The following is a 56,277-nucleotide window of genomic DNA, read 5'->3' on the forward strand; positions in this document are numbered from 1 at the left end:
ACCCTGGTAGTCCACGCCGTAAACGATGTCAACTAGCCGTTGGAATCCTTGAGATTTTAGTGGCGCAGCTAACGCATTAAGTTGACCGCCTGGGGAGTACGGCCGCAAGGTTAAAACTCAAATGAATTGACGGGGGCCCGCACAAGCGGTGGAGCATGTGGTTTAATTCGAAGCAACGCGAAGAACCTTACCAGGCCTTGACATGCAGAGAACTTTCCAGAGATGGATTGGTGCCTTCGGGAACTCTGACACAGGTGCTGCATGGCTGTCGTCAGCTCGTGTCGTGAGATGTTGGGTTAAGTCCCGTAACGAGCGCAACCCTTGTCCTTAGTTACCAGCACGTTATGGTGGGCACTCTAAGGAGACTGCCGGTGACAAACCGGAGGAAGGTGGGGATGACGTCAAGTCATCATGGCCCTTACGGCCTGGGCTACACACGTGCTACAATGGTCGGTACAGAGGGTTGCCAAGCCGCGAGGTGGAGCTAATCTCACAAAACCGATCGTAGTCCGGATCGCAGTCTGCAACTCGACTGCGTGAAGTCGGAATCGCTAGTAATCGCGAATCAGAATGTCGCGGTGAATACGTTCCCGGGCCTTGTACACACCGCCCGTCACACCATGGGAGTGGGTTGCACCAGAAGTAGCTAGTCTAACCCTCGGGAGGACGGTTACCACGGTGTGATTCATGACTGGGGTGAAGTCGTAACAAGGTAGCCGTAGGGGAACCTGCGGCTGGATCACCTCCTTAATCGACGACATCAGCCTGCTGATGAGCTCCCACACGAATTGCTTGATTCATATGTGAAGACGATCAAGACCCTATATAGGTCTGTAGCTCAGTTGGTTAGAGCGCACCCCTGATAAGGGTGAGGTCGGCAGTTCAAATCTGCCCAGACCTACCAATATGCGGGGCCATAGCTCAGCTGGGAGAGCGCCTGCCTTGCACGCAGGAGGTCAGCGGTTCGATCCCGCTTGGCTCCACCACTCTTGCAGTACCTTGATCAAACTCAGAAATGAGCATTCGCGTCGAATGTTGATTTCTGACTTTTGTCAGATCGTTCTTTAAAAATTCGGATATGTGATAGAAATAGACTGAACACTACTTTCACTGGTAGTGGATCAGGCTAAGGTAAAATTTGTGATGTGCTCTTAATTGAGCAGCATGCGAATTTTCGGCGAATGTCGTCTTCACAGTATAACCAGATTGCTTGGGGTTATATGGTCAAGTGAAGAAGCGCATACGGTGGATGCCTTGGCAGTCAGAGGCGATGAAAGACGTGGTAGCCTGCGATAAGCTTTGGGGAGTCGGCAAACAGACTGTGATCCAGAGATCTCTGAATGGGGGAACCCACTCAGCATAAGCTGAGTATCTTGTACTGAATACATAGGTGCAAGAGGCGAACCAGGGGAACTGAAACATCTAAGTACCCTGAGGAAAAGAAATCAACCGAGATTCCCTTAGTAGTGGCGAGCGAACGGGGACCAGCCCTTAAGTTGGTTTGAGATTAGTGGAACGCTCTGGAAAGTGCGGCCATAGTGGGTGATAGCCCCGTACACGAAAATCTCTTATCAATGAAATCGAGTAGGACGGAGCACGAGAAACTTTGTCTGAATATGGGGGGACCATCCTCCAAGGCTAAATACTACTGACTGACCGATAGTGAACTAGTACCGTGAGGGAAAGGCGAAAAGAACCCCGGAGAGGGGAGTGAAATAGATCCTGAAACCGTATGCGTACAAGCAGTGGGAGCCTACTTGTTAGGTGACTGCGTACCTTTTGTATAATGGGTCAGCGACTTATATTCAGTGGCGAGCTTAACCGAATAGGGGAGGCGTAGCGAAAGCGAGTCTTAATAGGGCGTTTAGTCGCTGGGTATAGACCCGAAACCGGGCGATCTATCCATGGGCAGGTTGAAGGTTAGGTAACACTGACTGGAGGACCGAACCGACTACCGTTGAAAAGTTAGCGGATGACCTGTGGATCGGAGTGAAAGGCTAATCAAGCTCGGAGATAGCTGGTTCTCCTCGAAAGCTATTTAGGTAGCGCCTCATGTATCACTGTAGGGGGTAGAGCACTGTTTCGGCTAGGGGGTCATCCCGACTTACCAAACCGATGCAAACTCCGAATACCTACAAGTGCCGAGCATGGGAGACACACGGCGGGTGCTAACGTCCGTCGTGAAAAGGGAAACAACCCAGACCGTCAGCTAAGGTCCCAAAGTCATGGTTAAGTGGGAAACGATGTGGGAAGGCTTAGACAGCTAGGAGGTTGGCTTAGAAGCAGCCACCCTTTAAAGAAAGCGTAATAGCTCACTAGTCGAGTCGGCCTGCGCGGAAGATGTAACGGGGCTCAAACCATGCACCGAAGCTACGGGTATCATCTTATGATGATGCGGTAGAGGAGCGTTCTGTAAGCCTGTGAAGGTGAGTTGAGAAGCTTGCTGGAGGTATCAGAAGTGCGAATGCTGACATGAGTAACGACAATGGGAGTGAAAAACTCCCACGCCGAAAGACCAAGGTTTCCTGCGCAACGTTAATCGACGCAGGGTTAGTCGGTCCCTAAGGCGAGGCTGAAAAGCGTAGTCGATGGAAAACAGGTTAATATTCCTGTACTTGCAGTTATTGCGATGGAGGGACGGAGAAGGCTAGGCCAGCTTGGCGTTGGTTGTCCAAGTTTAAGGTGGTAGGCTGAAATCTTAGGCAAATCCGGGATTTCAAGGCCGAGAGCTGATGACGAGTTGCCTTTAGGCGACGAAGTGGTTGATGCCATGCTTCCAAGAAAAGCTCCTAAGCTTCAGATAACTGGGAACCGTACCCCAAACCGACACAGGTGGTTAGGTAGAGAATACCAAGGCGCTTGAGAGAACTCGGGTGAAGGAACTAGGCAAAATGGCACCGTAACTTCGGGAGAAGGTGCGCCGGCGAGGGTTAAGGACTTGCTCCGTAAGCCCATGCCGGTCGAAGATACCAGGCCGCTGCGACTGTTTATTAAAAACACAGCACTCTGCAAACACGAAAGTGGACGTATAGGGTGTGACGCCTGCCCGGTGCCGGAAGGTTAATTGATGGGGTTAGCGCAAGCGAAGCTCTTGATCGAAGCCCCGGTAAACGGCGGCCGTAACTATAACGGTCCTAAGGTAGCGAAATTCCTTGTCGGGTAAGTTCCGACCTGCACGAATGGCGTAACGATGGCGGCGCTGTCTCCACCCGAGACTCAGTGAAATTGAAATCGCTGTGAAGATGCAGTGTATCCGCGGCTAGACGGAAAGACCCCGTGAACCTTTACTATAGCTTTGCACTGGACTTTGAATTTGCTTGTGTAGGATAGGTGGGAGGCTTTGAAGTGGGGACGCCAGTTCTCATGGAGCCATCCTTGAAATACCACCCTGGCAACTTTGAGGTTCTAACTCAGGTCCGTTATCCGGATCGAGGACAGTGTATGGTGGGTAGTTTGACTGGGGCGGTCTCCTCCCAAAGAGTAACGGAGGAGTACGAAGGTGCGCTCAGACCGGTCGGAAATCGGTCGTAGAGTATAAAGGCAAAAGCGCGCTTGACTGCGAGACAAACACGTCGAGCAGGTACGAAAGTAGGTCTTAGTGATCCGGTGGTTCTGTATGGAAGGGCCATCGCTCAACGGATAAAAGGTACTCCGGGGATAACAGGCTGATACCGCCCAAGAGTTCATATCGACGGCGGTGTTTGGCACCTCGATGTCGGCTCATCACATCCTGGGGCTGAAGCCGGTCCCAAGGGTATGGCTGTTCGCCATTTAAAGTGGTACGCGAGCTGGGTTTAGAACGTCGTGAGACAGTTCGGTCCCTATCTGCCGTGGACGTTTGAGATTTGAGAGGGGCTGCTCCTAGTACGAGAGGACCGGAGTGGACGAACCTCTGGTGTTCCGGTTGTCACGCCAGTGGCATTGCCGGGTAGCTATGTTCGGAAGAGATAACCGCTGAAAGCATCTAAGCGGGAAACTTGCCTCAAGATGAGATCTCACTGGGATCTAGAATCCCCTAAAGGGCCGTCGAAGACTACGACGTTGATAGGTTGGGTGTGTAAGCGCTGTGAGGCGTTGAGCTAACCAATACTAATTGCCCGTGAGGCTTGACCATATAACACCCAAGCAATTTGCTCATGCAGATTGCGGTGGTGAAGACACACGAACCGAAAGTTCGAATGTACATCACAACATCACATATCCGAATTCGCTAGGCTGTCCATCTGGACATTCTGGCAACAGAATTTCTTGACGACCATAGAGCATTGGAACCACCTGATCCCATCCCGAACTCAGTAGTGAAACGATGCATCGCCGATGGTAGTGTGGGGTCTCCCCATGTGAGAGTAGGTCATCGTCAAGATTCATTTCGCAAAACCCCTATCTGCGCAAGCAGGTAGGGGTTTTGTCTTTGTCTCGCAAAAACACCGGGCTCAAACCGGTCAATAGTCGCCTCCCACATTTCGAGCCAGATCACTAGAATAGAGCCCACGCACCCTTTCAGAAGCTCGATATGCCCAACCCTGTCGAACCCGAAGCACTGGCCCACTTGCCGCTGGACGAACTCGTTGCTTGTCACGAATGCGACCTGTTGCTGCGCAAGCCAGTGCTGCAGCACGATGAAAAAGCCCTGTGCCCGCGCTGCGGCTACGAGCTTTATGCCCACCGGCACAATGTGGTCAACCGCAGCCTGGCCCTGGTGCTGACGGCATTGCTGCTTTTTGTGCCGGCCAATTTTTTGCCGATCATGCAGCTGCACCTGCTTGGCCAGACTTCGGACGATACGGTCTGGAGCGGGGTGGTGGGCCTGTACAATTCACAAATGCGCGGCGTGGCCGTGGTGGTCTTCCTGTGCAGCATGGCCATTCCTTTGGCAAAGCTGCTGTGCCAGTTGGCGGTACTGCTGAGCATTCGGCTGGATGTGGGGCGCAGCTATGGCCTGTTGTTCTACCGCATCTATCACCACTTGCGCGACTGGGGCATGCTCGAGGTCTACTTCATGGGCGTGCTGGTTGCGATCGTCAAACTGGTGGACCTGGCTGAACTGACCGTGGGGTTGGGGCTGTTCTGTTTTATCAGCCTGCTGTTGATTCAGGTATGGCTCGAAGTGGTGATGTCACCGCATCAGATCTGGAGTGCGCTTTCGGGGGAGGATCTCCATGCGGGCGATTGATGCAGGCATCCTGGTCTGCAATGAGTGTCACCAATTGAACAGGCAGGAGGCCGACAGCGCCTCGCAGACGTGCACGCGCTGTGGGGCCATCGTGCATGGCCGTCGACCGAACAGTATCGTGCGTACCTGGGCGTTGCTGATTGCGGCTTCCATTCTGTACATCCCTGCCAATCTGTTGCCGATCATGACCGTCAGCACCCTTGGCCAGGGTAGCCCCGATACCATCATGTCCGGCGTCATTACCCTGCTCAAGCACGGCATGGTGCCCATCGCTGCCGTGGTGTTCATCGCCAGTATTCTGGTACCTACCTTCAAACTGGTGGGTATTGGCTTGCTGCTGTACTCGGTTCAGCGCCGCCAGCCGCTTTCGGCGCGCCAACGGATCCTGATGTATCGCTTTATCGAATTCATTGGGCGCTGGTCCATGCTCGATATCTTCGTCATCGCCATCCTGGTGGCGGTGGTGAATTTCGGGCGAATTGCCAGTGTCGAAGCCAACCTGGGCGCTGTCGCCTTCGCCAGTGTGGTGATTCTGACGATGCTTGCTGCTTTAACTTTCGATCCCCGACTGATTTGGGATAACACGGAGTCGGATGACGACCATGAGTGACCTGCCTACGGCAAAAACCCGCCCAGCTTCGAACTGGTCGGCCATCTGGATCCTGCCGCTGATCGCGTTGATGATCGGGGGCTGGCTGGCATGGCAGGCCTACCGTGATGCGGGCGTGGAAATCGAGGTTCGCTTTACCACAGGTGAAGGGATCGTCGCCAACAAGACCGAAGTCATCTACAAGGGCATGCCGGTCGGCAAGGTGACGGCGTTGGTGCTGGATGCCAAGGGTGCCAACCAGGGTGTGATTGCCACCATTGAAATGAACAAGGCAGCCGAGCCGCACCTGACTACCGGCACGCGCTTCTGGCTGGTCAAGCCAAGCGTCAGCCTGGCGGGTATTTCCGGCCTGGAAACCTTGGTCTCGGGTAACTACATCGCCGTCAGCCCTGGCGAAGGGGAGAAGGCCAAGCGCTTCAAGGCCTTGTCTACGGCGCCGCCCTTGTCTGACAGTGAGCCGGGCTTGCACCTGACACTCAAGGCTGAACGGTTGGGTTCGCTCAATCGCGACAGCCCGGTGTTCTACAAGCAGATCCAGGTCGGCCGGGTGAAGAGTTACCGGCTTTCCGATGACCAGGACACCGTCGAGATCAAAGTGTTCATCCAGCCGGCCTACGCCAGCCTGGTGCGCAAACACACGCGTTTCTGGAACGCCAGCGGTATCAGCATCGATGCCAGCCTGTCGGGCGTGAAGGTGCGCAGCGAGTCGCTGTCGAGCATCGTCGCCGGTGGCATCGCCTTCGCGACGCCGGAATACCGCAAGGACAGCCCGCCAACCGACCCCAGCCTGCCGTTTCGCCTGTATGAAGACTTCGATGCAGCCCAGGCCGGTATCCGCATCAAGGTCAAGCTGAGTGACTACGAAGGCCTGCAGGCGGGTCGCACGCCGGTGATGTACAAGGGCATCCAGGTCGGCTCGCTGAAAGCGCTGAAGATGGAAGACAACCTGGGCAGCGCCATGGCTGAGCTGACCCTCGACCCACTCACCGAGGACTACCTGGTCGAAGGTACGCAGTTCTGGGTGGTCAAGCCGTCCATCTCGCTGGCGGGCATTACCGGCCTGGAGGCCTTGGTAAAAGGTAACTACATTGCCATTCGCCCGGGGGAGAAGGGCGACAAGCCGCTGCGGGAGTTCGAGGCACGGCCCAAGGCGCCGCCGCTTGACCTGAAGGCGCCGGGCCTGCACATGGTGCTGTTCGCCGATACCCTGGGCTCGCTGGAAATCGGTAGCCCGGTGATGTACCGCCAGGTGAAGGTGGGCAGCGTGCAGAGCTACCAGTTTGCGCGCAACAGCAACCGCATCCTGATCGGTGTGCATATAGAGAAGGAGTACGAGAAGCTGGTGAACGGCTCATCGCGCTTCTGGAATGTCAGTGGCATTACCCTGACCGGTGGGCTGTCGGGCATCAAGATCAAAAGCGAATCCCTACAGACGCTCATGGCGGGCGGTATCGCCTTCGACACGCCAAGGCCCGATGTGGTGCTCAAGCGCCATATTCCACGCTTCCGGCTGCATGAGAGCCAGGAGGCGGTTAACCGGGCGGGTACATTGATCACCATTCGTGTGGACCGAGCCGACGGTTTGAAGCCGGGTACGCCGATTCGCTTCCGTGGCCTGGACGTCGGCAGCATCGAAAGTGTCGACCTGACTGCAGACTTGCAGGCCGTGATGTTGCGGGCACGCATTACCGAAGCGGCGGAGCGTATTGCACGCGTCGGTACGCAATTCTGGGTGGTCAAGCCTGCGTTGGGCCTGGTGCGCACCGAAAACCTCGACACCTTGATTGGTGGGCAGTACCTGGAAGTCCAGCCGGCGGCCAAGGACAAGGGCACCCAGCGCGACTTTATTGCCCTGGCCGATGCCCCGCAGGTTGCAGGGCCGGAAGTTGGCCTGCCGTTGACGCTCAGCGCCCCGCGGCGCGGCTCGATCAAGCCGGGTGTGCCGGTTACTTACCGTGAGGTCGCGGTAGGCAAGGTGACAGGCTTCGAGCTGGGCCAGAGTGCCGACCGCGTGCTGATTCATATCCTTATCGAGCCGCGCTATGCCGCCTTGGTGCGCAGTGGCAGCCGCTTCTGGAACAGCAGCGGGTTTGGTTTCGATTGGGGGCTGTTCAAGGGAGCCACGGTGCGTACCGAATCGCTGGAGACGCTCATCGATGGCGGTATTGCCTTTGCCACGCCGGATGGCGAGCAGATGGGCAACCCGGCGCGGCCGCAGCAGACCTTTGCCCTGTTCGACAAGGCAGAGGATCAGTGGCTGCAGTGGGCGCCGAAGATCCCGATCACCAAGTGATTCAACAGGAGGGGCGCCCCGGCAAGGGCGCTCCTGCTAGAAGCGCGCGGGTAAACCGTTAGATCGCAGGCAACAAAAAACCGACCCTAGGGTCGGTTTTTTGACAAGCATGTCGCTTAGGCAGCTGCAGCTTCTTTCAGCGCCTTGATGTGGCCATTCAGACGGCCTTTGTGGCGAGCAGCTTTGTTCTTGTGGATGATACCTTTATCGGCCATACGGTCGATTACTGGTACAGCCAGAACGTAAGCGGCTTGCGCTTTTTCAGCGTCTTTTGCGTCGATGGCTTTAACTACATTCTTGATGTAGGTGCGGACCATGGAACGCAGGCTGGCGTTGTGGCTGCGACGCTTCTCAGCCTGTTTTGCACGTTTCTTGGCGGAAGGTGTGTTGGCCACCGTCGAGCTCCTCGAAAGACTTTAGGTAAATAGCAAACAAAATAGGCCGCGAATCATGCCGATCAGTCGAACGGATGTCAAGGCCACCTGCAAGGTTCCGCCGAGCGGTGCGCCAACAAGAGGGAAAGATTCCTTTCTGCTGCGCGACCTGTAAACTCGGGAATTTTGGCTCCCCTGCGAAGGCGCGGGAGTATCGCACATTCGAACGCTCTCTGCAGCGTCCTCTGTCTCTGACGTGAATCTTTTCGATGAATTTGCTGAAATCTCTGGCCGCGGTCAGCTCGATCACCATGATTTCCAGGGTGTTGGGCTTTGTGCGCGACACCATCCTGGCGCGTGTATTTGGTGCCGGCATCGCCACTGATGCCTTCTTCATCGCCTTCAAATTGCCCAACCTGCTGCGACGGATCTTCGCCGAAGGTGCGTTCTCGCAGGCTTTTGTGCCCATCCTGGCCGAGTACAAGACCCAGCAGGGCGATGAGGCGACCCGTACCTTCATTGCCTATGTCAGCGGTCTGCTGACCCTGGTCCTGGCCCTGGTCACCGTCGTTGGCATCCTTGCCGCGCCTTGGGTGGTGTGGGCGACCGCGCCGGGGTTCGTCAACAGTGCCGAAAAATACGCACTCACCACCGACCTGTTGCGGGTGACGTTTCCTTATATATTGCTGATATCGCTGTCGTCCCTGGCGGGGGCGATCCTCAATACCTGGAACCGCTTCTCGGTCCCGGCGTTCACCCCGACCTTGCTGAACGTGGCGATGATCTTTTTCGCCGTGGTGCTCACGCCGTATTTTGACCCGCCGATCATGGCGTTGGGCTGGGGTGTACTGGCGGGCGGCCTGGCCCAGCTGCTGTATCAACTGCCGGCGCTGAAGAAGATCGGCATGCTCGTGCTGCCCCGCCTGAACCTGCGTGACACGGGTGTATGGCGCGTGCTCAAGCAGATGCTGCCGGCGATTCTCGGGGTCTCGGTCAGCCAGATATCGCTGATCATCAACACCATCTTCGCCTCGTTCCTGGTGGCCGGCTCGGTGTCGTGGATGTACTACGCCGATCGGCTCATGGAACTGCCGTCCGGCGTGCTGGGCGTGGCGTTGGGCACCATCCTGCTGCCTACCCTGGCCAAGACTTACGCTAATAAAGACCGCGAAGAGTACTCACGTATCCTCGACTGGGGCCTGCGCCTGTGCTTTTTGCTGGTGTTGCCCTGCACCCTGGCAATGGCCATCCTCGCCGAGCCGCTGACCGTGGCGCTGTTCCAGTACGGCAAGTTCAGCGCGTTCGATGCGGCCATGACCCAGCGCGCCCTGGTTGCCTATTCTGTGGGCCTGTTGGCGATCATTCTGGTCAAGGTACTGGCACCCGGCTTCTATGCGCAGCAGAATATCCGCACGCCGGTGAAGATCGCGGTGTTCACGCTGGTCTGCACCCAATTGTTGAACCTGGCCCTGGTCGGCCCGCTGGCACATGCCGGGCTGGCCCTGGCGATCAGCCTTGGGGCCTGCCTGAATGCCGGCCTGCTGTTCTGGAAGCTGCGCAGCCAAGGGCTGTTCGAACCGCAACCCGGATGGACCAGGTTCCTGTTCAAACTGGTGTTGGCAGTGACATTGATGTCGGCGGTATTGCTGGCGGGCATGCACTATATGCCGGCCTGGGAGCAGGGTGGCATGCTCGAGCGCTTCGTGCGTCTCGGGGCGTTGATCCTGGCAGGTATCGTCACGTATTTCGGCTGCCTGTACCTGTGCGGCTTCCGGCCTCGGCATTTCGCCCGCAAGGCCCTGCACTGAAGCCAAGCGCACGTCAGGCGTCGGTTTTTCGCATTCCACGCCACCCCCGGGCGCTGCTGCCTGTCACCGGCGCCCGGGTGTGGTTATAATCGGCCACTTTATGAGCAAGAAGCGCGTTATGCAGCTGGTTCGAGGTCTTCACAACCTGCGCCCCGAGCACCGGGGCTGTGTCGCCACCATTGGCAACTTCGACGGGGTTCACCGCGGCCACCAGGCAATCCTGGCGCGTTTGCGCGAGCGTGGCCAAGCACTTGGCCTGCCGACCTGCGTGGTGATCTTCGAGCCACAGCCGCGCGAATACTTTGCCCCCGATACCGCGCCGGCGCGCTTGGCGCGGCTGCGCGACAAAATCGAGCTGCTGGCTGCCGAAGGCATCGACCGGGTGTTGTGCCTGGCGTTCAATCAGCGCCTGAGCAAACTCAGCGCCGATGAATTCGTCAAAGCCATCCTGGTGGACGGCCTGGGCGTGCGTCACCTCGAAGTGGGCGACGACTTCCGCTTCGGCTGCGACCGCGCGGGCGATTTCGCCTTCCTGGTCGAGGCGGGCGACAAGTATGGGTTTACCGTCGAAGCCGCCAACACCGTAATCCAGGACGGCCTGCGGGTCAGCAGCACCGAAGTGCGCAAGGCCCTGGCCGAAGGTAACTTCGAGTTGGCCGAGCACTTGCTGGGCCGCCCGTACCGCATCACTGGCCGGGTCTTGCACGGCCAGAAACTGGCGCGCCAACTCGGCACGCCCACCGCCAACATCCAGCTCAAGCGCCGCCGCGTGCCGCTGTCCGGGGTTTACCTGGCCAGCATCGAAATCGACGGCAAGGCCTGGCCGGGTGTCGGCAATATCGGCGTGCGCCCCACCGTTGCCGGTGATGGGCGCCCGCACCTGGAGATTCATCTTCTGGATTATGCCGGCGACCTGTATGGCCGGCGTCTGACGGTGGAGTTCCACCACAAGCTGCGTGAAGAGCAGCGATTCGCCTCCCTTGAGGCGCTGAAGTCGGCGATCGACGCGGACATCGCCGCCGCACGTGCACATTGGCACGCTCAACCGCTAACGAAGAGCCTGAAATGACCGACTACAAAGCCACGCTAAACCTTCCGGACACCGCCTTCCCGATGAAGGCCGGCCTGCCTCAGCGCGAACCGCAGATTCTGCAGCGCTGGGACAGCATTGGCCTGTACCAGAAGCTGCGCGAAATTGGCAAGGATCGTCCGAAGTTCGTCCTGCACGACGGCCCGCCCTATGCCAACGGCAAGATCCACATCGGTCATGCGCTGAACAAGATCCTCAAGGACATGATCGTCCGTTCCAAGACCCTGGCGGGCTTCGATGCGCCGTACGTGCCGGGCTGGGACTGTCATGGCCTGCCGATCGAACACAAGGTCGAAGTCACCCACGGCAAGCACCTGTCTGCCGACCGCACCCGTGAACTGTGCCGTGAGTACGCCGCCGAGCAGATCGAAGGGCAGAAGACCGAGTTCATCCGCCTGGGTGTGCTGGGCGACTGGGACAACCCCTACAAGACCATGAACTTCGCCAACGAGGCCGGCGAAATCCGTGCCCTGGCCGAGATGGTCAAGCAAGGCTTCGTGTTCAAGGGCCTCAAGCCTGTGAACTGGTGCTTCGATTGCGGTTCGGCACTGGCCGAAGCCGAGGTCGAATACGCCGACAAGAAATCCCAGACCATCGACGTGGCCTTCCCGGCCGCCGATGCCGACAAGCTGGCCGCTGCCTTTGGCCTGGCCTCGCTGGCCAAGCCCGCCGCCATCGTGATCTGGACCACCACCCCGTGGACTATCCCGGCCAACCAGGCGCTGAACATCCACCCGGAGTTCAAGTACGCCCTGGTCGACACCGGCGAGCGCCTGCTGGTACTGGCCGAAGAGCTGGTCGAGGCGTGCCTCAAGCGTTACAACCTGGAAGGCTCGGTCATCGCCACCGCCCAGGGTTCGGCCCTGGAGCTGGTCAACTTCCGCCACCCGTTCTACGACCGCCTGTCGCCGATCTACCTGGCCGACTACGTCGAGCTGGGCGCCGGTACCGGTGTGGTTCACTCCGCGCCAGCCTACGGTGAAGACGACTTCGTCACCTGCAAGCGCTACGGCATGGTCAACGACGACATCCTCACGCCGGTGCAGAGCAATGGCGTGTACGTCGAGTCGCTGGACTTCTTCGGCGGCCAGTTCATCTGGAAGGCCAACCCGGCCATCGTCGAGAAGCTGAGCGAAGTCGGCGCGCTGATGCACACCGAAACCATCAGCCACAGCTACATGCACTGCTGGCGCCACAAGACCCCGCTGATCTACCGCGCCACCGCGCAGTGGTTCGTCGGCATGGACAAGCAGCCAAGCACCGGCGAGCCGCTGCGTGAGCGCGCGCTCAAGGCCATCGAAGAAACCAAGTTCGTCCCGGCCTGGGGCCAGGCGCGCCTGCACTCGATGATCGCCAACCGCCCGGACTGGTGCATCTCGCGTCAGCGCAACTGGGGTGTGCCGATCCCGTTCTTCCTGCACAAGCAGACCGGCGAGCTGCACCCGCGCACCGTCGAGCTGATGGAAGCCGTGGCCAAGCGCGTCGAGCAAGAGGGCATCGAGGCCTGGTTCAAGCTGGACGCCGCCGAACTGCTCGGTGACGAAGCCGGCCAGTACGACAAGATCACCGACACCCTGGACGTGTGGTTCGACTCTGGCACCACCCATTGGCACGTGCTGCGGGGTTCGCACGACATCGGCCACGCCACCGGCCCGGTCGCCGACCTGTACCTGGAAGGTTCCGACCAGCACCGTGGCTGGTTCCACTCCTCGTTGCTGACCGGTTGCGCCATCGACAACCACGCGCCGTACCGCGAGCTGCTGACCCACGGCTTCACCGTGGACGAAAACGGCCGCAAGATGTCCAAGTCGCTGGGCAACACCATCGAGCCGGAGAAGGTCAACAACACCCTGGGTGCCGACATCCTGCGCCTGTGGGTTTCGGCCACCGACTACTCGGGTGAGATGGCGGTTTCCGAGCAGATCCTGCAGCGCAGTGCCGACGCCTACCGGCGTATTCGCAACACCGCGCGCTTCCTGCTTTCCAACCTGTCGGGCTTCGACCCGGCCCGCGACCTGCTGGCCCCCGAGGACATGCTGGCCCTGGACCGTTGGGCAGTGGACCGCACGCTGCTGCTGCAGCGCGAGCTGGAAGAGCACTACAGCGAGTACCGTTTCTGGAACGTCTACTCGAAGATCCACAACTTCTGCGTGCAGGAGCTGGGTGGCTTCTACCTCGACATCATCAAGGACCGCCAGTACACCACCGGCGCCAACAGTGTTGCCCGTCGTTCGTGCCAGTCGGCGCTGTACCACATCAGCGAGGCGCTGGTGCGCTGGATCGCACCGATCCTGGCCTTCACCGCTGACGAAATCTGGCAGTACCTGCCGGGCGAGCGCAACGAGTCGGTGATGCTCAACGGCTGGTACCAGGGCCTGAGCGAGCTGCCGGAAGGCACCGAGCTGGACCGTGCCTACTGGGATCGCGTCATGGCGGTCAAGGCGTCGGTCAACAAGGAGCTGGAAAACCAGCGTACTGCCAAGGTCATCGGCGGCAACCTGCAGGCCGAAGTCACCCTGTACGCCGACGAAGGCCTGAGCGCCGACTTGAGCAAGCTGGGCGACGAGCTGCGCTTCGTGCTGATCACCTCGGCTGCGAGCGTGGTGCCGTTCGTGCAGGCACCGGCTGACGCCGTGGCTACCGAAGTCGAAGGCCTCAAGCTGAAAGTGGTGAAGTCCGGCCATGCCAAGTGCGGCCGTTGCTGGCACTTCCGCGCCGACGTCGGCAGCCACCCGGAGCACCCGGAAATCTGCAGCCGTTGCGTCGATAACCTGACCGGTTCGGGCGAGGTGCGTCACTATGCCTAACCCGGCAGTGGGGCGCTTCGGGCGCCTTGCATGGCTTTGGCTGAGCTTGCTGGTCCTGGTCCTCGACCAGGCCACCAAGCTGTATTTCAACAACGCCTTGAGCATGTACCAGCAGATTGTGGTCATCCCTGACTACTTCAGCTGGACCTTGGCCTACAACACCGGCGCCGCTTTCAGCTTCCTCGCTGATGGCGCTGGCTGGCAGCGCTGGCTGTTCGCCCTGATCGCCGTGGTGGTCAGTGCCGTACTGGTGGTGTGGCTCAAGCGCCTGGGGCGCAACGAAACCTGGCTGGCCGTGGCGCTGGCGCTGGTGCTGGGTGGCGCCATTGGCAACCTGTACGACCGCGTCGTGCTGGGCCATGTGGTCGACTTCATCCTGGTGCACTGGCAAAACCGCCATTACTTCCCGGCCTTCAACGTGGCCGACAGCGCCATCACCGTTGGTGCGGTGATGCTGGCGCTGGATATGTTCAAGAGCAAGAAGTCCGAGGATCCGGTCCATGACTGACACCCGTATCGGCCAGAACACCGAAGTCACCCTGCACTTCGCACTGCACCTGGAAAACGGCGACACCGTCGACAGCACGTTCGACAAGTCGCCTGCCGTGTTCAAGGTAGGTGACGGCAACCTGCTGCCAGGTTTCGAAGCCGCGTTGTTCGGCTTCAAGGCCGGCGACAAGCGCACCGTCACCGTGGCCCCGGAAAACGCCTTCGGCCAGCCGAACCCGCAGAATGTGCAAATCATGCCGCGTTCGCAGTTCACCGACATGGAGTTGTCCGAAGGCCTGCTGGTGATCTTCAACGACGCCGCAAACGCCGAGCTGCCGGGCGTGGTCAAAGCTTTCGATGACGCGCAGGTGACCATCGACTTCAATCACCCACTGGCTGGCAAGACCCTGAGCTTCGAGGTGCAGATCCTCGACGTGAAGGCCTTGTAAGCCTGGAGCCGAGCATGCAAATCAAACTCGCCAACCCTCGCGGTTTTTGCGCGGGGGTCGACCGGGCGATCGAGATCGTCAACCGTGCCCTGGAAGTCTTCGGCCCGCCGATCTACGTGCGCCATGAAGTGGTGCACAACAAGTTCGTGGTCGAAGACCTGCGCAACCGCGGTGCCATCTTCGTCGAAGAGCTGGACCAGGTGCCGGATGACGTCATCGTCATCTTCAGTGCCCATGGTGTTTCCCAGTCCGTGCGCCAGGAAGCCGCTGGGCGTGGCCTGAAGGTGTTCGACGCCACCTGCCCGTTGGTGACCAAGGTGCACATCGAAGTCGCCAAGTACAGCCGCGACGGGCGTGAGTGCATTCTCATCGGCCACGAGGGGCACCCGGAAGTCGAAGGCACCATGGGGCAATACGACGCCAGCAACGGCGGCGCCATCTACCTTGTCGAAGACGAGGACGATGTCGCCAAGCTGCAGGTGCGCGACCCGGACCACCTGGCCTTCGTCACCCAGACCACGCTGTCGATGGATGACACCAGCCGTGTCATCGATGCCCTGCGTGCGCGCTTCCCGAACATCGGTGGGCCGCGCAAGGACGACATCTGCTACGCCACCCAGAACCGCCAGGATGCGGTCAAGCAACTGGCCGGTGAGTGTGATGTGGTGCTGGTGGTCGGTAGCCCGAACAGCTCCAACTCCAACCGCCTGCGTGAACTGGCTGAGCGCATGAGCACCCCGGCCTATCTGATCGACGGTGCCGAGGACCTGCAACGTGCCTGGTTCGATGACGCAGCCCGCATCGGCATCACAGCGGGTGCTTCGGCCCCCGAAGTGCTGGTGCGCGGCGTGATCGAGCAGCTCAGGGCCTGGGGCGCCACCGGCGCAGAAGAGCTGGATGGGCGCGAGGAGAACATCACGTTCTCCATGCCCAAAGAGCTACGGGTTCGCTCGCTGATCTGATCAGGAACCTGCGCACAAGGGCTCAAACAGTTCATCTGTGCGCAGGCTGAGCCTGCCGCTGGTCGCCAGTACCACCCGGTACTGGCTGGCCGCTGCGCCAGCCTGGCAGATATGCAATGTGCCACCTAGCAAGTTGGCGTTGCGCCCCTGCGGCACGCCCAATGCGCTGAACTTCACCTGCTCTGCGGTATTCGCGACAATCCTCAGAGGCCTTACCAGGCGCTGCTCGCGTAGAACCTGCTGATTGTGCGCTAGCATCACGCGCCAGCCCTTGCCCCAATCACTTTCCAACGGCAGCACCAGCACCGCCTGGCCTTGCAGCAACGCGTGGCTGCGCGCGCTGCGCAATGCTTGCACCAGGTCGCGCGCTGCGGCTGCCCTGTGTAAGTCGTCGGAGAGGCCGTTGTAGGCCGGCATCCCCAGTTGTATCAGAACGGCCGCCATGGCCAGCGCCAACATCATTTGTATCAGTGTTGCACCCTGTTGCCGCACCGTGCATTTCTCCCTGGAAGTGCTTCGCTTCAGCTTCAAGGTCGCCGGGCAATTGATCCAGTCGCCCAGTGAGTAATCAGTTGCAGGAAAAGTCGCAGGGGGCGCAGGGATGCGAGCGATGGAAGGGGGCATGACGCTGCTCGAGGTATTACTGGCCATGGTGGTGGTGGCGGTGGGCATGTTTGCCGCTGGCGCCTTGCAGGTGCGCGCACTGCAGGCAACCGACAGTGCGCGGCACGACGCGCAGGCCGCCTTGTTGGCGCACACCCGGCAGGAACGGGCCAGGGCCGCAGGCGAGCCGAAGGCGCAGCCATGAGCCGCACGCAAGGCGGCTTCGGTTTGATCGAGGGGGTGCTGGCGCTCGCCATCGGTTTGCTGCTGCTGGCAGCGGCCAGCCAATTGTTCGTGTCTGCCCATGACACTTGGCGCCTGCAGGGCGCGGCCGCACGCTTGCAGGCTGATGCCCGCCTGGCGTTGCAGCGCATGGCCCAAGACATTCGCATGGCCGGCATGTTCGGCTGCCTGCGCCTGCAGCCCGACGACTTCACCGACCCGCTAGCCCTTCAAGCCTTCGCCCAGCCCCTGCAGGTGGGCGCGAACAGCCTGAGCCTGGTAGTGGCCGAGCTGCCCGGGCACACCGGTGCCCCGGACTGGACGCTGCTGACCAACTGCATCGACGAGGCTCACGTGCACAGCGGGCGAGTTGATGGCAGCCAGCACCCCTTGGCAATCCCCATAAGCCAGTACCTCTATGTGCTGGATGGCACGACCTTGCGGTTCCGGCGGCGAGGGGCTAGCCAGCCGCTGGTCGACCATGTGCGTGAGATGCGTGTGGCGTTTGTCGAGGCGCCGCAAGGTGGGCGGGTGGATGTGCACCTGACGCTGTTCGAGCCCACCCTGGGTATCGAGCAGCAGCATGCCTTGAGCGTGGCGCTGCGCAATCCGCTGGCCGGCCCATGAAGCGCCAGCGCGGTGTGGTGTTGCTGTTGGCACTGGTGCTGAGCTTGCTGCTTGGCTTGCTTGCGGCCTCGGCCCTGCGCGATGCGCTGGTGGAGACCCGCATGGCTGGCTTGTGGCGTGACGGTTTCGAGGCACTCGAGCAAGCCGAGCAGGCATTGCTGGCAGGTGCCGCCCAGCTACAACTGTCACCGCCCCCAGCGTGCCAGCCCTGCCAACCACCACCGCGGCCGCATGACTTGCAGGGCAACTGGCAGGGCACCGCAAGCGGCTTCTTCCAGGTGCAGAACCTTGGCCAAAGTGACCGTGCCGCGCACCTGCCCGAGGGCCAGCAGGCCACCTTGTTCAGGGTGACCGCCGTCAGCCGGAAAGCCCGGTCGCGCCATGTACTGGAAGCGGTTTATGCGCTGTCAGGTGATGAGGTGCGGCGCATCCTTTGGCGGCAGCGATTGAGGGAACCCTGACATGCAGCAAGGCCTGAGCCTTATCGAGTTGTTGATTGTCGTGGCCGTGACCGGCATTCTGGCAGCCATTGCCTACCCCAGTTACAGCGAGCAGCTTCGGCGCGCCGCACGCAGCGAAGTGGTCGGTCTGCTGCAGGATGCCGCCCTACGCCTGGAGCGCCATCGCGTTCGCACCGGCCAATACGCCGAAGGCGACCCGGCACTGCCCAGCGGCAACCGTTACTACAGCCTGCACGCCCAGCGCGACAGCGACACCTTCTTGTTGCTCGCCCGCAGGCTGCCGCATGGGCTGATGGCGCAGGACCGCTGCGGTGACTTTCAGCTCGATCATGCAGGCGTGCACAGCAACCTGGGCAGCCTGGACAGCAGCGAGCAGTGCTGGGGAAGCTGAAGCATGAATGGTGCCCGGTGCATCGCGGTTTTACTTCAGGTGTTTGGATCGACAGATGAGCAAGCAAGTAGTGGTGGTCGGCGGCGGGGTTATCGGCCTGCTGACGGCGTTCAACCTGGCGGCGCACGTCGGGCAGGTGGTGGTGTGTGACCAGGGCGAGGTCGGGCGAGAGTCGTCCTGGGCGGGCGGCGGCATCGTCTCGCCGCTGTACCCTTGGCGCTACAGTCCGGCAGTGACCGCCCTCGCGCATTGGTCGCAGGACTTCTACCCACAGCTGGGCGAGCACCTGTTCGCCAGCACGGGTATTGACCCAGAAGTCCACACCACCGGCTTGTACTGGCTCGATCTGGACGACGAGGCCGAAGCGCTGGCCTGGGCGGCACGCGAGGGGCGGCCACTGAGTGCCGTGGATATCTCGGCGGCCTATGACGCGGTGCCGATACTGGGCCCGGGCTTCAAGCACGCCATCTACATGGCGGGCGTGGCCAACGTGCGTAACCCGCGGCTGGTCAAGTCGCTGAAGGCTGCATTGCTGGCATTGCCCAACGTGACCTTGCGCGAGCACTGCCAGATCACCGGCTTTGTTCAGGACGCTGGGCGTGTGACTGGCGTGCAGACGGCGGACGGTGTGCTGCAGGCCGATGACGTGGTGCTCAGTGCTGGCGCCTGGAGTGGCGACCTGCTGCGCACGCTTGGCCTTGAGCTGCCGGTGGCGCCGGTGAAGGGGCAGATGATTCTGTTCAAGTGCGCCGAGGACTTCTTGCCGAGCATGGTGCTGGCCAAGGGGCGCTATGCGATCCCGCGCCGTGACGGGCATATTCTGGTGGGCAGCACGCTGGAGCATGCCGGCTACGACAAGACCCCGACCGAGGATGCGCTGGCGAGCCTCAAGGCTTCGGCGCTAGAGCTGTTGCCGCAGCTCAAGGATGCCTCGGTGGTCGGGCATTGGGCGGGGCTGCGGCCGGGGTCGCCTGAAGGTATCCCGTATATTGGGCCGGTGCCGGGGCATGACGGGTTGTGGTTGAACTGCGGGCATTACCGTAATGGGTTGGTGCTGGCGCCGGCTTCGTGCCAGTTGTTTACTGACTTGCTGACGGGGGGGGCGCCGATCATTGATCCGGCGCCGTATGCGCCGGCGGGGCGTTTGGGCTGAGATTGCCGGGCCCGCTTGGCGGGCCTTTCGCGACGCAAGGCCGCTCCTACAGGGGCGGGATCATTCAGCTTTCACGCCACTATCGGCGCCTGCAAATGCCGGCTCGGATAGTGCTGCTCATACACCTTGCACACCCGCAGCACCTGCTCATCGGCAAACCGCCCGGCGACCACCTGCAACCCCACTGGCAACCCTTCGCGGGTAAACCCGCACGGCACCGAGGCCGCCGGTTGCTGGGTCAAGTTGAACGGGTAGCTGAACGGCGTCCATTCCATCCACTGCGCCATCCCCGAACCGGGCGGCACGTCATGCCCCGCCTCGAACGCCACCCGTGGCAGCATCGGTGACACCAGCACGTCGTAACGCTGGTGAAAGGCATTCATCCGCGCAATCAGCTCAGCCCGTGCTTCCAGCGCTTGGGTGTACTCGCTCAGGCCAACCCGCGCCCCTTGCTCGGCTATCCCGCGCAGCCCTGGGTCGAGCAGTGCCCGCTGTTCATCGCCAAAGGCACTGGCCAGCCGCGCCGCGCCGGCGAACCACAGGGTATTGAAGGTTTCCAACGGGTCAGCAAAGCCCGGGTCGACTTCCTCCACCTGCGCCCCCAGCCGGGCCAAGCGTTGCACCGCTTGCGCGACCAGTGCCTGAACCTGCGGGTCGACCTGCACGTAGCCGAAGTCGGTGCTGAAGGCGATGCGCAAACCGCTGAGGTCCTGGCCCTCGCCCAGCCATGGTGCCTGCCGGGGTGCCCCGGCCAGCCCGTCGCGGGCATCCGGGCGGGCTACGCAGTCGAGCATCAGCACTGCGTCGTCGACAGTCCGGGTCATTGGCCCGAGGTGCGACAGCACGGTCATGGCGCTGGCCGGCCATTGCGGCACGTAGCCGAAAGTGGGCTTGATGCCGAAGGTGCCGGTAAAGGCACAAGGAATACGGATCGAGCCACCGGCATCACTGCCCTGGTGCAGCACGCCCAGGTTCAGCGCGGCCGCCGCCGCCGCGCCACCGGAGGAGCCACCTGCCGTCAGGCGGGTATCCCAGGGGTTGCGGGTGATGCCGTAAAGCGGGTTGTCGGTTACCCCCTTCCAGCCAAACTCCGGCGTCGTGGTCTTGCCGATCAGCACCGCACCGGCTTCGCGCATGAATGCAGTGAAGGGCGCATCGACGTCCCACGGGCCTGCGCCGCTGGTGGTGCGGGAACCCTTGCGCGTGGGCATGCCACGGGTCAGGGTCAGGTCCTTGATCGACGCGGGCACACCGTCCAGGCGGCCACAAGGTTCGCCGCGTTGCCAGCGTTGTTCGCTGGCGCGGGCGGCGGCGCGGGCGCCTTCACCGTCCACGTGGCAGTAGGCGTTGACCGCTGGGTTGTGCTGGTCGATGCGCGCCAGTACATCGTCGATCACCTCGACCGGCGACAGCTTCCGGCGCTGGTACAGTTCAAGCAGTTCGACGGCGGTGAATTCGCCGATGGCAGTCTTGCTGGTCATCTCAATGCGCTCCCTGATTGGCGGCCTGGAACATGGCGCGCAGCAATACGTCGCAGCCGTCGGCCAGGTCCTGGGGCGCGGCGTTTTCGATTTCGTTGTGGCTGATGCCGCCTTCGCACGGCACGAAAATCATCCCGGCCGGGCCCAACTCGGCCAGGAAGATGGCGTCGTGGCCGGCGCCGCTGACGATGTCCATATGGCTCAGGCCCAGCTCGCGTGCGCCCTGGCGCACGGCATCGACGCACTGCTCGGCGAAGTACAGGGGCGGGAAGTCGGCCGTCGGCGTCAGTTCGAAACGCAGCCCGTGCCGTGCCGAGCTGGCTTCGATCACCTCCCGTACCTCGGCGACCATGGCGGCCAGGTGGGTGGGGTCGAGGTGGCGCAGGTCGAGGGTCATGTGCACCTGGCCCGGGATCACATTGCGCGACCCCGGGTGCAGGGTCAGGCAGCCCACCGTGCCGCAGGCATGCGGCTGATGGGCGTGGGCCACACGGTTGACCGCCGCGACCACTTCAGCGGCGCCAACCAGCGCGTCCTTGCGCAGGTGCATCGGGGTGGGCCCGGCGTGGGCTTCGACGCCCGTCAGCACCAGGTCGAACCATTTCTGCCCCAGGCAGCCCTGGACCACGCCGATGGTGGTGCGCTGGTCTTCCAGCACCGGGCCCTGTTCGATGTGCGCTTCGAAATAGGCGCCCACGGCATGCCCGGTGGGCACGCGCGGGCCGGCATAGCCGATACGGGCCAGCTCGGCACCTACCGACAAGCCCTGGTCATCGACCTTGTCCAAGGTGTCCTGCAGGCCGAACTTACCGGCGAACACCCCCGAGCCCATCATGCACGGCGGGAAGCGCGAACCTTCCTCGTTGGTCCACACCACCACTTCCAGGGGCGCCTCGGTGGTCAGTTGTAGGTCGTTGAGGGTGCGGATCACCTCCAGCCCGGCCATTACCCCGTAGCAACCGTCGAACTTGCCGCCGGTAGGCTGAGTGTCGATATGGCTGCCGGTCATGACCGGCGGCAAGGCCGGGTTTCGCCCTGGGCGGCGGGCAAAGATGTTGCCGATGGCGTCGATGCTGACGGTGCAGCCGGCCTCGGTGCACCAGCGCACGAACAGGTCGCGGGCCTGGCGGTCGAGGTCGGTCAGCGCCAGGCGGCACACGCCACCCTTGGCGGTGGCGCCGAGTTGGGCCAGGTCCATCAATGATTGCCAGAGGCGCTCGCGGCTGACCTGTGCGCCTTGGCCGAGCAGGTGCTGCGAGGGGTCGATGCGGGTATTCATGGGCATTCTCCTTTCAGGCGCTCAGGGCCAGGTAGCGGTTCTTGATGCTTGGGTCGTCGCGGAACTGCGCGGCGCTGCCCTGGTAGGCCACACGGCCTTGTTCGAGTACGTAGTGGCGGTCGGCGAGGGCGTCGCAGACCATCAGGTTCTGCTCCACCAGCAGGATCGACAGGCCTTCACCCTTGATCCGCCGCAGGATCTTCACCAACTCGTCGACAATCACCGGGGCCAGGCCTTCGGTGGGTTCATCGAGAATCAGCAGCTTGGGGCCGTTGAGCAGGGCGCGGGCGATGGCCAGCATCTGCTGCTCACCGCCAGAGAGGGCGAAGCCGCCGTTGCGCCGCCGCTCTTTAAGGCGCGGGAACATGCTGTAGACGTCTTCGAGCTGCCAACGGCTGCCCTTGCGCACGGCGATCTTCAGGTTCTCTTCGACGCTGAGCTGGCGGAAGATGCCGCGATGCTCGGGTACCAGGGCGATGCCCTGGCGGGCAATGTCGAAGATTTCGCGGCCGACCAGTTGCTGGCCGTCGAAACTGATCTGCCCCTGACGAGGGCGCACGATGCCGAGGATGCTGCGCAAGGTGGTGGTCTTGCCGGCGCCGTTACGGCCCAGCAAGGTCACCAGCTCGCCGTCCCCGACCTGTAGCGAAACCCCTTCGAGCACGTGGCTTTTGTCGTAGTACGAATGGATCGATTCGACGTTGAGCATCAGGCGGCCTCTCCAAGGTAGGCGGTGCGCACGCGCTCGTCGTTGCGCACCTGTTCAGGGGTGCCCTCGACCAGGATCTGGCCGTGGCTCATGACGGTAATGCGCTGGCTGATCGACATGACGATGCTCATGTTGTGCTCGATCAGTAGCACGGTATGGTCGCGGCCCAGGTCGCTGATCAGGTCGGTCATCACCGGGATATCGTCGATGCCCATGCCCGAGGTGGGCTCATCGAGCATCAGCAGGGTCGGTTTGGCACAGATCGACATGCCCACTTCCAGTACCCGCTGCTGGCCGTGCGACAGCTCGCCGGCCAGGGTCTCGGCGCGGGCCGTGAGCTTCAGGCGTTCGAGCACCTGGTCGGCGGTGTTCCAGTGGCTGCGCTTGTGCTCCACGCTGCGCCAGAAGTTCAGCGCGCCCAGGCCGTCGCGGCCCTGGGCGGCCAGGCGCAGGTTTTCGCGTACCGACAGGTTCTGGAACAGGCTGGTGAGCTGGAACGAGCGCGCCATGCCCAGTGCCACCCGGCCGTGGGACGGCTTGCGGATGATGTCGCGGTCGTTGAAGAGGATCTTGCCCGCGGTGGCCTGGCGCTCGCCGGTCAAGCAGTGGAACAGGCTGGTCTTGCCGGCGCCGTTGGGGCCGATGACGGTGTGGATGGTGCCGGCGCGGACTTTCAGGTCGACGCCTGCAACCGCCTTGAACGGCCCGTAGGCCAGCTCCAGGTTGCGGGTTTCCAGCAGGTAATCGCTCATCACAAGGTCTCCTTGGTCTTGGCCGGGGCCTTGTCATCGGCCGTACGCGACGCCAGCAAGCGCTTGCCGAGTGCCGCCAGCCCGCCCCACAAACCACCGCGCATGAACACCACCACCAGGATCAGAATCGCCCCCAGCAGCATCAGCCAGCGTGGCCACAGCTCCGACAGCACATCGCCCAGCACCACGATGGCGCCAGCCCCCAGCAGCGAGCCGAACAGCGAGCCGGTGCCGCCGACGATGGTCATGATCAGGATGTTTTCGCTCATCATCAGGTCGATGTTCGACAGCGGTGCGAAGTGCAGCAGCATCGCGTACAGCGCCCCGGCGATGCCGGTGATGGCGCCAGACAGCATGAACACCAGGATCTTGAAGTGGCGCGTGTCGTAGCCGATGGCGGCGGCGCGGGTTTCGTTCTCGCGGATCGCCAGCAGGGTGCTGCCGAACGGCGAACGGATCACCCGCAGGGCACCGGCGAAGATCAGCAGGAACAGCACCGCGACGAACACATAGAAGTGCCGAGGGTCGGCTAGGTCGACCAGCACGTGGCCGGCGATTTCGATGTTGGGCCGCGGCACGTCGAGCAGGCCGTTGTCACCGCCGGTCCAGCCGCTGAGGGTGTAGGCCAGGAAGTAGGCCATCTGGCTGAACGCCAGGGTCAGCATGACGAAGTAGATGCCTGTGCGGCGGATGGCCAGGGCGCCCACCAACAGCGCCAAGAAGGCACCGAACACCGCTGCGCCGAACAAGGCGCCGAGCATGCCCCACTTCAGGTGGATCATCAGCAGCGCCGCACCATAGGCGCCCACGCCGAAGAAGATGCCCTGGCCGAACGACAACAGGCCGGTGTAGCCGAGCAGCAGGTTGCAGGCCAGCGCCGCCAAGGCAAAGATCAGGATCTCGGTGGCCAGGGTGGCTGACGGCAAGATCAGCGGCAACGCCACCAGGCTGGCGAGTACCAGCAACAGCAGGGCAGGCGTGCGGCCAAGGCCCAGGGGCAATGCAGTTTTATTGCTCATCGTCATGCTCTCCCGAACAGGCCATAGGGACGAACCAGGATCACCGCCGCCATGGCGCCGTAGATCATCAGGCTGGCGCCTTGCGGCCAGAGGCTGCTCATCATGCTTTGCACCACCCCCACCAACAGCCCGCCGACCAGCGCACCGCCGAACGAGCCCATGCCGCCGATCACCACCACCACGAAGGCGATGCCGAGGATTTCCGGGCCGACGAAGGGCTGCGCGCCACGCAGCGGTGCAAACAGCACGCCCGCCACGCCGGCCAGGCCCACGCCCAGGGCGAAGGTCAGGGAGAACAGGCGGAAGATATTGGTGCCCAGCAGCGAAACGGTTTCGGTACTTTCGCTACCCGCGCGGACCAGCGCGCCGAAGCGGGTGCGCTCCAGCAGCAGCCACAGGCCCAGGCCGATCAGCGCGGCGAAACCGATGAGGAACAGGCGGTAGTACGGGTAGATGAAATCACCGAGGATCAGCACCCCGCGCAGCTCCGGTGGCACGGCGATGTTCTTGCCCACCGGGCCCCAGATCAGCACCGAGGCCTCCTGGATGATCAGCGCGATGCCCAGGGTGACGAGGATCTGGAAGGTGTGCGGCAAGTGGTAGATGCGTTTGATCAGCAGGCGCTCGACCGCCCAGGCCAGCGCCGCCACCGCCAGTGGGGCAATCAGCAGCGCCAGCCAGAAGTTGCCGGTAATCGCCACGGCGGTGTAGCACAGGTAGGCGCCCAGCAAGAAGAACGCGCCGTGGGCGAAGTTGACGAAGTTGAGCAGGCCGAAAATGATCGTCAGGCCCACGGCGATGAGGAAGTAGATCATCCCCAGGCCCAGGCCATTAAGCAGTTGGAACAGGTACAAATCGAGCATGAGTGTGCCCTCGACAGCGCGTGGTGCGGCTGCCTGTACGAGTGGTTTTGACTAACGCCGCGGCTTCAGGCCAGGGCGCAACCGGTGTGGTCGACTTCGATGAACGAGCGGCCGGCGCTGATGATTTCGGCCAGGTCGTCCTCGTCGCGCATCTGCGCCTGGGGCTTGCCGCGCAACAGGTAGTAGTCCTTGAGCACCTGGTGGTCGCCCGGGCGGATCAGCTCTTCGCCGGTCGGGCCCTGGAAGCGCATGCCCTGCAAGGCGGCACAGACGCTGGCGCCGTCCAGGCTGCCGGCTTTGGTAATGGCATCGAGCATCACCTTGGTGCCGATGTAGTCGGCCGCCAACGGGTAGTTGGGGTTGATGCCGTAGGCCTTGCGGGTGGCGGCGACCAGCTGTTTGTTGAGTGGCGTGTCGACCTGGTGCCAGTACTGCGCGCCCAGGTACACACCTTCGAGCACGTCGCTGCCCAGCTCCTGGAATTGGTCGAGCCCGGCCGACCACACCAGCAGCACCTTCATGCGGTCCTTGATGCCGAAGTTCACCGCCTGGCGCAGCGCGTTGGACGACTGGCTGCCAAAGTTAAGCAGCACCAGCACGTCGGGTTTGGCGGCGATGGCGTTGGTCAGGTAACCGGAAAACTCCTGCTCTTGCAGCGAGTGGTAGCTGTTGCCGATGTGCTCCACGCCCAACTCGGCGAACACCTTGCGGGCGTTTTCCAGCAACGCATCACCGAACACGTATTGCGGGGTGATGGTGTACCAGCGCTTGGCCTGCGGCAGTTGGCGGATCATCGGCACCAGCGTTTCGCGGATGGCGCCATAGGTGGGTACCGACCAGCGGAAGGTCGAGGCGTTGCAGTCCTTGCCGGTGATTTCGTCGGCGCCGACCGGCGTCATGAACACGCCGCCGGCCTTGTGGATTTCCTTCGATACCGCCAACGCCGAGGACGACAGCGTGCAGCCCTGGAAAAAGCGCGCGCCATCCTGGCCAATGGCTTCCTGTACCTTGCGCACCGCCTTGCCGGCGTTGCCTTCGGTATCGATGACTTTGTACTTGAGCGGGCGCCCGAGTAGCTGCGGGTACTCGGCGATGGCCAGGCGCGACCCCATGTCGGCGTACTTGCCGTAACTGGCGAAGGGGCCAGACATGGACTTGAGCCCGTAGAAGGTCAGCGGTTCGTCGGCGAATGCCCGGTGCGCTCCCAACGGGAGGCTACCTAGGGCACCCAGGGCAAGGCCTGCCTTGAGCAGGGTACGTCTTTGCATGAGTAACTCCTTGGTTGTGGTTATTAGGCAGGAGTGGCAATGACAAAGCGGGTGCGGCCGGGCCTGTGCGCAGGCCTCTGTCCAGGCGGATCAGTGGTGGTGGTCGAACTCCAGCAGGAAGTTGCGGGCAACCTCGCCTTCCAGCGCGGTCATGTGGTGCTCGGCGTCGCACATGTGTTCGTGCATCAGCCGGCGTACAGCGGGTTCGTCGCTGGCGCGCAGGGCCAGCAACAGTTGCTTGTGGTAGCCGATGTTGGCCGCAGCAAACTGCTGGCGCTTGGGCAGGTAGGCCTTTTTCAGCACCACCAGGTCGCGCAGCAGGTCGTTGAGGAATACCGCCATGAAGCGCAGCAGCGGGTTGGGGCAGCGATGCGCCAGCAAGGTGTGGAATTCCAGTTCGGCCAGGCGTTGCTCGCGCTGGCCCTCTTCGCTGTCTTCCGGGGTGCTGCAAAAATCGATGTTGGCTTGCAGCGCGGCGTAGTCGGCTTCGCTCAGCTGGCCCATGACCGACACGGCCAGCTCCACCTCGATGACCTTGCGCAACTGGTACACCTGCTCGCCATCCAGGTGCTGGAAGTGCAGGTGGTTGCGCAGGGCGCGGCTGGCCGGCTCGGTGCCGACCTCGTTGAGGTAGGCGCCGCCGCTGGGGCCGGTGCGGGTGCTGACCAGGCCCTCGACTTCCAGGGCCTTGAGCGCTTCGCGGGCGGTGCCTTTGGAACACTCGAAATGCTCCATCAGCTCGCGCTCGGTGGGCAACCGGTCGCCGGGGTGCAGGGCCTCGGTGACGATCGAGCGCTTGACCGATTCGACGATGACGTCGGACAGCTTCTGGCGCTTGCGTTTGGGTTTGAGCATTTCGCTATTTTTCATATTTATACGGATAAATAGGATTTAGCGAATTTTGCCCGGGTGGGTCAATGCTGGCGGAGGGGGAGGGGTCGTAAATGGTGCGAAAGGGTCGGGGAGGGATATGTGGTTAATCGGATTGATCGCATCATCAGTGCCGGCCTCTTCGCGGGGCAAGCCCGCTCCCACAGGCTACGGCTGCGCTGAAGGCATGCATTTAAACTGTGGGAGCGGGCTTGCCCCGCGATGAGGCCGGTACTGAATCAACGCGATTGGCCAGGGCCCTGTTGCAGGTGTGCCTGGCTGCAATACCACTCTTTGCCCTGCTGCAGCGCCCGGTCATTGGGCAGGTGCACGCCGCAATGGGCGCAGCGCACCATCTTCAGCGGGTCGTCGAGCTTGTGCTCCGGTTGCGATTGCTGGCTGATCTTGAACTTGCGCCACAGCCAGAACGCGGCGGCGATCAGGGCGATCCAGAAAAGTAGGCGAACCATGGTGTCCAGCTTGTCGAATGAAGAAGGCCACAGTCTAGGACGCAGCCAATAAAAAAGGGAGGCCTCAGGCCTCCCTTTCTACGTTTCGACACACTCAGTCAAAAAGACCGAAGGTCATGTAGCTGAACCACGAACGGTCCTGTTCGGCTTCTTTCGGGCCTTCCGGCAGGATCACGTCGCCGTTTTCGTCCTTCGGCAGCAGCTCTTGCGGCATCTCGGCGCGAGCGTCCTGGAACTGCTTGACCACGTCCTGGTTGGCGCGGGTTTCGCCCGGCGGCAGCGGGGTGTCGGTCTCGATCAGGCCCAGGGTTGCCTTGGACAACCAGCCACGGCCGTCAGACTCGGTCTGCTTGGGCTGGAACTCACCGTCAGCCAGGCTCGGGTGGTCGGGGTAGTTGAGCTTGAGGGTTTCCAGGCTGGTAGCGGCCAGTTCGTCCAGGTGCATCTTCTGGTAGGCCTCGACCATGATCGCGAGGCCGTCGCCGACCGACGGCGTTTCCTGGAAGTTCTCGACCACGTAGCGGCCACGGTTGGCGGCGGCCACATAAGCCTGGCGGCCCAGGTAGTAGTCGGCCACGTGGATCTCGTACGAAGCCAGCAGGTTGCGCAGGTAGATCATGCGCTGCTTGGCGTCTGGCGCGTAGCGGCTGTTGGGGAAGCGGCTGGTCAGCTGGGCGAACTCGTTGTACGAGTCGCGCGCGGCGCCCGGGTCACGCTTGGTCATGTCCAGCGGCAGGAAACGCGCCAGCAGGCCGCGGTCCTGGTCGAACGAGGTCAGGCCCTTGAGGTAGTAGGCGTAGTCGACGTTCGGGTGCTGCGGGTGCAGGCGGATGAAACGCTCGGCGGCGGACTTGGCGGCCTCCGGCTCGGTGTTCTTGTAGTTGGCGTAGATCAGCTCGAGCTGCGCCTGGTCGGCATAACGGCCGAACGGGTAACGCGACTCCAGGGCCTTGAGCTTGTTCACCGCGCTGGTGTAGCTGGAATTATCCAGGTCAGCCTGGGCCTGCTGGTACAGCTCGGCTTCGCTGAGGTTCTCGTCAATGACTTCCTTGTTAGAGGAACAGGCCGCGGTAAGCCCGAGGATGGCGATCAGCAGCAGGTGTTTCACTTGCATGGCGGCTTGCGTCCCTTTGACGGCCGCTGTCTTGGGCGGTGCCGTCCTGTTATGATGAGCGCCCCGGCCAACCCCGGGACAAAAGAAGCCGTATTTAACCACAAGCTCGCAGCCGAAACCAAAGGCTGTGCGCCCGCCGAATCGAGCATGTCCGAGATCATTCAACTTAGCGCAGAGGTACCGTCCGATCTGGGCGGTCAACGCCTCGACCAGGTCGCCGCCCAATTGTTCGCCGAGTACTCGCGTTCGCGGCTTACTACGTGGATCAAAGAGGGCCGCCTGACGGTCGATGGCGCCGTCGTGCGCCCTCGAGACACCGTCTATGGTGGCTCTGTGCTTGTTCTGGAGGCCGAACAAGAGGCCCAGGGCGAGTGGATCGCAGAAGACATCGAGCTGGATATCGTCTACGAAGACGACCACATCATGGTGATCAACAAGCCTGCCGGGCTGGTTGTGCACCCGGCCGCGGGCCATGCCAGCGGTACCTTGCTCAATGCCTTGCTGCACCACGTGCCAGACATCATCAACGTACCTCGCGCCGGTATCGTGCACCGCCTGGACAAGGACACCACCGGTCTGATGGTGGTGGCCAAGACCCTGCAAGCACAGACCCGCCTGGTCGAGCAGATGCAAAGCCGCAAGGTCAGCCGCATCTATGAGTGCATCGTGATTGGTGTGGTGACCGCCGGCGGCAAGATCGACGCCCCGATCGGTCGCCATGGCGGTATGCGCCAGCGCATGGCGGTAACCGACGGCGGCAAGCCGGCGGTCAGCCACTACCGTGTGCTCAAGCGCTTCCGTTCGCACACCCACGTGCGGGTCAAGCTGGAAACCGGCCGTACCCACCAGATCCGTGTGCACATGGCCCACGTTGGCTTCCCGCTGGTCGGCGACCAGACGTACGGTGGGCGCTTCCGCATTCCGCCGGCTGCCAGCCCAACCATGGTCGAGGCGGTCAAGACCTTCCCGCGCCAGGCGCTGCATGCGCGTTTCCTGGCATTGGCCCACCCGATTACCGGTGAAGTCATGAAGTGGGAATCGCCCTTGCCGGATGACTTCCTCTGGTTGCTGACGCTGCTGAACGAAGACCGCGAGAGCTTTATCGGATGAGTGGTCTGACGCAGGCGCTGCTATTGCCCGACTGGCCGGCCCCGGCTTCGGTTCGCGCTTGTGTCACCACGCGTCAGGGCGGCGTCAGCCTGCCGCCCTTTGACACCTTCAACCTGGGTGATCACGTTGGTGATGACCCAGCCGCCGTCGCCGAAAACCGCCACCGCCTGAGCGATGCGTTCGCCATCCAGCCTGCCTGGCTCAAGCAAGTGCATGGCCTGGCAGTGGCGGATGCCGACCCGGCCGTGGTGGCCGAGGCCGACGCCAGCTGGACTGACCAGCCTGGCATCGCCTGCACCGTGATGACTGCCGATTGCCTGCCTGCGCTGTTCTGCGACCGTGCAGGCACCCGTGTGGCAGCGGCCCATGCCGGCTGGCGCGGGTTGGCGGGCGGAGTGCTGGAAGCGTCCCTCGACCGTTTGGCCGTGCCGGCTGAAGACGTGCTGGTGTGGCTGGGCCCGGCGATTGGCCCGCAGGCGTTCGAAGTGGGCCTGGAAGTACGTGATGCCTTTACCGCGGTGCACCCGGAGGCAGCGGCTGCCTTTGTTGCGGGTGCGCGGCCGGGCAAGCTGATGGCCGACATCTATGCGCTGGCGCGTATTCGCCTGGCGGCGCGCGGGGTGACGTCTGTGTATGGCGGTGGCTTGTGCACGGTCAGCGATCAGCGTTTCTTCTCGTATCGCCGCACCCCGCAAGGTGGGCGGTTTGCCTCACTGGTCTGGTTAGCCCCCCGCTGACTGCTCCGGCCACGCCGCTAATCCATCAGGTTGATCTCCGTCAACCCCGCTACGCTTGAAACTTCCAGAATAAGCCTTATCTATAAGGTCATCTCAGGCAGGTTTCTTCATTAAAGGCGCTGTCCATCGCTCCGACCTGCCCTTACAGGAAGGTATCCCCATGCGAATAGACCGTTTAACCAGCAAGCTTCAATTAGCAATATCCGATGCCCAGTCCCTTGCGGTTGGCATGGACCACCCTGCCATCGAGCCCCTGCACCTGGTGCAGGCGCTGATTGAACAGCAGGGCGGGTCGATCAAGCCGCTGCTGATGCAAGTCGGCTTCGACATCATCAGCCTGCGCCAGGCACTGGTGAAAGAACTCGACCAACTGCCGAAAATCCAGAACCCGACAGGCGACGTGAACATGTCGCAGGACCTGGCGCGCCTGCTCAACCAGGCCGACCGCCTGGCCCAGCAGAAGGGCGACCAGTTCATCTCCAGCGAGCTGGTGCTGCTCGCCGCCATGGACGAGAACAGCAAGCTCGGCAAGCTGCTGCTGAGCCAGGGCGTGACCAAAAAAGCCTTGGAAAACGCTATCAACAACCTGCGTGGCGGCGCGGCAGTCAACGACGCCAACGCCGAAGAGTCGCGCCAGGCCCTGGACAAGTACACCGTCGACCTGACCAAGCGTGCCGAAGAAGGCAAGCTTGACCCGGTGATCGGCCGTGACGACGAAATCCGCCGTACCGTGCAGGTGCTGCAACGCCGTACCAAGAACAACCCGGTGCTGATCGGTGAGCCTGGCGTGGGTAAAACCGCCATCGCCGAAGGCCTGGCCCAGCGCATCATCAATGGTGAAGTGCCCGATGGCCTCAAAGGCAAGCGCCTGCTGGCGCTGGACATGGGGGCGCTGATCGCCGGCGCCAAGTACCGCGGCGAGTTCGAAGAGCGCCTGAAGTCGCTGCTTAACGAGCTGTCCAAGCAGGAAGGCCAGATCATCCTGTTCATCGACGAACTGCACACCATGGTCGGCGCCGGTAAAGGCGAGGGCGCCATGGACGCGGGCAACATGCTCAAGCCGGCCCTGGCCCGTGGCGAGCTGCACTGCGTTGGCGCCACCACGCTCAACGAATACCGCCAGTTCATCGAGAAGGACGCGGCCCTGGAGCGGCGCTTCCAGAAAGTGCTGGTGGAAGAGCCGAGCGAGGAAGACACCATCGCCATCCTGCGTGGCCTGAAAGAACGCTATGAAGTGCACCACAAGGTGGCCATCACCGACGGCGCGATCATTGCTGCGGCCAAGCTCAGCCACCGCTACATCACCGACCGTCAGTTGCCCGACAAGGCCATCGACCTGATCGACGAAGCGGCCAGCCGCATCCGCATGGAGATCGACTCCAAGCCGGAAGTGCTCGACCGCCTGGACCGTCGCCTGATTCAGCTGAAGGTCGAGTCCCAGGCGCTGAAGAAGGAAGAAGACGAAGCCGCGAAGAAGCGCTTGGAAAAGCTCCACGAGGAAATCGAGCGGCTGGAGCGTGAATATTCCGACCTGGAAGAGATCTGGGCATCCGAGAAAGCCGAAGTGCAAGGCTCGGCGCAGATCCAGCAGAAGATCGAGCAGGCTCGCCAAGAGCTCGAAGCCGCCCGTCGTAAAGGCGACCTGAGCCGCATGGCCGAGCTGCAGTACGGGGTGATCCCGGACCTGGAGCGCAGCCTGCAGATGGTCGACCAGCACGGCAAGTCGGAAAACCAGCTGCTGCGCAACAAGGTTACCGAGGAAGAGATTGCCGAAGTGGTGTCCAAGTGGACCGGCATCCCGGTTGCCAAGATGCTCGAAGGCGAGCGCGAGAAACTGTTGAAGATGGAAGACCTGCTGCACCAGCGCGTGATCGGCCAGCACGAAGCCGTGACTGCCGTGGCCAACGCCGTGCGCCGTTCCCGCGCCGGGTTGTCCGACCCGAACCGGCCCAGTGGTTCGTTCCTGTTCCTCGGCCCGACCGGTGTGGGCAAGACCGAGCTGTGCAAGGCGCTCGCCGAGTTCCTGTTCGACACCGAAGAGGCCATGGTGCGCATCGATATGTCCGAGTTCATGGAGAAGCACTCCGTGGCTCGCCTGATCGGTGCACCACCCGGCTATGTAGGGTACGAAGAGGGCGGTTACCTGACCGAAGCGGTACGGCGCAAGCCCTACTCGGTGGTACTGCTGGACGAGGTGGAGAAGGCGCACCCGGACGTGTTCAACGTGTTGCTGCAGGTGCTTGAAGATGGCCGCTTGACCGACAGCCACGGCCGTACGGTGGACTTCCGCAACACCGTGATCGTGATGACCTCCAACCTGGGCTCGGCGCAGATCCAGGAGCTGGTGGGTGATCGCGAAGCACAGCGTGCGGCGGTGATGGATGCGGTGGGTGCGCACTTCCGTCCGGAGTTCATCAACCGGATCGACGAAGTGGTCGTGTTCGAGCCCCTGGGCCGCGAGCAGATCGCCGGCATCACCGAGATCCAGTTGGGCCGCCTGCGTAGCCGCCTGCTGGAGCGTGAGCTGTCGCTCAGCCTGAGCCCTGAGGCGTTGGACAAGCTAATCGCAGTCGGTTACGACCCGGTGTATGGCGCACGGCCACTGAAGCGTGCGATCCAGCGCTGGATCGAAAACCCACTGGCGCAGTTGATCCTTTCTGGCAAATTCTTGCCAGGTACAGCGATTACTGCGCGGGTGGAAGGCGAAGAAATCGTGTTTGCCTGATCCCGCTGGCGAAAAAAATAGCCCCGCACATGCGGGGCTTTTTTATGGCTAAGGGTTTTTTACAGCCTGCCGCAGCCCCTGTGGGGGCGGGTTTGACCGTGTAAAGGCCGGCCTGGACCCCGTAAAACCGGGGCCTTCCAACTTTTTTTGATAACTTGCTGAAAATTTTGAAAAATTTGCTTGCATCAAAAATCGAGTGCACCTAATATACGCCCCGCTGTCAGGCACTAAGCGAATCACCAGCAACATCGGTGTTAGCAAAACAACTTACAAATCAGTAAGTTGAATGAAAAAAAGGGGTTGACAAGCAAAACGAAGAATGTAGAATAGCCGGCCTCAGCAGCGACAACGCGAAAGCGGATAGCCAAAGAGATCGAAGCTAACACAGACTTCGAAGCAGTAAAGATGTACCGAAGTTCAGTTCCGCGATAGCTCAGTCGGTAGAGCAAATGACTGTTAATCATTGGGTCCCTGGTTCGAGTCCAGGTCGCGGAGCCAATCTCGGGGTGTAGCGCAGTCCGGTAGCGCGCCTGCTTTGGGAGCAGGATGTCAGGAGTTCGAATCCCCTCACCCCGACCATTTTCAGGGTCGTTAGCTCAGTTGGTAGAGCAGTTGGCTTTTAACCAATTGGTCGTAGGTTCGAATCCTACACGACCCACCATGTAAAGAGGGCATCTCGACAGAGATGCCCTTTTTCTTTTGCCTCGAATTCTACAAGGGCCGCTCCGGCATCTGTTGTAGGAGCGGCCTTGCCGGGGCGCCGGACCGGTCGGAAAGGGGCGCAAAGCGCCCCCAGCATTCTGTCAGTGCAACTTCAACCGCGGCTCAGTACCGCGCCCAATCTTGCTACCCAGCATCATCATCGCCGTGCGGAAGAACCCGTACAGCGCCATCTGGTGCATGCGGTACAACGACACATAAAACATCCGCGCCAGCCAGCCTTCCAGCTTCACGCTGCCCATCAAGTTGCCCATCAGGTTACCCACCGCCGAGAAGCGCGACAGCGATACCAGCGACCCGTAGTCCTTGTACGCATACGTCGGCAGCGCCTTGTTCTCCAGCCGCGCCTTCAGGCTTTGCGCCAACATCGAAGCCTGCTGGTGTGCAGCCTGTGCCCGTGGCGGCACGTTGCGGTCGGTACCCGGTTGCGGGCACGCGGCGCAGTCACCAAAGGCGAAGATGTTGTCGTCACGGGTGGTCTGCAGGGTAGGGCGCACCACCAGCTGATTGATGCGGTTGGTTTCCAGGCCATCGATGTCCTTGAGGAAGCCCGGTGCACGAATGCCGGCCGCCCACACCTTGAGGCTGGCCTGGATCACTTCGCCGTCCTTGGTTTTCAGCCCATCCTCGGTCACTTCGCTGACCGCCGCATTGGTCATCACCTTCACCCCGAGTTTTTCCAGGGTCTTGTGCACCGGCACGCTGATGCGCTCAGGCAGCGCAGGCAATACCCGGGGGCCAGCCTCGATCAGGGTGATGTGCATGTCCTTGGGCTGGATGCGATCCAGGCCATAAGCGGCCAGTTCGTGGGCGGCGTGGTGCAGCTCGGCGGCCAGCTCCACACCGGTAGCACCGGCGCCGACGATGGCCACGCTGATCTGTTCGCTGGCCACGTCACCGGCGTGGGCGCGCAGGTAGTGGTTGAGCAGTTGCTGGTGGAAGCGCTCGGCCTGCTTGCGGGTATCCAGGAACAGGCAATGCTGCGCCGCGCCCAGGGTGCCGAAGTCGTTGGTGTTGCTGCCCACGGCAATGACCAGGGTGTCGTAGCTCAGCGTGCGCGCAGGCACCAGCTCGCGGCCCTCTTCGTCGAGGGTGGCGGCCAGCTGGATCTGCTTGCCTTCACGGTCCAGGCCGCTCATGCGCCCCAGCTGGAAGTTGAAGTGGTTCCACTTGGCCTGGGCCACGTAGTTCAGTTCATCTTCCGAGGAGTTCAGCGAGCCGGCCGCCACTTCGTGCAGCAGTGGCTTCCAGATGTGCGTCAGGTTGGCGTCGACCAGGGTGATGTCGGCTTGCTTGCGCTTGCCCAGGCTTTTACCCAGGCGGGTCGCCAGTTCCAGGCCGCCGGCGCCGCCGCCGACAATCACGATGCGATGAGTCATGGGGATATCTCATAAGGTTTACGGAATTCTTGGCCCTGGGGGCCGGCCGCAAACTGCATGAGGAGAGGGCGAGCGCAAGGCAGCTCATAGCACCAGTCCACTCAACAGGCGGCTAATGAGGCCCAGACCAATGGTCACGGCCACCACCAGCACCAGGAGCAGCCATGGCCGGAAGGGCCTGCGCTCGACTTGGTGCTGGGGGGCTCGTAGATACTCATCGACACGACGCTGATCTTCCGGGTTCAGTCGGCTGGTCATGGTGGGCCTCGTCAGATAGACGTATGTGACTGCACAAACGCTACAGCGTTCGTGCAAGCGCTTGGAACAAATGATAATGCGTTCTATCGCTGGCGCCGAGTGTACGCCATCGCAAAGAGTCGCTGCACTGGATCAAAGACTGATGCCCACATCGAAGACGATGCTGCGCCCCAGGTTGCCGCGTAAAAAGTCAGGCGCGTCGGGGTGGGCGAACAACACCCGGGCGAAAGTCGGCCCGACCAGCGACAACGAGCGCCAACCTTGGCGAAGGTATTCGGTAGGGGGCGGGAAGTGGGTGTTGAGGTCGAGCACTTCGCGCTTGAGGCTGGCGAAGGCGATGATGTCCAGCTCGTTCAGCTCCAGCCCGCGTTCGCGGTAGTTGTGCGCTTTTTTGCGCAAGGTCGGCGCCAGGCGCCCGAGCAGCTCCGTGGCGCTGATCCGCCGCGGGCGTGCTTCGCGGCGCACCAGTTGCGCCAGGGAAAACGCACTGCGCCGGCGCTGCAGCTCTTCGCGCCACTCATCGTTCAGGCGGCGGCCCTCGTCCAGCACGAAGAACACCTCGAATGCCGCATCGCGGAACAGCACATCCGGCGGCTCCTGGCCGGCCGGAGTGAAGTCTTCGCTGCGGTAGGGGATGTTCAACCCTTGCAGCAGGCGTTGGCATACCCAACGCTCACGCTCCCATTTGCGTGCATTGGACAGAAACGCATTGGCTTGTTCGGCCTGGATGGTAAGCAGGCGCAGGTAGTCTGAGTCATCCATGCAGACAAGCTTAGACGCTAATCGATGACGGTAAGATGCTGTTTGTGCGTAGAAATCAGCTCAACACCGGCCATTGCTGAACAACCCCCAGCAGGTGCACCAGGCCAAACCCCAGGCAGACCAGCGGGCCGACCACGATAATGGCCAGGTGCAACAGGCCGATCACAGCGTTGAGCAGCGCTGCCAGCAGCAGTGTGAGGTTGGTTCCTTCCGGCATTTTGAATGCGTCCTGCATCGCGGGGAGGCGCCAGCCTACCGCAGCCGGATGAAACGGAGAATAGGTGTAGACTCACTTTTATCCACAAGGCTGAAAGGGGTATTTACCAGGTGATCAGTGCACAGGTGTTGTCAGGCACCAGCCTCACGCTGGGCTGGCTGGGTTACGTGCCGCTGTTGCTCTGGGCGGCCAGCCGCGCCCGCTGGGTAGAGCTGTTCACCGACCGGCGCCGCCAGCACCTGCTGTTTGGTACGGTGTTCTGCCTGTTTGCCCTGTGGTTGGTCAGGCGCGATTTTGATACGGGCGTGTCGTATCACTTCATCGGCATGACGGCCGTCACCTTGTTGCTGGACTGGCCGCTGGCGGTGCTGGGCGGCTTTCTTGCGCAGTTGGGGTTGCTGGCGCTGGGTCGTCAGGACCTGGCGGCGCTGGGCGTCAACGGCCTGCTGTTGATTGGCCTGCCGGTACTGATTACCGAACTGTGCGCCATGGCGGTCGAACGTGCGCAACCGCGAAACCTGTTTGTGTATATCTTTTGTTCAGGGTTTTTTCCGGCAGCGTTGACGGTGCTGGTATGTGTGTTGGCCGGGTTGGGGATTTTGTGGCTGGACGGGCGCTTTGCCATGCCGGAGTGGCTGAGTGACTTTGTCGGCTACCTGTGGCTGATGATGTTCCCCGAGGCGTTCATCAACGGCATGGTGATCAGTGCTTTGGTGGTGTTTTGCCCGGAGTGGCTGGAAACGTTCAACCGTACGCGGTACCTGCAGGCGCCGTGGAAAGAAGACGAACATTGACCGGCCCCGTCCCGCTGCACGACCCCTGTAGGAGCGGCCTTGCGTCGCGAAAGGGCCGCGCAGCGGCCCCCGGTTTCAGCGCCACCACAAATATTGCCGGGGCCGCTGCGCAGCCCTTTCGCGACGCAAGGCCGCTCCTACAGAGGCCAATTCAGATGGCCAATTCAGATGGCCAATACAGAGGCTTAGTGCCGCGGCTCCAGGTCCCCCGAATACAGCTCATCCTCGGACTCTTCCGACCCCGCGATCTTATGTTCTTCCGCCGCCCAGGCCCCCAGGTCGATCAGCTTGCAGCGATCAGAGCAAAACGGCCGGCACGTGCTTTTCTCGTTCCATTCCACAGGTGCACCACAGGTAGGGCAGTCGACGGTCAATGGCTGGCTCATGGCTGGCCTCCTCTTAAAGTCAGGTAAAAATGATGCAGACGGTCGATCTGCTCGTGCAACGCGGCAAGGTCGCGGTCATTGACCACCACATCGTCGGCATGGCGCAGCCGCTCTTCACGGGCCAGTTGCGCATTGAGAATGGCCTGCACCTGCTCCGGGCTGGTGTTGTCCCGCTGCAGCGTACGTTCCACCTGCAACGCCTGCGGCGCATCGATCACCAGCACGCGCTGGGTCTTGCGATACTGGCCAGACTCGATCAGCAAGGGTGACACATACACGGCATAAGGCGATTCGGCCTTGGCCAGGTAGCTGAAAATCTCCTGCCCGATCAGCGGGTGCAGCAACGCCTCCAGCCACTGGCGCTGCGCCGGGTCGGCGAAAATCAGCTGGCGCAAGGCCGCGCGGTCGAGTTGGCCATCGTCCAGCAGCACGCCAGGGCCGAAGCGCTCGACAATGCTGGCCAGCGCCGGTCGCCCAGGCTCGACCACCCAGCGCGCCGCCTGGTCGGCATCGACCAGGTGCACGCCAAGCTCGACGAAGCGCTCGGCGGCGGCACTCTTGCCGCTGCCGATTCCGCCGGTCAGGCCCAGAATCCAAGGGGTGAAAGCTGCAGTGGTCATCAGAATCCAAGCAGTTGCATGTAAGAGGCGTATATTTCATCACCCCAGAGCACGGCAATCCACCCCGCAATTGCCAGATAGGGCCCAAATGGCATGGCCGTACCCATGGAATGCTTGCGCACCCGCAGCAGGTACACCCCAACCAGCGCCCCAAGCACCGACGACAGCAACAAGGACAGCGGCAGCACCTGCCAGCCACCCCAGGCGCCGAGCAGCGCCAACAGCTTGAAGTCGCCATAGCCCATGCCTTCCTTGCCGGTAACCAGCTTGAACAACCAGTACACCGTCCACAGGCTGAGGTACCCGACCACCGCGCCGCATACGGCATCGGGCAAGGGCACCCATACCCCGAAGTAATTGACGATCAGCCCAAGCCACAGCCCCGGCAGCACGATGGCATCGGGCAGTAGTTGTTGGTCATGGTCGATCAAGCTCAGGGCCAGCAAGCTCCAGGTCAGCGGCAGCAGCACCAGTGCCTCGACGCTGGCCCCGTAGCGCCAGGCCACCACCATCGACAGCAGCGCACAACCCACCTCGACCAACGGGTAACGCACGCTGATGCGCTGTTTGCAGGCCGAACAGCGCCCGCGCAACGCCAGGTAGCTGAGCACCGGGAGGTTTTCCCACGCCCGTATCCGGTGCCCGCACTGCGTGCACTGCGAGGCCGGCAGGCACAGGTCGAAACGCTCGTGCTCGGTCACCGGCAGCCCCAGCACTTCGTGTGCCTCACGCTGCCATTGGCGCTCCAGCATGATCGGCAGGCGGTACACCACAACGTTGAGAAAACTGCCCACCAACAGGCCGAGCACGGTCGCCAGGGTGATGAAGTAAGCCGGCTCCATCGCCAGGAAGGTCCATAAAGTCATGTTCAGATCAAGCTACCCAGCTGGAAGATCGGCAGGTACATCGCCACCACCAGGCCGCCAACCAGCAGGCCCAGGACCAGCACGATGGCCGGCTCCAGCAGGCTGGTCAACTGGTCCAGCGCCTGGCTGACCTGTTCCTCGTAGCGGCTGGCGGCTTTTTCCAGCATCTGGTCCAGCGTGCCACTGGACTCACCGATGGCCACCAGCTGCACCAGCAGCGGCGGGAACAGCGGTTCGGCCGCCATCGCCTGGTTCAGCCCCTGCCCATTGGCCATGCCTTGGCGCAAGCGCTGGATCGCCTGTTGATGCAGCTCGCCACCACTGGCCTTGGCCACCGTCCCCAAGGCATCCAGCAGCGGCACCCCAGCGGCATAAGACGTTGCCAGGCTGCGCGCAAAACGCGCCAGCGCCGCCTGCCCCAGCAGCTTGCCGAACACCGGCAGGCCCAACACCCGCTGAGTTATCCACAAGCGCGCCGGCCTGTGCTTGCGGTAAAGCTCGCGCGCAGCCACCGCCAACAGCACCGCACTTACCAGCAACACCGGTGCATGACGCCCCAGCCCTGTGGACAAGTCGATCACCCACTGGGTAAAGGCCGGCAGTGCCGCATCAAACCCCGCGAACAGGCTCTGAAACTGCGGGATCACCTCCAGTAACAAAACCGCCGAAACGCCCAACCCGGTCAGCAACAACAGCAGCGGGTAGATCATCGCCTTGCGCAACTTCTTGTGCAGGGCCAAGCGCTGTTCCAGCATGCCCGCCAACTGCTCCAGCTGCCGGTCGAGCGTGCCGGACTGCTCACCCACCCGCACCAGGTTGCAGTACAACGTATCGAACCACCCCGGGTGGCGCTGCAACGCATCCGCCAGCCCCAGCCCCGATGCCACATCCTGTTTCAATCGAGCCAGCAACGCCTCCTGCGCCGCATCACAGCCACTGCGCCCCATCACCTCGAACGCCTGCAGCAGCGGCACCCCGGCTTTCAGCAAAGTCGCCAGCTGCCGGCTGAAACCCGCCGGGTCGGTTTTCTCCCGCCGCTTCGGCCAACGCCACGCCCGCCCAGCAGGCCGCAAACGCGCCACCAGAATGCCCTGGCGCAGCAACCCGGCGCGCACATAAGCCGGGCTGCGCCCAGCCATTTGCCCACTGACGGCCAGGCCATCAGCGTTGGTGCCCTGCCAGGCGTAAAGACGTATCGAAGGGTTCATGCAAAGGTCCTTTTTTGCCCGCACGACAAGCCTCGAAACAGCTTGCCGCGTCCATGAGAGGGCGTGCTTCCCTGATGCTCACTAGAGTAGTTCAGCGAAGATGACGCCCAGGCGGGCAGGGGTGACAAAAGGTGTCTGTTCAGGCCTACTGCGCCGCTGCCGGCCTGGGGCCGAGAGTGACCCCAATGTGTATGCGTATCAAACAAGGAAAACGTTCATGAAAGGGCAACGCGGTATCACCCTGATCGAACTGATGATCGTCGTCGCGATCATCGGCATTCTGGCGACCATCGCCATACCGATGTACACCAACCACCAGTCCCGCACCAAGGCCGCAGCCGGGTTGCTGGAGATTTCAGCGCTGAAGACAGCCATGGACCTGCGCTTGAACGAAGGCAAGGATGTGGCAGATGTAGGCGCGCTGGGTGGGCAACCGGCGACAGCGCATTGCGCGATTACCGCCAGCGGCAACGCAGCTGCCGGCACCGGGAGCATTGTGTGCACACTGGTGGATGCACCGGCCACCGTGGTTGGCAAAGCCCTGACCCTGACCCGCTCGGCTACTGGGTGGAGCTGCACCACCAACATCGAGGAAGACCTCGCGCCGAGTGGTTGCAAAGGGGCTTGAGGGTAGGGCAATAAACGAGGGGAAACAGGGGTTTGCGTAACGGGTGCGGCAGTGGTACGTTGCGCTACACGCCGGTGTAGCTCAGTCGGTAGAGCAGCGCACTCGTAACGCGAAGGTCGCAGGTTCGATTCCTGTCTCCGGCACCACATTCAGATTGGCCAATGGCGATTTTTCGCTTGTTGGCCCTGCTAAAAAGCCCGCCTTGTGCGGGTTTTTTTGTGGCTGTTTTTACGCTGTTGATCTGCGTGCTTTTGACTTGAGAGGGCGCGGTTTTCCACTTAGCGTTACAGACTTTTCTAGATAGTGGGTATCTGTTGATTCGGTTTGGACCAATGTTTACGGGGGCAAAGCCGATTTTTTTCTAGATAACGTTTTTTCCGTTTAGAGATAATTTTGAGATGACCCAGTTTTCTCACTACGACCTGCTGCTGAGTTATTCCGCAGACTGAGGTTGGAGGGAAACACCCCAGTCCAAGTGTCCTAGCTGGGAGCAGTGTTGTACGAATTGGCAATGGCGGAGTAGAGCGTCTCGACCACTGTGGTTGAGGTCAAACGTCTTTTGTTCTGTAGGCCAGCGGCGAAGGCTGTGATAATGGAAGGCAATGACAAAGGCCATGCCATGCTGACCATCTCGAATAACGTGCATCTGCCAGATGCCGACATCGAACTGACATACATCCGCGCGCAAGGCGCAGGCGGGCAGAATGTCAACAAGGTGTCCAGCGCCGTGCACCTGCGCTTCGACATTCCCGCCTCGTCGCTGCCCGAGTTTTACAAGGAGCGGCTGCTGGCGCTGCGTGACAGTCGCATCACCGGTGACGGCGTGTTGATCATCAAAGCCCAGCAGTACCGCACCCAGGAGCAGAACCGCGCTGACGCACTGGCGCGTCTTGCCGAGTTGATCATCACTGCCGGCAAGACCGAGAAGAAACGCCGCCCCACCAAACCGACCCTTGGCTCGAAGACCCGCCGCCTCGAAGGAAAAGCCAGGCGCAGCACTGTCAAGGCGGGGCGGGGTAAGGTGGAGTTCTAACGTGGTGTTTCAGAAATACCAATGAAAATTACTTGCCCAAGGCCCGTGCTGCACGGGCGACTGAGGCCAGAATGTCCTCGACTTTGTATGCCACCGAAATGGCTTCGGTGCCTGGCTGGTGCGCGTCACCGCTTGACCTACTCACCCATCGCTTACCGATTCAAAACTCACGCGCGAAACTGGAGTGCGTATGCAAGGAGCTGCTTGTTCAGTTCATCTCGGTTCTCGCCATAGTGCGCTTCTCGATGGCAATTCGGGCAGAGCGCTACGCAGTTGTAGAATCGATCCGACAGTTCGGCACCTAGCATGTGGTGCACGTCTAAGAAACCAGGGAACGTCCGACTCTCAGTGCATCTCTCACATCGGTACTGAGCTCGTTGTAGTACAGCCATTCGTACCTTAGGGTCTCGCTTCACGTGAGACCGAACGGTGCTCACCCTCTCCCCAAGGTCACGCCCTAAAGCCGAATAGTCCGGCGCCGGGCAATCGTCATATGTGTCCTCAAAACCAGCCGGTTTCGGATCGGACGCAACCAGCTTGGCGAGATCAACAACCCTTGGCCATTGCCACAGCACATCAGCGACCTGGTGGGTATCCGGCAACCGATCATCTATCACCGAAAAAATCACGGTTGGCGCGAGCAGTTGGAGCCAGCTATCAACGGCAACGCCTTCGATGCTTGCGCAATAGTGGTAGTAAGAGTTAGATTCCTACTGTCGAGACCACTAGGCTCGATGTTTGGCCAGTCAGAACAAATCGGCTGGTACCGTGTGGAGCTCACCAGAGATCAGCGGACTTCCTTAATTTATTTAGGAGGCCGCCGTGGCCACGCGACTCAAAACCCTCGTCAAATCTCGATCTATAGCCTTCGAACGCCAAGAAGGGCGCTGCTGTTATTGCGACTATCCAATGTGGCGCGATGCTGTTGAGCGTTTTGCCCTTATACACAAAATCACCGTCAAACAAGCCAGCAAGCTTCGATGTACAGCGGAGCATCTGACCGCTCGGCAGGATGGTGGTAAGGACACAGCTAGCAATATTGCTGCGGCTTGTGTGACGTGTAATTTACGTCGGCATAGGCGCGCATTTGTACCAGAGCCTGAGGCTTACAGGGCATTGGTCCAAGCGCGCATCAGCCGGAGAAAGTGGCATTCGTTAGGTGTTCTCGGTACCGCTTAAGTACGTAGCGATAACTGGTACTCAGAATCGAAGTTTTCGAACGCGAGCAACCCCACAATGCTCGGCGACTTTTCACACAACCCCAAACCTTGCAATACCAAGCCCACACAGATAACTTGCTCAAGTCGCGGCCCATTCCGCGACCGGGTTTGGCGACCCGTACGAAAAGGCGCAACGGCGCCCCGATCACGATTGCAGGCGCTTTTTTTGCGTCCGCAGTTTCGTGTAATGGCGGCTGTGCGTGGGAGACCTTCGGGTCTGCCGGGTTCCTTTTCCTCGGTTCGCCAACCCGCGTACAGCTGCCACCCTAACCGTTTGGCGACGGTCAGCGTGGTGCATCAACCGAAAAGGACCTCATGCATGCTCACCTTAAATCCATCAAGGATCCTCGCATTCGTTCTCCGCCGCCGCCCCGCGCCGGCCCGCACCCCCCACCGTTTCTACCCCATCGACACCCATTCCTGCGCCACCTCCACCCCCCAGGAGGCCCTCCATGACTGACCACGAACGCCTCGCCACCATCCAAAGCTACGCCTGGACCCTCGAGCTGCTAGGCGAAGCCTTGGTCCAGCACGACGAGATGCTGGAGTGCGAACACAACCCGCAGCTGAGTTTTCGCAACACGGCTGGTATCCATCAGGCGATTCGGATTATTAGCCGGTTGGCCAGTGAGCAGTGTGGGAAGGTGATGGAGCTCAATGGGCAGGATCCGGGCGATTAGCTGGCCCGGTGCGAGCGGGTTTACCCGCGAAGCAGGCACTGTGGTGGATGGCACGGGCTTCGCCCGTGTTCGCGGGGCAAGCCCGCTCCCACGGGGGGCATGGCTGTTTTGGAAGTTTGAGCAAGGCAGTTGTGCCCACAAAGGCCAGCCTGGGTATTCGGGTATTCCAGGCTGGCACGGGCTTTAGAAGTCCCAGCGGGTAGTAACCATGACGTTGCGCGGTTCGCCGTAAATGGCCGAGTTATAGAAGCCGACGTTGGTGTAGTAGTACTTGTCGAAGAGGTTGTTGACGTTAAGCGTCGCCGACAAGTTCTGGGTGATCTGGTAGCGGGTCATCAGGTCCACCACCCAGTACGATTCCTGGGTGACGTCCTCGTTCACGCCTTTGGGGCTGTTCCAGATCTGCTGCCAGGCCTTGTTCTGCCAGCGTGCGCCACCGCCAAGGGTGATCTTGTCCAGGTCACCGGTGAGCTTGTAGGTGGTGTAGAGGCTGAACTGGTCTTCGGGCTCGAAGGTCGACAGCTTCACGTCGTTGCTGTCGCGCACCACCTTGTGCGTGTAGCCGCCTTGCACCTGCCAGCCTGGGGCCAGTTCGCCGGACACTTCCAGCTCGTAGCCCTTGGTGGTCGCCTTGCTGCCCTTGAACGCGTAGTTGGATGGGGTAGGGGTCAGGTTGTTGTAGGCGTCGTCCGGCACCGAGCGGTTGGTTTCCTTGACCTCGAAGTAGGCCAGGCTGGCGTTCAGGCGGCCGTCGAAGAACTCGCCCTTGACCCCGACTTCGTAGTTCTCGCCTTCATCCGGCTCGATCAGTTTGTTGTCGCGGTCGCGGTTGTAGTTTTCCTGCGGCATGAACACGTCGGTGTAGCTGGCGTAGACCGAGAAGTTTTCATTCAGGTCGTAGATGGCGCCGGCATAGGGTATGAAGCGTCCGGACTCGGTGTAGGTCGGGGTCAGGCCGGTCAGGCTGTAGTTGACCACGCGGCCGCCCAGCAGCACTTTCAGGTCGTCGGTGACGTTCAGGCGGGTGGTGAGGTAGACGCCGGTCTGGCGGATCACGTCGTCGGTGCGCTGCGACACCGGCCCCCAGTCGGGCTTGGGCAGGTTGCCGTGCCAGTTGTTGTAGTCCACGCGGTTGGGTACCGAGAAGGTTTCGTCCCAGTAACCCTTGCCATCCCAGTGGGCCTTGCTGATGGAGCCGCCGAGCACCAGGTCGTGCTCACGGCCGAGCAGGTTGAACGGGCCGCTGACATACAGGTCGGCGGAGTCGCTGGTGGTGTCGCCCTTGTAGCGTTGCGCGTTGATTTCGGCGCTGCCGTCGGGCTGCGGCTGGTCGAACTGGATGGCGCCCATCTGCGCGTCATAGCCGTTGTACTTGTGGTCCAGTTGCAGCTTGGTTACCCAGCCGTCGCCCATGTCGTGCTCCAGCGTAGCGAAGACCGTGCGGGTGTACTGCTGCCAGCTGCTCCAGTCGGTTGCGTTGCTGAACGAGCGCTTGGCTTCGTTGCGCTCGCCTTTGGAATTGAGCAGCGGGAAGCTGCCGGACCAGGTGGAACCCTTGGGGTCGTTGTCCTGGTAGTCGGCGCCTACGGTCAGCAGCGTATCGGGCGACAGGTCGAACTCGACGATGCCGTAGAACACCGAATTCTGGCTCGAATAGCGGTCGATGAACGAGTGCTTGTCCTGGTAGGCAACCACGGCCCGGCCGCGGACGTTGCCGGTTTCGGTCAGCGGGCCGCTGACATCCAGTTCGCTGCGGTAGTTGTCCCACGAGCCCGCGCCCAGGGTGGCGTGGCCCTGGAAGTCGGCGGTGGGCTTTTTGCGTACCAGGTTGATGGTACCGCCCAGCGAGCCGGCGCCGCTGAGCAGGCCGGAGGCGCCCTTGAGCACTTCGATGCGGTCGTAGATGGCCATGTCGCTCAGGGTGTTGCCGGCTGAGTAGGCAACGTTGCGCACGGCGGAGGGGATGCCGTCGTACTGGAAGTTGTTGATCGAGAAACCGCGGGAATAGTAGTTGGTCCGGTCCGTGTCGTAGGCCGACACGGTGATGCCGGGTGTGTGGCGCATCACCGCGTCGACACTGTTGAGGGCAAAGTCATCCATGTGCTGGCGCGTGACCACGCTGATCGACTGCGGGGTTTCCCTGGGTTTGAGTACCAGGCGGGTGGCCGTGGCGATGGTGCCGGGCGTGTAAGAGCCGGTGCCTTCGGTGACGGTGCCCAGCTGGTTGCTGATGACGTTGGTCGCCTCCAGCTCCAGGGCGCCACCGCTGCCCGCTGCGACCTCCACCGTGTAGTTGCCACCGCTATTGAATGCGCGAAGGCCGGTACCGGCCAGCAACTGGGCCAGGCCATCTGCAACGGAATAGCTGCCGTTCAGGCCAGCGCTGCGCTTGCCGGCGGTGAGCTGGGCATCGGCAGAAAGCAAGATACCGGCCTCGCTCGCAAAGCGGTTCAGCGCCTGGTCCAGGCCGCCAGCGGGGATGGCATAGCTGTGTGTTTGCTCGCTGGCGTCAGCCGGTACTGCGGGCAGCGCAAGCAGCAGTGGGCTGGTGCAGAGCAAGCCGGCAAACAGGCTGCGGCGCACCGCAAGGCTCAGTCGAGAACAGGTGGTTGTGGGCAGATACGGCACTCTTGACGTTCCTCTTGAGAATGCTTCTTGGTTGGATTCAAGAGGTATCCCGGACAAGTCGGCAAAACCGACAAGGGGCAGCAGCATTTTTTATCGGTGCGTGCAATGCCGCTACGCAGGACTAATCGTGGTCCAGAGGCTCGTCAGCCTGTGCACCTTTACCGGCAGGGACTGCTCAAGTGCAGTCAGTACGCGGTCTGTGTCTACCAAGGGAAAAACGCCCGTTAGCGGCAGGCCGGCGATGGTCGGGTCACAGCGCAGCATGCCGCGGCGATAGCGAGCCAGTTCTGCAACGAACTGCCCCAGCGGCATGCGTTCGGCGATAAGCCTGCCATCGTGCCAGGCGATGGCGTTGAGGTTCGCGGGCGCGATGTCACCGAACCGGGTCGCGGTAAACCAGCAACCTTGTCCGGCTTGCAGGCGCGTGGCGCGGGCCTGACGCGGGCGCAGTTCCAGCGCGCCCTCGAACAGATCGACCTGGCTTCTATCATCACGTTGGTACACGCAAAAGCGCGTGCCCAGCGCCTGGATTTCCCCGGCGGCGGTGTCCACGATCAAGGGGCGTTGCGCTGGGTCATGGCCGCTGTCAAGCAGCAACTCCCCCGCGAGCAGGCGAATGCGTCGCTCGCTCGCGCTGAACAGGATATCCACCGCGCTACCGCTGTTCAGGCTAAGCCGGCTGCCATCGGCCAGCGTGCGCTGCAGGCGTTCCCCCGTACCGCTGCGCAGGTCGGCGGTGGCCTCGCGCCAGGGTAGTTGCGATTGGGCAAGGTAGCTGCTGCCCCCGGCCAACAGCAGCGCGCCGAGCAGTTTCAGCGTCTGCCGGCGGCGCGCATCGGGCAGCTCACGCAGCACCGCCAGCGCAGTATCTGTGGGCACACCGCTCAGGGTGTTTTGCAGGTGCTCCAGGCGCTGCCACGCACGATCATGTTCCGGGTCTGCGGTACGCCATTCAGCGAAGCGACGCTGTTGTTCCTTGTCCAGCTCGCCACCCCATTGCAGCATCAGCCAATGGCTGGCCTGCTCGATGATGTCAGACGCGACGGGCGCTTCGCTGGTGGTTTTCATTCGGCGTACAGCACCTGGTAGCAGGCGGTGATGGCGCGCAGCATGTACTTTTGCACCGAGCTGACGCTGACCTCGAGGCGCTCGGCGATCTGGCTATAGCTCAGCCCTTCGAACTGCGACAGCAGAAACGCCTCGCGCACCTTCGCGGGCATGCTGTCGAGCATGGCGTCGATCTGCATCAGGGTTTCGATCACGATGGCACGGGTTTCCAGCGACGGGGTTTCTGGCTCGGGCAGGGCGGCGAGGCTCTCCAGGTAAGCTTGCTTGATACGTTGGCGGCGCCATTGGTCGATGACCAGGTTGCGGGCGATCTGCGCCAGGAACCGGCGCCCATCGCTCTGCGCCGGCAGGCGCCGTGTCACCAGCAGGCGCAGGAACGTGTCCTGCGCGATATCCGCAGCCCGCTCACGATCACCAAGGCGCAGACGCAGCCAGCCTTGCAGCCAGCCGTGGTGGTCGCGATACAGGCTATCCAGTGGTTGCAACGGGGCGTCAGTGGGCACTTTCCTCTTCCCATGAATGAGTTGCAGATAGGAATGAGTTGCAATTGTAGTGGGGAGAGGGCGACTTTGGAAACAGCCGATGCAGGAATCGGCTGAACTGCATCCTGGCGCGGCTCAAACCGCTCAGCCGACGGGTATCAACCTCGGGGTGGCCTTTTAGCCCTGGCAGGTAATACTTCTGTGTATACGCAGGCGTGTTCCTGGTGGCGCGCGCCGCTGGGAGGTGTCAGGTGAACAAATTATCCATTGTGGGTGCCGGCTTGGTCGGCGAGGCGGCGGCTCAGGTCATCGCCCGGGATGAGTTGTGCCGTGAGTTGATGTTGATCGATGTGCAGGGTGAGTTGGCACAGGGCAAGGCGCTGGATATCTGGCAGGCGGCGGTCGAGTCGGGTTCCGATACCCGGGTTCAGGGCGGGGCCAAGGCCGAAATGCTGGCGGGGTCTGAGCTGGTGGTGATTACGGCAGGGGTGCCGCGCAAGCCTGGCCAGTCGCGCCAGGATGTATTGAGTATCAACCTGCCCATTCTCGACGGCATCCTGCTGGACATCAAACAACATGCGCCGGCGGCGACGGTGTTGGTGGTGTCGAACCCCGTCGATGTGCTGACCTATCGTGCCTGGTCGCGCAGCGGGCTGGGCCGCAATAAGGTGTTCGGGCAGGCGGGGGTGTTGGATACCGCGCGCATGAAGTGTTTCATTGCCGAGGAAACGGGGTTTTCCGCTCGGGACATCACCGCCCTGGTGCTGGGCGGGCATGGCGACAGCATGGTGCCGCTGATGCGCTACTGCGCGGTCGGGTCGGTGCCATTGGCGCACTTCCTGTCCAGTGAGCAGATAGAGCGCATCGTGCAGCGCACCCGCCAGGGTGGCGGCGAGATTCTGGGGCTGAAGAAGCTGGGCAGTGCCTGCGACGCGCCGGGCGTGGCCATTGCGCAGATGGTGGATGCGATCGCCAATGGGCGAAACCGCATTTTGCCAGCGGTCGCGGTGCTGGAGGGCGAGTATGGGCGCACAGGTATTGCCATGGGTGTGCCTTGTGTACTGGCTGGGGAGGGGATTGCGCGGGTCATCGAGTTGCCGCTGGATGCGCAGGAGCAGGCGATGTTCGACCACTCTGCAGACCAAGTGCTGCGCGATATTGCTGAAATGAATGCGCTATGAACGGGGTGTAGGGCTCTGACAGGGTCGCAGGGCGCAGCGGCCCAAGGGCCCTGACTGACTGGCGTAGCGTTTGAGCAATCAGCGCACGAGCGCCGGCACGACGCGCACGTAAATCAACTCCCCCACCAACTCCACCAGCGTCTGGGTAATCACCGCCGCCGCCGCCAACCCGCGCAAGTCTTCTGGCAACGCCAGCGCCAGCGGCAGCACCACCAGCGAGTTGCGGGTGGCCGCACTGAAGGTCACCGACCTCACCTCGGCCACCGGCAAACGCATCAGCCGCGCCGTGGCACAGCCGATCAGCGGCGCCAGCAGCATGAAGCCGATGTACACCGGGATCACCGGCAGCAAGCGCGCCAAGTCATGCAGCACGGCAGCGATCTGCGAGCCGATCACCACCATCAGCACCAGTGCCATCGCCGGTACCGGCAGCCACGCCCAGGCGTCGTTCCATGCCGCTGCCACACGCGAGCGACGGGCGCTGGCGCTGGTCAGCACGGCGAGCAGCAGCGGCAACACGATCAACAGGGCAAACGCTTCCACGAATGGGGTGATGGCAATCGCCACCTCGCCGCCGTCACCCAACATCAACCCCAGGTACACCGGCAACAGCAGCAGTTGCACCAGCAACAGCACGGGCGTTGCGGCGAGTGTCTGGCGTGAGTCGCCTTTGCCGATATGGGTGAACACCACCACGTAGTCGATGCACGGTGTCAGCAACACCAACAGGGCACCGATCAGGATGGCCGGGTGCGCGACCAGGCCGCGGGTGATCGCCCATACCAGCAGTGGCACAAGGATGAAGTTGGCCACCAGCAGCGCACTGATGAAGCGGCGGTTGCCAAGGCCCTGGCGCAGGTCGAGAAAGGGGATCTGCAGAAACATCGCGTACATCAGCACGGCAATGGCAGGGGTGATCAGGGCTTGCAGGGGGTGAGCGGCGTCAGGGGCCAGCAGGCCGAAGGCCGCGGCAACCAGCACGGCAGCAAAGTAGAGCGGGATCTGGTGGGTTTCGAGTTGCTCTCTGGTCAAGGCAGGGTCCTGTGCGCGCTCGGTGGTCGAAGCGGCACAGGGTAATACGTGGGGCGCGTGCAGGCGACATCAGGTGTCGAGCCAGTCCACCCCGCGTTGTTCGATCAACAGGCTCAGGGTGCATGGCTGGGCCTGCGCATAACACGCAAGAAAGCCGCCGACAGGGTATAGGTTGTGAATTTCCAGAGGGTGGCCATCGCTGCTGATCAACTGGATTTCGCGGCGGCCATCTTCGAGCAGTGTCAGGTCGAAGGCGTTGCCGGTTTGCACATCGATCAGGCTCCACACGCTGGGCTCCTTCGACGTTGAGGTTCTGAGGGTCACCTGCCCATCGACGTTCGTGAACACGCTTTTACCCAGATGAGGGCCGCTGCGCACATACAGCCTGTAACCGGCATCGCTGTGGCGAAAGTACAGCAGCAGCGCACAGGGCGTGGCGCCCTTGTCGAACGTGATCAGCCCTGACTCCTTGCCGTGCTGCCAGTCTTCTTCCGTGCCGTTGAGCATGCCCAGCGCCCGGGCTCCGTCAAATGCATGGCCTGGTGCATAGCGTGGTGTGACCAGGATCACTGGCCCTGTGGTCAGGCAGTCCAGGCTGTTCACCGGTGATTCGGCTATCTGCAGGGTAGCCGTGAAAGAACGCGCTAGATGATCCGCCATGGAAGGCCTCCGGTTTGGCGTGGGGGAGGCCGCAGGCTAGGTCGTCTTGGGGTGGCTACCCAGCTGGAACAGGTTCCGCGAAGCTGTGCAAAACGAAAAAGCCCGGCACAAGGCCGGGCTTTTCACATCAGGCTAACGCCAATCAGTTGCCGTAAACCGGCAGCTTCTTGCAGATGGCCTTGACCTTCTCACGCACGGCGTCGATCACCGCTTCGTTGTTCAGGTCAGCCAGGATGTCGCAGATCCAGCCGGCCAGTTCCTTGCACTCGGCTTCCTTGAAGCCACGGGTGGTCACAGCCGGGGTGCCGAAACGCAGGCCCGAAGTGACGAACGGGGAACGTGGGTCGTTCGGTACCGAGTTCTTGTTCACGGTGATGAAGGCTTTGCCCAGTGCGGCGTCGGCGTCCTTACCGGAGATTTCCTGCTTGATCAGCGACAGCAGGAACAGGTGGTTCTGGGTGCCGCCGGAAACGATGTCGAAACCACGCTCGATGAACACGCTGGCCATGGCCTGGGCGTTTTTCACCACTTGCTGCTGGTACGCCTTGAACTCAGGCTGCAGGGCTTCTTTGAAGCAGATGGCCTTGGCGGCGATCACGTGCTCCAGCGGGCCGCCCTGGGCGCCTGGGAAGACGGCGGAGTTCAGCTTCTTCTCGATGTCGGCGTTGGCACGGGCCAGGATCAGGCCGCCACGTGGACCGCGCAGGGTCTTGTGGGTGGTGGTGGTGACCACGTCGGCGAACGGCACCGGGTTCGGGTACACGCCAGCGGCAACCAGGCCGGCAACGTGGGCCATGTCGACGAACAGGTAGGCACCGACCTTGTCGGCGATTTCGCGGAAGCGTGGGAAGTCCAGCACTTGCGAGTAGGCCGAGAAGCCGGCAACGATCATCTTCGGCTTGTGTTCGACAGCCAGGCGCTCGACTTCGTCGTAGTCGATCAGGCCGTTGCCGTCGATGCCGTACTGGATGGCGTTGTACAGCTTGCCCGAGGAGCTGACGCTGGCGCCGTGGGTCAGGTGGCCGCCGTGTGCCAGGCTCATGCCCAGGATGGTGTCACCGGCCGACAGCAGGGCCAGGTAGACCGCGGCGTTGGCTTGGGAGCCAGCGTGCGGCTGAACGTTGGCGTAGTCGGCGCCGAACAGCTCTTTGGCGCGGTCGATGGCCAGTTGCTCGACCACGTCGACGTACTCGCAACCACCGTAGTAGCGCTTGCCTGGGTAGCCTTCGGCGTACTTGTTGGTCAGTACCGAACCCTGGGCTTCCATGACAGCCGGGCTGGTGTAGTTTTCCGAAGCGATCAGCTCGATATGCTCTTCCTGGCGCAGAGCTTCTTGCTGCATGGCTTCGAAGAGCTCGGCGTCGTACTTGGCAATGGTCAAATCACGGCTGAACATGGCGGTCCTCAAGGATCGGGCTGAATTGGGGGGGCATTCTAACCGATTGCTTCGCGCCTGGCATATGAAGTGACGTCAAGTCGCGGACCAATGGGACTCATGTTGCAAGCCGCGCCCTGACTGGGCTGGAGTTGACTCTCAAGTCCGTTTTTTTTACGGTTGGAGCGGGTGTTACTGGAACATGAACAGGGTCTCGTTGCTGAACTGCGCCTCGAACTGATGCGCCGGCATCGGCCGCCCGAACAGGTAGCCCTGCACCTCGTCGCAACCATGCTCGCGCAAGAACTCCAGCTGCTCATGGGTTTCGACGCCCTCGGCAATCACCGCCAGGTTCAGGCTGTGCGCCATGGCGATGATCGCCCGGGCAATCTGCGCATCCTGCTCGCCCTCGGGCAGGCCGTCGACGAAGGTGCGGTCGATCTTCAACACGTCGATCGGGAACTGCTTGAGGTAGTTGAGCGACGAGTAACCCGTGCCAAAGTCGTCGACCGCAATGCTCAGGCCAAGGTTCTTCAGGCTGGCCAGAATCTGCAAGGCCTCGTTGACCTCGCGCATCAGGATACTTTCGGTCAGCTCCAGCTCCAGGCATGCCGGTGGCAGCCCGGTTTCTTCCAGGATGGTGGCGATGCGCGTGCCCAGTTGGCCGTCGGAGAACTGCCGCGCCGAGATGTTCACCGACACCTTCGGCACCCGTACCTTGGCCTTGTGCCAGGCCTTGAGTTGGCGGCTGGCTTCGCGCAGCACCCAGTCGCCGACATCCACCACCAGGCCCAGCTCTTCGATCACCGGGATAAAATCACCCGGTGGCACCAGGCCACGGGTCGGGTGGCGCCAGCGCAGCAAGGCTTCGGCGCCGGTCAGGCGCTTGCCGTCGCCGCTGAACTGCGGCTGGTAATAGAGGATGAACTCGTTCTGCTCCATGGCATGGCGCAGGTCGCTCTCCAGCTCCAGGCGCTCCAGGGCGCTGGCGTTCATTTCCGCCTGGTAGAACTGGAAGTTGTTCTTGCCGCGTTCCTTGGCGTGGTACATCGCGGTGTCGGCGTTTTTCATCAGCTGGCTCAGCTCGCTGCCATCCTGCGGGCTGAGGGCGATGCCGATACTGGCGGTGACAAAGAACTCGCGGTTTTCCAGCACGAAGGGCCGTACCAGGCTGGCGAGGATGTTCTCGGCCACATGGATGGCGCGGTTAAGGGCCATTTCACGGGTTGCGCGCGGTTGCAGCAGCAGGGTGAACTCATCGCCACCCATGCGCGCCACGGTGTCGTCGTCATCCACGCAGGCCAGCAGGCGCAGGGCCATGTCCTTGAGCATGCGATCGCCCGCGGCATGGCCGAGGGAGTCGTTGATCGGCTTGAAGCGGTCCAGGTCGAGGAACATCAGCACCACCCACGCCTTTTGCCGGTCGGCCTGCTGCAGGGCCGTGTGCAGGCGGTCCTGGAACAGGGTGCGGTTGGGCAGGTGGGTGAGGGCGTCGTAGTAGGCCAGGCGGTGGATGCGCTGTTCGCTGGCCTTGCGCTCGCTGATGTCGGTGAAGAAGCACACGTAGCTGGCCAGGTCGCCTTCGTCATCCAGCACTGCAGTGATGCCGACCCAGGCCGGGTAATGGTCGCCGTCACGGCGCTTGAGCCACACTTCGCCTTCCCAGCTGCCGCGCTGGTGCAGTTGCTTGACCACGTAGCGCAGGTGGCCTTCCTGCTGTTGCTCGACGGTGAGCATGCCGGGCAGTTGGTCGAGCACGTCGCTGACCGCATAGCCGCTGACCCGGCTGAACGCCTCGTTGGCCTGGACGATGTAGCCGGCCGGGTCGGTGATGAGGATGGCCGAGGTGGAGTGCTCGAATACCGTTGCGGCCATGCGCAGGTCTTTTTCGGCGCGGCGTTGCTGGCTGATGTCGCGGCCTACCCCGAGCACGCCTTCGAAGTGCTGCTGATCGTCCCACACCAGCACCAGGCGCAGTTCGATCGGGATCTTGCGGCCATCGGCACGCAGGCAGTCGAACAGGAACAGTTGAGTCGGCAGTTGGCTACGTAGCTGGGCCAGTTGCTCGCGGTCGCCCATGGCATTGCTGACGCGCTCCATCAGGCTGTAGATACCGGTCAGCTGCGCCGGGTTGGCAATGATCGATTGCCAGCCGTTGTCGAAGATCCACTCGGCCTGATAGCCCAGTACCGCTTTTACCGAGGGGCTGACGTAGTTCAGCTGCAGCTGGCTGTCGGTGGAGAAAATCACATCGCTGATGCTTTCGGCCAGCATGCGGTAGCGCTGTTCGCTGTCGCGCAGCGACTGGCTGGCCTCGATCTGCACGGTGACGTCCTTGCCCACGCCGATGATGCGCGTCACCAGGCCATCGGGGTCGCGGGTCAGCACCTGTTCGCGAATGTCGTAGCAACGCCAGCTGCCGTCGTGGTGACGGAAGCGCAACTGGCAGTGCAGCGGTTCGCTGTGGCCGGTTTCACGCTGATGCTGGCGCAGCGCCTGGAAGTGCGCGGCGTCTTCGGGGTGCAGCAGCAACTCCCAGAACCGGTCGCCCATCTGCGCCAGCTCGGTGCGGCTGTAGCCCAGGGTCTGGCCGAGGTGGCGGTTGCTGAAGATCATGCGCTGGCTGGGCACGTCCTGCACGTAGAGCTGGTCGGGCACGGTACGCACCACGTCCGACCAGAAGCTCTCGCGTTCGAGCAGCGACAGCTCCACCTGCTTGCGGCTGGTGATGTCGCTGATGCTGAGGATCACCGCCTGGTAGTCGCGGCGCTGCAGCGGCAGGCGGGCCATCAGCCACAGGTGCAGTTCGCCGCCCAGCGGCGCCGGCAGGCGCACTTCCAGCTCCAGCAGCGAGCGTTGTTCGATCAGTGCATCGATCAGTTGCATGCCGATGCTGTCACGGCCATCGCCGCTGCCGTCGATCAGGCGCTGCCAGGCACCCTCGTGGCATTCGACGTTGAGCAACTGGCGCGCCACCTGGTTGATCTCGGTGATCTTCAACTCCTGCAGCAGCGAGCGGCGCAGGTTCGGGTCCAGGGCCAGGCTGTGCTTGAGGGCCGCGTGGTTGCGCAGGTGGTAGCGGTCGAGCTGGCCGGGCAGGCTGGAGAGGTCGAGCACGCACAGGGCAACGCCGGTGCCTTCGAAGATTTCCTGATAGCGCCGGCGGTCTTC

At 62.0% G+C, this 56,277-nt stretch carries 51 protein-coding genes, 6 tRNA genes and 3 rRNA genes (2 of these 60 only partly in view); 32 read left to right on the forward strand and 28 right to left on the reverse strand.

The annotated features are described in order from the left end of the window. The 8 genes from LJX93_RS03110 to LJX93_RS03145 form a co-directional block, all read left to right on the forward strand. Positions 1-750: ribosomal RNA gene (locus LJX93_RS03110) — 16S ribosomal RNA — on the forward strand; it begins 787 nt to the left of the window's first position. Positions 751-827: 77 nt separating this feature from the next. Continuing rightward, a tRNA-Ile gene (locus tag LJX93_RS03115) sits at positions 828-904 on the forward strand. A 6-nt stretch (positions 905-910) separates the two neighbouring features. Then, positions 911-986: transfer RNA gene (locus LJX93_RS03120), tRNA-Ala, on the forward strand. 236 nt (positions 987-1,222) lie between these two features. Further along, positions 1,223-4,114, forward strand: a 23S ribosomal RNA gene (locus LJX93_RS03125). A gap of 133 nt (positions 4,115-4,247) precedes the next feature. Continuing rightward, positions 4,248-4,363 (forward strand): 5S ribosomal RNA (rrf, locus tag LJX93_RS03130). Together the 16S, 23S and 5S rRNA genes with 2 tRNA genes alongside form the textbook arrangement of a ribosomal RNA operon. 150 nt (positions 4,364-4,513) lie before the next feature. Continuing rightward, positions 4,514-5,173, forward strand: coding sequence for a paraquat-inducible protein A (locus LJX93_RS03135; RefSeq protein ID WP_033701471.1), 660 nt, complete (start codon positions 4,514-4,516; stop codon positions 5,171-5,173). After that, positions 5,160-5,783, forward strand: a complete 624-nt coding sequence (locus LJX93_RS03140; protein WP_033701470.1) for a paraquat-inducible protein A — start codon at positions 5,160-5,162, stop codon at positions 5,781-5,783. The genes LJX93_RS03135 and LJX93_RS03140 overlap by 14 nt, the downstream gene beginning before the upstream one ends. Further along, the gene (locus LJX93_RS03145) at positions 5,776-8,076 is read left to right on the forward strand and encodes a PqiB family protein (protein WP_033701468.1); all 2,301 of its coding nucleotides are present in this window, start codon (positions 5,776-5,778) and stop codon (positions 8,074-8,076) included. Before LJX93_RS03140 ends, LJX93_RS03145 begins: the two co-directional genes overlap by 8 nt. A 116-nt stretch (positions 8,077-8,192) precedes the next feature. Here LJX93_RS03145 and rpsT read toward each other — a convergent pair whose 3' ends face one another. Next, positions 8,193-8,471 (reverse strand): 30S ribosomal protein S20, encoded by a 279-nt coding sequence (gene rpsT, locus LJX93_RS03150; protein ID WP_003247625.1) that lies wholly within the window; start codon positions 8,469-8,471, stop codon positions 8,193-8,195. Between the two features lie 248 nt (positions 8,472-8,719). Between rpsT and murJ the strand changes: the two genes are divergently transcribed. The 6 genes from murJ to ispH all read left to right on the forward strand — a co-directional run bounded on the left by murJ (position 8,720) and on the right by ispH (position 16,055). Further along, positions 8,720-10,258 carry a murein biosynthesis integral membrane protein MurJ gene (murJ, locus tag LJX93_RS03155; protein ID WP_047582844.1) on the forward strand — a complete coding sequence of 513 codons (1,539 nt, stop codon included), beginning with the start codon at positions 8,720-8,722 and terminating at the stop codon, positions 10,256-10,258. A gap of 118 nt (positions 10,259-10,376) precedes the next feature. Next, on the forward strand, positions 10,377-11,327 hold the full coding sequence (ribF, locus tag LJX93_RS03160) for a bifunctional riboflavin kinase/FAD synthetase (RefSeq protein ID WP_033701465.1): 951 nt from the start codon (positions 10,377-10,379) through the stop codon (positions 11,325-11,327). Further along, positions 11,324-14,155 carry an isoleucine--tRNA ligase gene (gene ileS, locus LJX93_RS03165; protein WP_156310587.1) on the forward strand — a complete coding sequence of 944 codons (2,832 nt, stop codon included), beginning with the start codon at positions 11,324-11,326 and terminating at the stop codon, positions 14,153-14,155. Before ribF ends, ileS begins: the two co-directional genes overlap by 4 nt. Continuing rightward, on the forward strand, positions 14,148-14,663 hold the full coding sequence (gene lspA, locus LJX93_RS03170; protein WP_033701462.1) for a signal peptidase II: 516 nt from the start codon (positions 14,148-14,150) through the stop codon (positions 14,661-14,663). The genes ileS and lspA overlap by 8 nt, the downstream gene beginning before the upstream one ends. Further along, entirely contained in the window at positions 14,656-15,093 is a 438-nt protein-coding gene (gene fkpB / locus LJX93_RS03175) for an FKBP-type peptidyl-prolyl cis-trans isomerase (protein WP_033701461.1), read from the forward strand. Before lspA ends, fkpB begins: the two co-directional genes overlap by 8 nt. Positions 15,094-15,107: 14 nt before the next feature. Beyond that, a complete protein-coding gene (gene ispH / locus LJX93_RS03180; RefSeq protein WP_033701460.1) occupies positions 15,108-16,055 on the forward strand; it encodes a 4-hydroxy-3-methylbut-2-enyl diphosphate reductase in 948 nt (315 codons plus the stop codon). Here ispH and LJX93_RS03185 read toward each other — a convergent pair whose 3' ends face one another. Then, the gene (locus LJX93_RS03185) at positions 16,056-16,547 is read right to left on the reverse strand and encodes a GspH/FimT family pseudopilin (RefSeq protein WP_033701458.1); all 492 of its coding nucleotides are present in this window, start codon (positions 16,545-16,547) and stop codon (positions 16,056-16,058) included. Between the two features lie 109 nt (positions 16,548-16,656). On the opposite strand from LJX93_RS03185, the gene LJX93_RS03190 reads away from it, so the two are divergent. From LJX93_RS03190 to thiO, 5 genes are read left to right on the forward strand one after another with little or no spacing between them, the layout of a single operon-like run. After that, positions 16,657-16,863: a prepilin-type N-terminal cleavage/methylation domain-containing protein gene (locus tag LJX93_RS03190; RefSeq protein ID WP_033701457.1), complete on the forward strand. Its 207-nt coding sequence runs from the start codon at positions 16,657-16,659 to the stop codon at positions 16,861-16,863. Next, on the forward strand, positions 16,860-17,507 hold the full coding sequence (locus LJX93_RS03195; RefSeq protein ID WP_033701456.1) for a PilW family protein: 648 nt from the start codon (positions 16,860-16,862) through the stop codon (positions 17,505-17,507). The genes LJX93_RS03190 and LJX93_RS03195 overlap by 4 nt, the downstream gene beginning before the upstream one ends. After that, on the forward strand, positions 17,504-17,968 hold the full coding sequence (locus LJX93_RS03200) for a hypothetical protein (protein ID WP_227696745.1): 465 nt from the start codon (positions 17,504-17,506) through the stop codon (positions 17,966-17,968). The genes LJX93_RS03195 and LJX93_RS03200 overlap by 4 nt, the downstream gene beginning before the upstream one ends. 1 nt (position 17,969) lies before the next feature. Then, positions 17,970-18,359, forward strand: coding sequence for a type IV pilin protein (locus tag LJX93_RS03205; protein WP_033701454.1), 390 nt, complete (start codon positions 17,970-17,972; stop codon positions 18,357-18,359). A gap of 55 nt (positions 18,360-18,414) precedes the next feature. Beyond that, positions 18,415-19,512, forward strand: a complete 1,098-nt coding sequence (thiO, locus tag LJX93_RS03210) for a glycine oxidase ThiO (protein WP_156310583.1) — start codon at positions 18,415-18,417, stop codon at positions 19,510-19,512. Positions 19,513-19,583: 71 nt separating this feature from the next. On the opposite strand, the gene LJX93_RS03215 is transcribed toward thiO, so the two are convergent. The 10 genes from LJX93_RS03215 to LJX93_RS03260 form a co-directional block, all read right to left on the reverse strand. Further along, positions 19,584-20,993, reverse strand: coding sequence for an amidase (locus LJX93_RS03215; RefSeq protein ID WP_227696746.1), 1,410 nt, complete (start codon positions 20,991-20,993; stop codon positions 19,584-19,586). A gap of 1 nt (position 20,994) precedes the next feature. Next, positions 20,995-22,272: a Zn-dependent hydrolase gene (locus LJX93_RS03220; RefSeq protein ID WP_047582836.1), complete on the reverse strand. Its 1,278-nt coding sequence runs from the start codon at positions 22,270-22,272 to the stop codon at positions 20,995-20,997. Between the two features lie 13 nt (positions 22,273-22,285). Further along, on the reverse strand, positions 22,286-22,981 hold the full coding sequence (locus LJX93_RS03225; RefSeq protein ID WP_186660615.1) for an ABC transporter ATP-binding protein: 696 nt from the start codon (positions 22,979-22,981) through the stop codon (positions 22,286-22,288). After that, on the reverse strand, positions 22,981-23,733 hold the full coding sequence (locus LJX93_RS03230; protein WP_033701448.1) for an ABC transporter ATP-binding protein: 753 nt from the start codon (positions 23,731-23,733) through the stop codon (positions 22,981-22,983). The genes LJX93_RS03225 and LJX93_RS03230 overlap by 1 nt, the downstream gene beginning before the upstream one ends. Beyond that, positions 23,733-24,752 (reverse strand): branched-chain amino acid ABC transporter permease, encoded by a 1,020-nt coding sequence (locus tag LJX93_RS03235; RefSeq protein ID WP_047582834.1) that lies wholly within the window; start codon positions 24,750-24,752, stop codon positions 23,733-23,735. Before LJX93_RS03235 ends, LJX93_RS03230 begins: the two co-directional genes overlap by 1 nt. Before the next feature lie 2 nt (positions 24,753-24,754). Then, a complete protein-coding gene (locus tag LJX93_RS03240) occupies positions 24,755-25,615 on the reverse strand; it encodes a branched-chain amino acid ABC transporter permease (protein ID WP_033701444.1) in 861 nt (286 codons plus the stop codon). Between the two features lie 65 nt (positions 25,616-25,680). Next, positions 25,681-26,883: an ABC transporter substrate-binding protein gene (locus LJX93_RS03245; RefSeq protein ID WP_033701443.1), complete on the reverse strand. Its 1,203-nt coding sequence runs from the start codon at positions 26,881-26,883 to the stop codon at positions 25,681-25,683. A gap of 90 nt (positions 26,884-26,973) precedes the next feature. Then, positions 26,974-27,738, reverse strand: coding sequence for a FadR/GntR family transcriptional regulator (locus LJX93_RS03250; protein ID WP_186660609.1), 765 nt, complete (start codon positions 27,736-27,738; stop codon positions 26,974-26,976). A gap of 254 nt (positions 27,739-27,992) precedes the next feature. Next, on the reverse strand, positions 27,993-28,223 hold the full coding sequence (locus tag LJX93_RS03255; protein ID WP_033701440.1) for a PP0621 family protein: 231 nt from the start codon (positions 28,221-28,223) through the stop codon (positions 27,993-27,995). A gap of 94 nt (positions 28,224-28,317) precedes the next feature. Next, positions 28,318-29,337, reverse strand: coding sequence for an outer membrane protein assembly factor BamD (locus LJX93_RS03260; protein ID WP_033701439.1), 1,020 nt, complete (start codon positions 29,335-29,337; stop codon positions 28,318-28,320). 147 nt (positions 29,338-29,484) lie between these two features. Here LJX93_RS03260 and rluD point away from each other — a divergent pair, with 147 nt between their 5' ends. The 6 genes from rluD (at position 29,485) to LJX93_RS03290 (ending at position 34,570) form a co-directional block, all read left to right on the forward strand. Further along, positions 29,485-30,447: a 23S rRNA pseudouridine(1911/1915/1917) synthase RluD gene (gene rluD, locus LJX93_RS03265; protein WP_033701534.1), complete on the forward strand. Its 963-nt coding sequence runs from the start codon at positions 29,485-29,487 to the stop codon at positions 30,445-30,447. Then, entirely contained in the window at positions 30,444-31,184 is a 741-nt protein-coding gene (pgeF, locus tag LJX93_RS03270; RefSeq protein WP_227696747.1) for a peptidoglycan editing factor PgeF, read from the forward strand. Before rluD ends, pgeF begins: the two co-directional genes overlap by 4 nt. A 160-nt stretch (positions 31,185-31,344) precedes the next feature. After that, positions 31,345-33,909, forward strand: a complete 2,565-nt coding sequence (gene clpB, locus LJX93_RS03275) for an ATP-dependent chaperone ClpB (protein WP_227696748.1) — start codon at positions 31,345-31,347, stop codon at positions 33,907-33,909. 422 nt (positions 33,910-34,331) lie between these two features. After that, positions 34,332-34,407, forward strand: a tRNA-Asn gene (locus LJX93_RS03280). Between the two features lie 4 nt (positions 34,408-34,411). Then, positions 34,412-34,488 (forward strand) — tRNA-Pro (locus LJX93_RS03285). Between the two features lie 6 nt (positions 34,489-34,494). Continuing rightward, positions 34,495-34,570 (forward strand) — tRNA-Lys (locus LJX93_RS03290). 142 nt (positions 34,571-34,712) lie between these two features. On the opposite strand, the gene LJX93_RS03295 is transcribed toward LJX93_RS03290, so the two are convergent. The 4 genes from LJX93_RS03295 to LJX93_RS03310 form a co-directional block, all read right to left on the reverse strand. Then, positions 34,713-36,008, reverse strand: coding sequence for an NAD(P)/FAD-dependent oxidoreductase (locus tag LJX93_RS03295; RefSeq protein ID WP_033701435.1), 1,296 nt, complete (start codon positions 36,006-36,008; stop codon positions 34,713-34,715). An 84-nt stretch (positions 36,009-36,092) separates the two neighbouring features. After that, positions 36,093-36,266: a DUF3094 family protein gene (locus LJX93_RS03300; RefSeq protein ID WP_013970765.1), complete on the reverse strand. Its 174-nt coding sequence runs from the start codon at positions 36,264-36,266 to the stop codon at positions 36,093-36,095. A gap of 132 nt (positions 36,267-36,398) precedes the next feature. After that, positions 36,399-37,028 carry a DUF1780 domain-containing protein gene (locus LJX93_RS03305; protein ID WP_013970766.1) on the reverse strand — a complete coding sequence of 210 codons (630 nt, stop codon included), beginning with the start codon at positions 37,026-37,028 and terminating at the stop codon, positions 36,399-36,401. A 55-nt stretch (positions 37,029-37,083) separates the two neighbouring features. Continuing rightward, positions 37,084-37,245 carry a hypothetical protein gene (locus LJX93_RS03310; protein WP_227696749.1) on the reverse strand — a complete coding sequence of 54 codons (162 nt, stop codon included), beginning with the start codon at positions 37,243-37,245 and terminating at the stop codon, positions 37,084-37,086. 110 nt (positions 37,246-37,355) lie between these two features. Here LJX93_RS03310 and LJX93_RS03315 point away from each other — a divergent pair, with 110 nt between their 5' ends. After that, on the forward strand, positions 37,356-38,039 hold the full coding sequence (locus tag LJX93_RS03315) for an energy-coupling factor ABC transporter permease (RefSeq protein ID WP_033701431.1): 684 nt from the start codon (positions 37,356-37,358) through the stop codon (positions 38,037-38,039). A 185-nt stretch (positions 38,040-38,224) separates the two neighbouring features. Here the strand turns inward: LJX93_RS03315 and yacG are convergent, their stop codons facing one another. From yacG to LJX93_RS03335, 4 genes are read right to left on the reverse strand one after another with little or no spacing between them, the layout of a single operon-like run. Next, entirely contained in the window at positions 38,225-38,425 is a 201-nt protein-coding gene (yacG, locus tag LJX93_RS03320; RefSeq protein ID WP_047582821.1) for a DNA gyrase inhibitor YacG, read from the reverse strand. Continuing rightward, a complete protein-coding gene (gene coaE, locus LJX93_RS03325) occupies positions 38,422-39,045 on the reverse strand; it encodes a dephospho-CoA kinase (protein WP_047582819.1) in 624 nt (207 codons plus the stop codon). Before coaE ends, yacG begins: the two co-directional genes overlap by 4 nt. Then, on the reverse strand, positions 39,045-39,911 hold the full coding sequence (locus LJX93_RS03330) for a prepilin peptidase (RefSeq protein ID WP_227696750.1): 867 nt from the start codon (positions 39,909-39,911) through the stop codon (positions 39,045-39,047). Before LJX93_RS03330 ends, coaE begins: the two co-directional genes overlap by 1 nt. A gap of 2 nt (positions 39,912-39,913) precedes the next feature. After that, on the reverse strand, positions 39,914-41,119 hold the full coding sequence (locus LJX93_RS03335) for a type II secretion system F family protein (RefSeq protein WP_227696752.1): 1,206 nt from the start codon (positions 41,117-41,119) through the stop codon (positions 39,914-39,916). Positions 41,120-41,336: 217 nt separating this feature from the next. Here LJX93_RS03335 and LJX93_RS03340 point away from each other — a divergent pair, with 217 nt between their 5' ends. The 3 genes from LJX93_RS03340 (at position 41,337) to arfB (ending at position 42,780) form a co-directional block, all read left to right on the forward strand. Next, positions 41,337-41,747: a pilin gene (locus LJX93_RS03340; RefSeq protein ID WP_227696753.1), complete on the forward strand. Its 411-nt coding sequence runs from the start codon at positions 41,337-41,339 to the stop codon at positions 41,745-41,747. Between the two features lie 70 nt (positions 41,748-41,817). Then, positions 41,818-41,893, forward strand: a tRNA-Thr gene (locus tag LJX93_RS03345). Between the two features lie 473 nt (positions 41,894-42,366). Next, the gene (gene arfB, locus LJX93_RS03350) at positions 42,367-42,780 is read left to right on the forward strand and encodes an alternative ribosome rescue aminoacyl-tRNA hydrolase ArfB (RefSeq protein WP_033701529.1); all 414 of its coding nucleotides are present in this window, start codon (positions 42,367-42,369) and stop codon (positions 42,778-42,780) included. A gap of 167 nt (positions 42,781-42,947) precedes the next feature. Here the strand turns inward: arfB and LJX93_RS27335 are convergent, their stop codons facing one another. Beyond that, positions 42,948-43,172: an HNH endonuclease signature motif containing protein gene (locus LJX93_RS27335; RefSeq protein ID WP_227697289.1), complete on the reverse strand. Its 225-nt coding sequence runs from the start codon at positions 43,170-43,172 to the stop codon at positions 42,948-42,950. 517 nt (positions 43,173-43,689) lie between these two features. On the opposite strand from LJX93_RS27335, the gene LJX93_RS03360 reads away from it, so the two are divergent. After that, positions 43,690-43,959: an HNH endonuclease gene (locus LJX93_RS03360; RefSeq protein ID WP_081874756.1), complete on the forward strand. Its 270-nt coding sequence runs from the start codon at positions 43,690-43,692 to the stop codon at positions 43,957-43,959. 493 nt (positions 43,960-44,452) lie between these two features. Beyond that, positions 44,453-44,680, forward strand: a complete 228-nt coding sequence (locus tag LJX93_RS03365; protein ID WP_095063997.1) for a hypothetical protein — start codon at positions 44,453-44,455, stop codon at positions 44,678-44,680. 183 nt (positions 44,681-44,863) lie between these two features. Here LJX93_RS03365 and LJX93_RS03370 read toward each other — a convergent pair whose 3' ends face one another. The 3 genes from LJX93_RS03370 to LJX93_RS03380 form a co-directional block, all read right to left on the reverse strand. Then, positions 44,864-47,308: a TonB-dependent siderophore receptor gene (locus LJX93_RS03370; protein WP_414004132.1), complete on the reverse strand. Its 2,445-nt coding sequence runs from the start codon at positions 47,306-47,308 to the stop codon at positions 44,864-44,866. A 111-nt stretch (positions 47,309-47,419) separates the two neighbouring features. Next, positions 47,420-48,376, reverse strand: a complete 957-nt coding sequence (locus LJX93_RS03375) for a FecR domain-containing protein (RefSeq protein WP_047582805.1) — start codon at positions 48,374-48,376, stop codon at positions 47,420-47,422. Further along, positions 48,373-48,879, reverse strand: a complete 507-nt coding sequence (locus tag LJX93_RS03380; RefSeq protein ID WP_033701403.1) for a sigma-70 family RNA polymerase sigma factor — start codon at positions 48,877-48,879, stop codon at positions 48,373-48,375. The genes LJX93_RS03375 and LJX93_RS03380 overlap by 4 nt, the downstream gene beginning before the upstream one ends. Before the next feature lie 230 nt (positions 48,880-49,109). Here LJX93_RS03380 and LJX93_RS03385 point away from each other — a divergent pair, with 230 nt between their 5' ends. Beyond that, positions 49,110-50,039 (forward strand): malate dehydrogenase, encoded by a 930-nt coding sequence (locus LJX93_RS03385; protein ID WP_047582803.1) that lies wholly within the window; start codon positions 49,110-49,112, stop codon positions 50,037-50,039. Positions 50,040-50,117: 78 nt separating this feature from the next. Here LJX93_RS03385 and LJX93_RS03390 read toward each other — a convergent pair whose 3' ends face one another. The 4 genes from LJX93_RS03390 to LJX93_RS03405 all read right to left on the reverse strand — a co-directional run. Continuing rightward, on the reverse strand, positions 50,118-51,071 hold the full coding sequence (locus LJX93_RS03390) for an arsenic resistance protein (protein WP_033701400.1): 954 nt from the start codon (positions 51,069-51,071) through the stop codon (positions 50,118-50,120). Between the two features lie 69 nt (positions 51,072-51,140). Next, positions 51,141-51,731: a hypothetical protein gene (locus LJX93_RS03395; protein WP_095064000.1), complete on the reverse strand. Its 591-nt coding sequence runs from the start codon at positions 51,729-51,731 to the stop codon at positions 51,141-51,143. A gap of 142 nt (positions 51,732-51,873) precedes the next feature. Then, positions 51,874-53,127, reverse strand: coding sequence for a serine hydroxymethyltransferase (gene glyA / locus LJX93_RS03400; RefSeq protein ID WP_227696755.1), 1,254 nt, complete (start codon positions 53,125-53,127; stop codon positions 51,874-51,876). A gap of 171 nt (positions 53,128-53,298) precedes the next feature. Further along, positions 53,299-56,277: the 3' portion of a bifunctional diguanylate cyclase/phosphodiesterase gene (locus tag LJX93_RS03405; protein WP_033701397.1), read on the reverse strand. 852 nt of this gene lie beyond the right edge of the window; the window shows 2,979 of its 3,831 coding nt (coding positions 853-3,831); the start codon falls outside the window, past its right edge — the gene reads right to left on this strand; it ends in the stop codon at positions 53,299-53,301.

The sequence above is a fragment of the Pseudomonas sp. HN2-3 genome (genome assembly GCF_020691745.1).
Lineage (GTDB): Bacteria > Pseudomonadota > Gammaproteobacteria > Pseudomonadales > Pseudomonadaceae > Aquipseudomonas > Aquipseudomonas capeferrum.

Coding starts and splice junctions, on each gene's coding strand:
- LJX93_RS03205 (WP_033701454.1), top strand. CDS start 17,970: ATGCAGCAAGGCCTGAGCCTTATCGAGTTGTTGATTGTCGTGGCCGTG.
- LJX93_RS03360 (WP_081874756.1), top strand. CDS start 43,690: ATGTGGCGCGATGCTGTTGAGCGTTTTGCCCTTATACACAAAATCACC.
- LJX93_RS03220 (WP_047582836.1), bottom strand. CDS start 22,272: ATGAATACCCGCATCGACCCCTCGCAGCACCTGCTCGGCCAAGGCGCA.
- yacG (WP_047582821.1), bottom strand. CDS start 38,425: ATGAGCCAGCCATTGACCGTCGACTGCCCTACCTGTGGTGCACCTGTG.
- LJX93_RS03230 (WP_033701448.1), bottom strand. CDS start 23,733: ATGAGCGATTACCTGCTGGAAACCCGCAACCTGGAGCTGGCCTACGGG.
- LJX93_RS03235 (WP_047582834.1), bottom strand. CDS start 24,752: ATGAGCAATAAAACTGCATTGCCCCTGGGCCTTGGCCGCACGCCTGCC.
- thiO (WP_156310583.1), top strand. CDS start 18,415: ATGAGCAAGCAAGTAGTGGTGGTCGGCGGCGGGGTTATCGGCCTGCTG.
- ispH (WP_033701460.1), top strand. CDS start 15,108: ATGCAAATCAAACTCGCCAACCCTCGCGGTTTTTGCGCGGGGGTCGAC.
- LJX93_RS03260 (WP_033701439.1), bottom strand. CDS start 29,337: ATGCAAGTGAAACACCTGCTGCTGATCGCCATCCTCGGGCTTACCGCG.
- LJX93_RS03295 (WP_033701435.1), bottom strand. CDS start 36,008: ATGACTCATCGCATCGTGATTGTCGGCGGCGGCGCCGGCGGCCTGGAA.
- LJX93_RS03200 (WP_227696745.1), top strand. CDS start 17,504: ATGAAGCGCCAGCGCGGTGTGGTGTTGCTGTTGGCACTGGTGCTGAGC.
- LJX93_RS03250 (WP_186660609.1), bottom strand. CDS start 27,738: ATGCTCAAACCCAAACGCAAGCGCCAGAAGCTGTCCGACGTCATCGTC.
- glyA (WP_227696755.1), bottom strand. CDS start 53,127: ATGTTCAGCCGTGATTTGACCATTGCCAAGTACGACGCCGAGCTCTTC.
- LJX93_RS03135 (WP_033701471.1), top strand. CDS start 4,514: ATGCCCAACCCTGTCGAACCCGAAGCACTGGCCCACTTGCCGCTGGAC.
- murJ (WP_047582844.1), top strand. CDS start 8,720: ATGAATTTGCTGAAATCTCTGGCCGCGGTCAGCTCGATCACCATGATT.
- ribF (WP_033701465.1), top strand. CDS start 10,377: ATGCAGCTGGTTCGAGGTCTTCACAACCTGCGCCCCGAGCACCGGGGC.
- LJX93_RS03245 (WP_033701443.1), bottom strand. CDS start 26,883: ATGCAAAGACGTACCCTGCTCAAGGCAGGCCTTGCCCTGGGTGCCCTA.
- LJX93_RS03335 (WP_227696752.1), bottom strand. CDS start 41,119: ATGAACCCTTCGATACGTCTTTACGCCTGGCAGGGCACCAACGCTGAT.
- arfB (WP_033701529.1), top strand. CDS start 42,367: ATGCTGACCATCTCGAATAACGTGCATCTGCCAGATGCCGACATCGAA.
- LJX93_RS03215 (WP_227696746.1), bottom strand. CDS start 20,993: ATGACCAGCAAGACTGCCATCGGCGAATTCACCGCCGTCGAACTGCTT.
- LJX93_RS03340 (WP_227696753.1), top strand. CDS start 41,337: ATGAAAGGGCAACGCGGTATCACCCTGATCGAACTGATGATCGTCGTC.
- LJX93_RS03145 (WP_033701468.1), top strand. CDS start 5,776: ATGAGTGACCTGCCTACGGCAAAAACCCGCCCAGCTTCGAACTGGTCG.
- LJX93_RS03190 (WP_033701457.1), top strand. CDS start 16,657: ATGCGAGCGATGGAAGGGGGCATGACGCTGCTCGAGGTATTACTGGCC.
- LJX93_RS03140 (WP_033701470.1), top strand. CDS start 5,160: ATGCGGGCGATTGATGCAGGCATCCTGGTCTGCAATGAGTGTCACCAA.
- LJX93_RS03375 (WP_047582805.1), bottom strand. CDS start 48,376: ATGAAAACCACCAGCGAAGCGCCCGTCGCGTCTGACATCATCGAGCAG.
- ileS (WP_156310587.1), top strand. CDS start 11,324: ATGACCGACTACAAAGCCACGCTAAACCTTCCGGACACCGCCTTCCCG.
- LJX93_RS03365 (WP_095063997.1), top strand. CDS start 44,453: ATGACTGACCACGAACGCCTCGCCACCATCCAAAGCTACGCCTGGACC.
- LJX93_RS03300 (WP_013970765.1), bottom strand. CDS start 36,266: ATGACCAGCCGACTGAACCCGGAAGATCAGCGTCGTGTCGATGAGTAT.
- coaE (WP_047582819.1), bottom strand. CDS start 39,045: ATGACCACTGCAGCTTTCACCCCTTGGATTCTGGGCCTGACCGGCGGA.
- clpB (WP_227696748.1), top strand. CDS start 31,345: ATGCGAATAGACCGTTTAACCAGCAAGCTTCAATTAGCAATATCCGAT.
- LJX93_RS03195 (WP_033701456.1), top strand. CDS start 16,860: ATGAGCCGCACGCAAGGCGGCTTCGGTTTGATCGAGGGGGTGCTGGCG.
- LJX93_RS03240 (WP_033701444.1), bottom strand. CDS start 25,615: ATGCTCGATTTGTACCTGTTCCAACTGCTTAATGGCCTGGGCCTGGGG.
- lspA (WP_033701462.1), top strand. CDS start 14,148: ATGCCTAACCCGGCAGTGGGGCGCTTCGGGCGCCTTGCATGGCTTTGG.
- fkpB (WP_033701461.1), top strand. CDS start 14,656: ATGACTGACACCCGTATCGGCCAGAACACCGAAGTCACCCTGCACTTC.
- rluD (WP_033701534.1), top strand. CDS start 29,485: ATGTCCGAGATCATTCAACTTAGCGCAGAGGTACCGTCCGATCTGGGC.
- LJX93_RS03255 (WP_033701440.1), bottom strand. CDS start 28,223: ATGGTTCGCCTACTTTTCTGGATCGCCCTGATCGCCGCCGCGTTCTGG.
- LJX93_RS27335 (WP_227697289.1), bottom strand. CDS start 43,172: ATGGCTGTACTACAACGAGCTCAGTACCGATGTGAGAGATGCACTGAG.
- LJX93_RS03330 (WP_227696750.1), bottom strand. CDS start 39,911: ATGACTTTATGGACCTTCCTGGCGATGGAGCCGGCTTACTTCATCACC.
- LJX93_RS03225 (WP_186660615.1), bottom strand. CDS start 22,981: ATGCTCAACGTCGAATCGATCCATTCGTACTACGACAAAAGCCACGTG.
- pgeF (WP_227696747.1), top strand. CDS start 30,444: ATGAGTGGTCTGACGCAGGCGCTGCTATTGCCCGACTGGCCGGCCCCG.
- LJX93_RS03395 (WP_095064000.1), bottom strand. CDS start 51,731: ATGGCGGATCATCTAGCGCGTTCTTTCACGGCTACCCTGCAGATAGCC.
- LJX93_RS03310 (WP_227696749.1), bottom strand. CDS start 37,245: ATGCCGGAAGGAACCAACCTCACACTGCTGCTGGCAGCGCTGCTCAAC.
- LJX93_RS03305 (WP_013970766.1), bottom strand. CDS start 37,028: ATGGATGACTCAGACTACCTGCGCCTGCTTACCATCCAGGCCGAACAA.